The organism is Pseudomonas sp. G(2018) (genome assembly GCF_005502415.1).
Lineage (GTDB): Bacteria > Pseudomonadota > Gammaproteobacteria > Pseudomonadales > Pseudomonadaceae > Aquipseudomonas.
The window spans coordinates 57,672-115,166 of record NZ_SCOO01000013.1; the positions used below are offsets into that span (position 1 = coordinate 57,672).

Genomic DNA, 57,495 nt, shown 5'->3' on the forward strand with positions numbered 1-57,495 from the left:
ATGGCGATGCTATATCGCTGCGCTCCGCCTGGGATAAATGGCAAATCGATGGCCACGCTTTCTGGCTGCAGATGGACGTGCTGGTAGAAACGCTGGATGGACTGATCACGGAGGACGTCAAACGTGTCTGACAAGAATAATAAAGCCCTGAAGCCCGGCTGGCGCCGGGTCAAATTTGGCGATGTGGTGCGGCTCTCGAAAGCTCGCAGCCAGGATCCGCTGACTGATGGCTTTGAACGTTATGTGGGCCTGGAGCATCTGAAGCCTGGCGATCTACGCATCCTCAGTTGGGGCAACGTCGCCGACGGCGTTACTTTCACCAGCGTGTTTCAGCCCGGGCAGGTGCTGTTCGGCAAGCGCCGCGCCTACCAGCGCAAGGTGGCCGTGGCGGATTTCGCAGGCGTGTGCTCCGGTGACATCTACGTGCTGGAAACCCAGGACGCACAGGTCTTGCTGCCGGAGTTGCTTCCTTTTATTTGCCAGACCGATGATTTTTTCGATCACGCGGTGGGCACGTCGGCGGGATCACTAAGCCCGCGCACCAATTGGACGAGTTTGGCGGGTTTTGAGTTCTATCTACCGCCAGCCGCAGAGCAACGGGTGTTGCTTGAGCGGCTGGTAGCTAAGAATGCTGCTGACCATGCATGCCAGTCCGCTCTTCGGTCACTGACTGTTGCTAGGAGGGCGGCGCTTATGGATGCATTTCGCCCAGGTCGCGGATCGCAGGATGAGTTTCCCAAACACTGGTGTGTGAAGCGCGTCGGCGAAGCAGGCAATGTCCAACTCGGCCAAAAGCGTCAGCCGAGTGTGCACGATGGCGCCAATGTTCGTCCGTATCTGCGAGTAGCCAATGTCTTTGATGGTCACATTGACTATTCCGACCTGATGACGATGCATTTTGCTGAGCGCGATCTCGACAAGTTTGAACTGCGCACTGGTGACATTCTCTTGAATGAAGGGCAAAGCAGGGAATTGGTAGGCCGTAGCGCGATTTTTGAAGGTGGCCCGGCTGGCATCTGCTTCCAGATGACTTTGCTTCGCTTTCGATGTCACGATGATTTGAACTACAGGTTCGCCCACGCATTCTTTCAACATTGTCTGTACACGGAGCAGTTTGCAGCGCGTTGCTTGAAGACAACTTCAATCGCACACCTCTCCGCGAGTGGACTGGCAAGCATGCAGCTACCCGTTCCGCCTATGGTGGAGCAGGTCAAACTAGTGGAAGTTCTGGAGCAGCTCGACCTTGCCAAGGCAAAGCTAACTGAGAGGAGAAATCTACTGCTTCAGGTAATTTCCGCAGGGGGGGAGCTGTGACTGCATTCACCGAATCCAATACTGTCGAAGCCTACGTTCGAGACCTGCTCGCTGGGCCAACCAAGGCGGCACCGACAAACACAATCCAAGAGCCGCTGGCCAGCTATGGACCCAGCCCAAAAGGCATAGGCTGGCGCTATGCACCACCGGCTGAAATACCCCGCCAGATTCAGGAAGTACTGGTCGAACCGTGGTTACGTGATGCGCTGATCCGCTTGAACCCGGAGATTGCCGCCCAGCCTGACCGTGCCGACGAAGTGCTCTACAAGCTGCGGGCCATTGTGCTGTCGGTGCGTTCGGATGGCCTGATCCGCGCCAACGAGGAGATGACCGCCTGGATGCGCGGCGAGCGCTCCATGCCCTTCGGCCACAACAACGAGCATGTGCCGGTGCGGCTGATCGATCTGGATGACCTGTCGCACAATCAGTACATCGTCACCCAGCAGTTCATCTACCGCGCCGGCCCTACGGAGCGTCGCGCCGATCTGGTGTTGCTGGTCAATGGCATGCCACTGGTGCTGATCGAGGCCAAGACGGCGGTTAAGAAGTGCATCAGCTGGGTGGATGGCGCAGTGCAGGTGCACGACGACTACGAGAAGTTCGTGCCTGAGCTGTTCGTTTGCAATGTGTTCTCAGTGGCTACCGAGGGTAAGTCCTACCGCTACGGTTCCATCGGGCTGCCGGTCAAGGATTGGGGCCCGTGGCATTTGGATGGAGGCGATGCGCAGCACCATCCGCTGAAGTCACTCAAGCTGTCGGCCGAGAGCATGTTGCGGTCGAATGTGGTGCTGGACATTCTGGGCAGCTTCACCTTATTTGCGACAGACAAAAAGAAGCGCCGTATCAAGGTCATCTGCCGCTATCAGCAGTACGAGGCGGCCAATAAGATTGTCGAGCGTGTGCTGGCAGGCTACCCCAAGAAGGGCCTGATTTGGCACTTCCAGGGTTCGGGCAAGTCGCTGTTGATGGTGTTTGCCGCGCAAAAGCTGCGGATGCACGCCGGGTTGAAGAACCCCACGGTGTTGATCGTGGTGGACCGAGTTGATCTCGACAGCCAGATCACCGGCACCTTCACGGGGGCGGACATTCCCAATCTGGAAAAGGCCGACACACGCGAGAAGCTGCAGCAACTGTTGGCGCAGGATGTGCGCAAGATCATCATTACCACGATCTTCAAATTCGGCGAGGCCACAGGCAGCCTGAATGATCGCAGCAACATCATTGCGTTGGTGGACGAAGCCCATCGCACGCAAGAAGGCGACCTGGGTCGCAAGATGCGCGAGGCCCTGCCCAATGCGTTTCTGTTCGGCCTGACCGGCACACCCATCAACCGCGCCGACCGCAACACCTTTTACGCCTTTGGTGCCGACGAAGACGAAAAGGGCTACATGAGCCGCTACGGCTTCGAAGAGTCGATCCGCGACGGCGCTACGCTGAAACTGCACTTCGAACCGCGCCTGATCGACCTGCACATCGACAAGGCTGCCCTCGACGCAGCCTACAAGGATTTGACCGGTGGCCTGACGGACCTGGACAAGGACAACCTCGCCAAGACCGCCGCAAAGATGGCCGTGTTGGTCAAAACGCCTGAGCGTATCCGCAAGGTATGTGAGGACATTGTTCAGCACTTTCAGGGCAAGGTAGAGCCCAATGGCTTCAAGGGTCAGATCGTCACCTTCGACCGGGAGTCGTGCCTGCTGTTCAAGGCAGAGTTGGATAAGCTGCTGCCACCGGAGGCCACCGACATCGTGATGTCGGTGCAGGCCGCGGATAAGAAGACGCACCCGGCGTACGCTGCTTACGACCGCACGCGCGATGAAGAGGAACGGCTGCTCGACCGCTTCCGCGACCCGGCCGACCCGCTGAAGCTGATCATTGTCACAGCCAAGCTACTGACCGGCTTTGATGCGCCGATCTTGCAGGCGATGTACCTAGACAAGCCGTTGCGTGACCACACCTTGTTGCAGGCGATCTGCCGGGTGAACCGGACCTACTCTGAGCAGAAGACCCATGGCCTGATCGTGGACTATCTGGGCATCTTCGACGATGTGGCCGCTGCGTTGGAGTTCGATGACCAGAGCGTCAAACAGATTGTTAGCAACATCCAAGAGCTGAAGGACAAGCTGCCCGAAGCCATACAGAAGTGCCTGGCCTTCTTCCCCGGCGTCGACCGTGACCAGCAAGGCTATGAAGGCCTGATGGCCGCGCAGGAGTGTTTGCCGAACAACGAGGTGCGGGACAACTTTGCCGCCGAATACAGCATACTCAACAAGATCTGGGAGGCATTGTCGCCCGACTTGGTGCTAGGACCCTTCGAGAAAAACTACAAGTGGCTGTCACAGGTGTATCAGTCGGTGCAGCCTTCCAGCGGTCACGGCAAGCTGATCTGGCACTCCCTAGGCGCCAAGACTATCGAGCTGATTCACCAGAACGTGCATGTGGATGCGGTGCGCGATGACCTCGACACCCTTGTGCTGGACGCCGATTTGCTAGAGGCAGTTCTCTCGAACCCTGACCCGAAGAAGGCGAAGGAAATCGAGATCAAGCTTAAGCGCCGGCTTCGTGGGCACAGTGGCAACCCCAAGTTCAAGCAGTTATCGGAGCGGCTCGATGCTTTGAAAGATCGCTTCGAGTCCGGACAGATCAACAGCGTGGAGTTTTTGAAAGCTTTGCTGGAGATCGCCAAGGAAACGCGCCAGGCCGAGAAAGAAATACCTCCTGAAGAGGACGAGGATCGCGGCAAGGCAGCACTGACCGAGCTGTTCAACGAGGTCAAGACGGCTGATACGCCGATCATGGTCGAGCGGGTAGTCGCGGACATCGACGAGATCGTGCGCCTGGTGCGCTTCCCTGGTTGGCAGGGAACCCAAGCCGGTGAGCGCGAAGTGAAGAAGGCACTGCGCAAGGCCCTCTTCAAGTACAAGCTGCATGCGGATGAAGAACTGTTCGAGAAAGCCTATAGCTACATCCGACAGTATTACTAAGGGGGCATGGATGATCACCAGTGACAGCATGGCGAGCACGACCTGGTTTGTCGGTGCCAGCTTTGGACACACCAACGACCAGAGCGAACGTTTTCTTTCTCAAGGGCTTTGGGAGATCAGTAAACCGAACGACAAGGAAATGGCTCTGGTTCGCTCTATGCGCCCCGGAGAGCGGATTGCCATTAAGGCCGCCTATACGCGAAAACATGGGCTACCGTTCGATAACCGAGGGCGCACTGTTTCCGTCCTTGGCATCAAGGCCATTGGTACCATCCTCGACAATCCGCACGATGGCGAGCGGGTGCAAGTGCAGTGGTTGCCGATAGAAGGGGTGCGTGAGTGGTATTTCTATACCTTCCGGGCCACCATCTGGCGTGTGATTCCAGGCGATTGGATGAACGACGCGTTGATCGCGTTCGCCTTCGACAAACAGTTGCAGGATGTGGATCGCTTTCGCAATGAGCCCTATTGGCGTGAGCGCTTTGGGTCGGTTTTGTCGGACAAGCAGCGCTTTCAGTGGACGGAGTTCTATGAAGCGGTGGCCGAAAAACTGCTGACTTACGCGGACGACCGAACCCTGCTCATCGAGGGTATCCACAAGATTGGTTCGCGTGTGCCGGGACTCGGTTACCTGCAGGACAAGTTTCCAGATGGCACCAGTGGCCCGCTGCGGGATATTTGCCCGTTCACCACGATGGGGACTTTCAACCGGTCCATGACCGATGCCAATCGCAAAACCATAGCGAGAGAGTTGGCCAAGTTGCTGGGTGTAACCGTTCCTGTTCCGCCTTCATTCGAGGGCATTCCCGTCCTCAACAATCAGCGCTCCTGGTTTTTTGCCTACTCCGACAAGCGCGGAGCGAGCGACATTGACACTTTGTGGAAAGTGTTCGTGGCCGCGCACAGCATAGTGGAAGACGACCAGCCGGGTACCCGAGATGCTTTCATCCAAGCTTACGACGAGGCGACCCAAGTGTGGGGCGTTGCCTGGAATCTCTCGACAGGCCTTTACTGGACACATCCGTGGGAGTTTCTGACCCTCGATAGCCAGTCGCGTCACTACATCAACAAGCGGCTCGGTCTGAATGTCGCCATCAGTGGTCAGCAAGGCCCCTGTGATGCCGGGAGCTATCTGAAGCTGGTTGACGATCTGCGCGCGCGCTTCAGCGAAGACGATTATCCCGTCCACAGCTTTCCGGACTTGTCGTTAGAGTCCTGGATGTACAAGGACCCAGACGACGAACCTGTGCCATCTGGCGAGGCTGAAGAAGGCAGCGCTGAAGACCAAGTAGCTGCAAGTGCGTTTAGCGAAGCCTTTCAAGTGGCAGCGCCAATTATCCCGTACTTGGTCGAAGATATTCTCAGGGATGGGTGTTTCCTTGCTCGGACCGAGATCGACCTTCTGCTCGATCGGCTGCGAGCCAAGAAAAACCTGATCCTGCAGGGGCCTCCGGGCACAGGAAAAACTTGGCTGGCTAAGCGGCTGGCCTTCGCGCTTGTGGGGCAGAAGGACGATAGTAAAGTTCGGGCGGTTCAATTCCATCCCAACTTGTCCTACGAGGACTTTGTACGAGGCTGGCGCCCGACTGGTGAAGGTAAATTGTCGCTCGCGGACGGTGTCTTCATGGAAGCGATTAAGGCTGCCAGCAAAGACCCGTCTTCGAAGTTTGTTGTTGTGATTGAGGAAATCAATCGTGGTAACCCCGCGCAGATCTTCGGAGAGCTGTTGACGCTGCTGGAAGCTGGGAAGCGCACGCCCAGCGAAGCATTGGAGCTCTGCTACCCGGATGCAGATGGTAAGCGTCGTCCTGTCCACATTCCCGAAAATTTGTATGTTATCGGCACCATGAACATCGCGGACAGATCACTCGCGCTAGTCGATCTGGCGCTGCGTCGCCGCTTCGCTTTCATTGGATTGGAGCCGAGGCTGGGGCTCGTGTGGCGGGACTGGGTGGTCAAAGAGTGTGCGGTTGATCCAGTCTTGGTGGAGGATATCGAGCAACGATTTTCCAAGCTGAATGATCAGATTGCGGCGGATGTCCGTCTTGGTAAGCAGTTCCGGATTGGCCACAGCTATGTGACACCTGCGCATCGCCTGGAGTCGGGAGACACGAAGAAGTGGTTCCAGCAGGTCGTAGAAACGGAGATCGGCCCGTTGCTGGATGAATATTGGTTTGACGCGCCCGACGAAGCACAAAAGGCGATTGCACGGCTGACACAGGGGTGGTGGTGAGCATCGTCGCAGAGCAGGTGGATAGCGTGTCCGCGAGTGCCGACGGCTTCATCGGACGCATTCCGGTGCGCAACCTTTGGCTGCTGATGCTATATGCCTCGGACCTGTTTCGCACTTGTGATATCGGCAAGGTCGGCTTGGAAGACAGTCCTGACGATCTGCCGGATCTGGTTGCGGAGATTCTTGCTCATGCAGTTGAGGTAAGGCAACGGCGCAGGCTAAGTCTTGGCTACCGTTCTCGTGATGCCGTGATTAATCGTGTTCGGGGCCGTATCGATGTTCTGACTAGCGAACGCCATCAGTTGTTGGATCGCGGCTTGGTAGCATGCCGATTCGATGAGCTGACTATCGACACGCCCCGCAATCGCTTTGTCCGAGCGGCTCTGGAATCCATCTCCAGAATCGTGCGGAGAAGGGAACTTGCACATCGATGCCGCTCACTCGCGAGTGGCATGAAGGCGATGGGGGTATCTGGCGAGGTACCCACGCGAGCTCAAATGAGCACCGATCGTTTTGGGCGTAATGATGCAGACGACCGATTCATGGTGGCAGCCGCGAAGCTGGCATTTGACTTGGCGATACCGGCTGAAGTGTCTGGGGCGAATGTACTCACTTTGCCAGATCGAGAGGTGACTTGGGTGCGCCGATTGTTCGAGCGGGCTGTAGGCGGGCTCTACGATGTGGTGCTAAGTCCTCAGGGGTGGCGGGTAAAGTGCGGTGGCGCACTCGGCTGGAAAATTGAGCAAAAAACCGCTGGGATCGACAAGATCTTGCCCTCCATGCGAACTGACGTTGTTCTCGACCACCCATCAACTGGGCGGCGAATCGTCATCGACACCAAGTTCACATCAATCGTGACGAGTGGCTGGTACCGCGAGGAAACCCTGCGCAGCGGCTATGTGTACCAAATCTACGCCTACCTGCGGTCTCAGGTAGGGCGTGGCGATGCTCTTGCCGATTGCGCCAGCGGATTACTGCTACATCCCGCGATCGGCCTGTCGGTCGACGAAACGGTTGTGATTCAGGGGCATGCCATTCGGTTTGCCACAGTTGATTTGGCTGCTTCAGCTACAGAAATCCGAACCCAACTGATGAATATTTGTGCTGCGACGATGTAGCAAGCTGAGCTGGCGACTTCATTTACCAAGAGCGGTACGGTGCGCTCACTGGCGAGGCGCTGCTCGCCTGTTAGCTTCTCGGCGGCTTCTTCAGCGTCGTCGCGGTCGTCGTAGGTGTTGAGTAGTTTCATAAGTCTTCGGATGCGAGCTCAATGGGTCGTAGATTCTGCCCGACTCACAAAAAAGAACATCCCTATCATTGGCGCTAGGTGAGTAGCTGGTCAGCTATGCACTTGGCCAAAAAATAAGAGCCGACGTGAAAGCGATAGGGGGTATACGCCCCCTATCGCTCGCCTGTGTCCAGGGGGCTCAGGGTCGTTATTGCAGTAGGTAACCCATCGGTTGGTCATCCTTGTCGAAGCAGAGGATGGTTTCGCAGTGGCCGCCTAGCTGATCGGCATTCGATTCGCTGATGTCGGGCAACCATTTACCCAGTTCTGCGATTGGAACCCTCTTCTCGTTGATGTAGCAGTCATCATCCATGCGCGGGTTGCACCACGCACTTTTTACATCCGGCCATTCGGATTGGGGCGGGGTAGCTGGTGACTGTACAGCCGCTTTTTGAGTACCTCCTTTCTGTGCTTGCCAAGCTGCGTAGCCGCCTTCATAGCGCCCGTCAAACGTGGGGACGAGCTGATTATCAGGTACGCCAATATCCAGGTAGAACTGGTACAGGATAGAACCGGCTTTGGCGTACGACACCTGGCGAGAGGTATCGACACGGTAGGCCACTGGCTTGCCGTCGGTGCTGATGCCGATGCGATACCAGATCGACAGCGCGAAGAAGGCATCCTGATTCCACTCACCTACCAAGGTAGTGTTTGTCCGGCACTTACCGCGCAGACACGTACCACTTACTTGGTTGACATAGCGCCGGTCCTGCTGGCGCTGGGCATCCCAGATGAGCACTTCGCGGGAGGTCTCCAGCCAGGTGCACTTGATCATGGGTTGGCCGTTGAAGGATTTCTTGGCGATACACGGAATAGCTTCGGGAAGACCGTTGGTAGAGGTCTCGTCTGGGAAGGCGATGTTGCCCCATGCGTAATGATCCACGACGGCGTTTGCGTTGGCGCAGAAAGCGAGCAGAAGGATGCTGAGTATCCGTTTCATAGGTTCTCCAGTTTGTTGCTTTTGTCGAGTGCGAAATAAGAGCAGGCCGTTTAACGGCCGATGATGAAGGCGAACCCCGGCGTGTCGTGGGGCAATCAATGTCGCTTTCGGTAACTATCTGAGAGCTATTTTTTGTACGTGACCCTGAGTTTTTTATTGACGTAGTCTTTGAGGATTTCGTAGTCGGGGTTGTAAGTGACTAGCGCATGGCCCACACCTACTGCGGCCGTCAATGTTGCTATGGTCAATGTTGCAGGTGTTGACAGGACGCTGAATACAGCACCAAGGGCGCCGCCCTGTACCACAGTACTTTTCACGTCACTTGTGACTCGACACTTCAGTCCCAGGCTTTCAATCTTGGTTTCGACAAGTTTGATACCCGCCATGAAATTGCCCCTGAGGCCGTGGATCTCGAAGGACGCTTTGCTTTTCACAAGACCTTCAATCTGCGCTTCATTCAGACCGGTTACGACGATCATGGTTTTTCTGAGCTCCCTGCATGAGGTGGTGGTTTAGAGAAAAAGTCGAATATCAACCTTTTGGGGTGAGTCTCGGTTTGGGAGGTCCTTCATGTCAACAGGTTGATGACCAACCATCCAGGTTGAACTGGAGGGTGGCATGTCAAAAAATGAATCGAAGAAGCTGGCGGAGCTTGTTGGTCAAGCAATTGCTCGTCAGCGTGTTCGTTGCAAGCTGAACCAGGAACAGGTTGCGGAAAAGCTTGGGATTGGAAGTGAGGCCGTATCACGTATCGAGCGTGGGATTGTCATGCCTAACATCGAGCGCTTGGTCGAATTAGCGGAAGTTTTTGGGTGTGAAGCGGCCGACCTGCTTACCGAGGGGAGTTCGCGCCCAGAGGACCAGACGCGCCGGCTCTATGACCTGCTGTCCAGACTGGAGGCACATGACCGCGACTTTGTCATGGACATGGTGGAGCGTCTTGTTGTCAGGCTTGATCGCGACTGATTGGCTCAGTCACGGCGGTTGCTTTGTTGTTTCGGAGGCCTCCTGTGTCCCAGGTTCGTCGAACAGAGCTCCGCAGCGCAGGCACAAGCAGTTGAACCCCGCGAAGTGATATTTGGCGACATCCTCGGCTACCTGCAATGCCGATGGATAGGCGGGAGTAATGGCGGCCAACCCATTGATGAGCAGATGGCTGCCTGGCGCTTGGGTATTTTCATTGGCTTTCTGCGCTTCTCGTAACGCGCTGTCAGCCAGGCCGAGCAGCAGTGCGATGCCCTTGGCGGCTTCCCTAGTCAAGATGGCCTTGGAGTCGCAGATCAAGCAGTGTCGAAGCATGATTCACTCTCCTGTAAAGCGGCCGTGTGCATGGCCGCTGACGATGATTTGGCTCATTTCAGTTGGGATTGCCCTGGCCAGGGGGCAACAGCCTGAGCAAGCGACTCAGGATCCAGCAGGCCAGGACCACGGCCAGTAACAGCGGCGGGAAGCGCAGCATGAGCAGAATGCTCAGTGCCAGCTCCCCGGTGGCGGCGAGCGCGCCGATGAAGATGAACAAGCAGAGCAGGAATCTCAGTAGGGACATGGCGGATCTCCAAGTGGTTCTGCCTGGCCTATGTACTCAGCACAGACAGGCTAGATTCAGTGGGCCTGTGAGGCGAGGGCTTCCAGTTTGCCCGCGAGGGAGTTGGGAGCTGGCTGCGATTCGCCCTGGCCTGCGGTACTGGTGGGCTCCGAGTTTGTGAAGAACTCCTCGATCACGGCGCGACTGTCCTCCTCGCTGTCCTCGAAGGCTCCGTTGCCGAAGCCCCGGCGAGCTGCGTCGTCCAGTGCCATCTGGTCGAAACCTGCTGCTTGTCGCTGTGTATCGAGCTCGCTCGTCTTCTGCAGCGCTTCGGTCATGTCCATGCCACTGCGTACCGTGAGGTCGACATAAAAGATCGGCGTGCCATGGCTCTGGCGCGTCGACTTACCTCGTAGACGCAGCTCCAGCGGCAGGCAGGCCAGGCGGTTGCCCGAGATCGCCTGAAAGTAATGCAGCCGAGCGGCCAGGGTGCGGATGCTGTTGAAACCCGTTGTGCGGAAAACAAAGCTACCCAACGAGTCCTCATCGCCAATGATCACATTCAGTCGGCCATAAGGCTTGCAGGCACCGCCTTTGGCCAGTGGGCAGGCATCGGGCGAAGGACAGGGCAGAGACTGTATGCCGTCCTGGGTAATGCGCTTGCAGGTTTCACCATTGCCGACGCACAACGGTCGCCCGGATTGCCGGTCGAACAGGGTGTAATCGGCCCGGAAGTTCAGCTCCGGCTCGTTGAACAGTAGGCGTACTGGAATGCTGCGCAGCTTGTCTTCCTTGCCCTGGCGCAATTCGTCGTTGAGTGGGTGAAGCAGCCAGCCATCCCTGCTTTGCACCTGGGACGTGATGGTGAACTGATCATCTTTCTCTGGGAGGCGTTTGCCGTTTTTCTCAACGACTTTGCCGATGGAGATGCGTCCGAGCACGGGTGGCGTCAGGGCTAGGCCTTTCAACATGATGGTTCTCCTGGAAATGAAAAAAGGCCAGCCACGCAGCGAGAACTGCGTGGACTGGCCAAGGGAGGGAAGAGGAATGGCGGAATTAGTTGATCAGGAAGCGGCGACTGCCTTCCTTGGTTTTGGCGTAGCGCACCTGCAGGTAAGGTTTCTCTTGCAGCATCTGCTGAATATCAAGCACGGTGCTGTCCTTGGATTTCTTCCAGCTGATATAGCCGCTGGAAAAATCCGCTCGGGTGGCCTCGCCGATGGCCTGTTGCAGCATCTGCTTGAGCTGGGCCTCGCGCGTTTCCTTCTCTCCGATGGATTGGCGCACGGCCTTGAGCTCCAGGTAGGCCGCGGCCAACCCTGCATGGCCGCTGAAGTCGACGGTCTGGCCGTTGTCCTCCGGGTACAAGCAGCGCAATGCCGCCTCGGCCGACGCGCTACCGTCGGCTGGCGGCGGGGTGTCGGTTTCCACGTAGCTCCAGAACTTGCACTCCAGTTCGATCAGGCGAGCGATCATCTGCTTGTCACGCTCAATGCGGTGGACCTCCAGAGATTGACCGCCCAGCAGCACTGCCACATCCGCCGCCTGTTTGCCGGTAACGGCGAGTTGGTGCATTACCTGTAGTTGTACATACTCGGGCACGCCTTCCTTCCAGAGGCGTGCCCCGTTTATGCCGGCGGTCTTGCATTCGAGGATCTGCACGTCGTCCGCGCCGATCACCTCGCGGTCGATGTTGGCTAGCATCCAGGAGAACTCGGGATTCGGATGCTGCAGTACGGCGTTGATCCGTCGCACCTTATTCTTGGTACGCTTGCTGTAGTGCCAGGCCACGATGGGCTCCAGAACATTGCCCCAGTACAGCGGGCTTTCCTCATCCTGAGGATCGGCCTTCGGCAGCCCGGCATCGCGGCCGGTCTTCTCCAGCCACAGCTCCAATTGCGATTTATAGGGGTTCAGCCCCACAGCAGCGGCGGCATCCGAACTACCGATGCCCTGTTTGCGGATTTGCAGCCAGTCCTCGCGCGGTAGCTCCTTGGTGCTGACCAAGCGCAGGGCAGGGGGTGCTTTGCGGGTACGGCAGTTCAATGACGTTGCTTTCATCGTGTTTACCTGCAGACATAAAAAACGCCCGACCAGCACGAAGCTGACCGAGCGCGGCGGTTAATGAGCGGTGTGATTAGGCGGCGAGACGCAGAGCAGCATCTAGGGCGCGTTGTTTGATCTGCGCACCCTGACCAAACCAGGCCGAGTCCATGCGGTACTCGTTGCTGCGCGCTCGGCGCTCGTGATCGACATACTCGGTGACTGCATTGAGCAGACCCCAGGCGGTGCCGCGTGCCGAGTCCAACTGACTGCCTCGACCACGACCTTCGTAAAGCTCTTGTACCTTGCGCAGTGCGCGTTCGTTAGGCAGTTGTTCCGGTAGTTGATTGCTCGGATTGACCTCGCACAGTACGTTCATGAAGAAACCCAGAGCTTCATGCCATTGCACCTTGCGTTCAGCGAGATGGCGCATGCGGTACATAAACTCGTCCCAACCGGAGACGGCTATGCCAAGTTGCTTCTTCACGGCCTTTGGATCGAAGCGGGTGTTGTGCGGAACTTTGATGGCTCGGCTGGTACCGTCCAGGGCGATGGTCAGGGTGTTGTTACACACCACCCGTACCGTTGTCGGTGTTGCCGTGGTGGCCAGGGTGCCGTCGCAAGACGTCGCTAGCAGCAGATAGCCGTTGACCTGGTCGTTGTCCTTCAGGGCTGCGCCTTGCCCGGTACGCGCCAGCGCCCAGAACTTGCGGCCACCTTTGAGTACGCCGGCCGTTTCCAGCTCGTAGCCAGAGACCTCGGTGAGATCTCGATAAAACTCCAGCACTTCCCGAGGCTGCACGGTGTGATAGCGCTGCGAGACCACCGACAGCGGGGCTTTGGTGTCGGAGCGGTAGAGCACCTTCTGTTCCGGGAAAGAATGGATGGCGCCCAGGTGGCCGGCCGCGCCAGATTTGAAGTGCACGGGACTTTCCTTGATTTCCCAGTTCATGCCGGCTTCGCGCTGCCAAACTTCGATGGGCTGTTTCTGGGTGAGTTGATTGCCGAGGCCATGCCAGGGAGTTGCGCCAGCATAGGCCATTGTTTCGACGAGATGAGCCATGGTTGTGATTCCTTTGGGTGCACGCCGGCATAAAGTGCCGCGTAGAGCGCAACACCGTCCGGACGTAATAGATAGAAGGGAAAGTGACCTGGTCAGGCCGGGAGGTTGAAGCGGTGGCCGCAGAGTAGGCAGAGGTTGTGGGCCAGAACGTGGCGGTCGAGCGACTCACCCAGTTGGGCACCGAGCGCGCAGCCGCCAACACCGCCGGCTAGGCCTCCGAGGATGGCGCCCGACATTGAGCCGAGGGTGATGCCGACAGGCCCGGCTAAAGCACCGAGAGCTGCACCAGCCTGACCACCAGCCAGGGCAGCGCTGACGCCACGGGCAATACCGCCCACGGTGCCTACGGCTGCACCGACTTTCATGGCGTGGTGGAAGGAAGCGACTTTGGGGGAATGACAGCGAGGGCACTGCAATGACATGGGGCGAACCTCTCTGGTGGTTATGTCATTGCGGTTATGTAGGGCTGAGTTTTTCTCGAATTGAATCCGACTCGGCATCTAGGATTTGGTATAGGAATTTTAGAGGCAATTTTCCGTATGCGACGTTTTGGCACTACTCAACGAATCAGGCTGAGCGTCTGGATAGGATTCTGATTGGAGGGTAGTCACCTATCAGCTAAGATCTCGTGTTAAGGCACAGGGAATCGTCCAATGCAGAGCAGTAGGGACAGAAGGCACGGACTGACGCGGCTGGGAAGGCTTACCCTTTTCCTGGTGTCTTACATTCCGTTGTTTTTGATAATTATTTTTCAGCAATTCTATAAAAACAGCGACTACCTTAGTTTTGGAGGTTTCAACAGCGATGCCTGGATGAATTTCGCAAAGAAATTCGGTGTGGCTACCACGCTTATAATAATCTCGGTTTTGGCTGTTATTTTCTTGATGGTTTTGCTCCAAAATCTCGTAGAGAGAGCAGAGGAAAGCGGCGAAATTTCCAAGGTGGTGGACGTGGAAAATAAAAACTCAGAATCAATTGCCTATCTATTTACTTATATTATCCCTTTCGTGTTTCAAGATCCCGCTGACCCTGCCCAGCTAATACCAATAATCACTTTGATGTGCGTAACGTATACAATTTACGTCAACTCATCAATGATACTTATAAACCCAACTTTGAGTTTTTGGTATTCCCTCTATCACGTAGAGGTCGAAAGCCTAGCAGGAGCAAAGAAGAGAATAATAATTTTAACGAAAGAAAAGTTTATGGAGGAAGGTGATTTGCTCAAAATGAAGCGAATTGCCCACAGATTGTATTTCGGTATAGATTTGGGGAGGAAGGATGAGTAGCGAAGCTTTGAACACCGTTCAGGATTTAATAAACCAACAAAATCTTTCGTTTGAAGTGTTCTTTATACAAAGAAAAGCCAAGACTGAAAATAAGAAAAAAGGTTTTAGCTATACGCTTAGTAGGTTGGATGCCTCGAAAGAAATCAATGAATTCTTTCTCAAGTCCGCAAAGGCACAAGTCGAGAAGTATATAGAATCTTCGGCAGTGGCTCAGAAATATGCTGTCATCTCCGATGACATGCCAAAAGCTCTGTTCAAGTATGATGAGGCTGAAAAGCTAAAGGTTTCAGATCATACCTGGAAGAAAATCCTCAACGGCACGGAAATAAAATCCGCTGTTTCCTTGGGTGAGCTAAAAAAGAATATATGGTGCTACTGCGTTAAGATTGTAAGTACGATTGATGGTGGAAAGACGAAAGCCTTGTTTTTCAAAAAGCTAACGGCTACAAGCGTTGCTACAGATACGCCGCAAGGATTTGGGAAGAAAATTAAGGCTCACTTCGACTCCACAGACCCTAAGTTGGTGGAAATTAAGACTGAACACATTACTTTCGAAGATAAATTTGATTGCGTCTTGCAAGGTGATTCGTTTTTGATTTTCTCAAAAGCTGCATTCGAAAAAATTGCCGAGCTAGAAGATGAGTTTGTTGAACTGTCAAACGAGACTTTAGAGATAATAAGTAATCATTCTGTAGTCGAAGGTTTAGAGATTGTTCGGGCAGAAGTCACGTCAAAGCCATCTATGATGCGAGCCCTGGCGAATATTGCTAAAAATAACAATCATGCCCAAATCGGTGTTGCTGAAGTTGAGAATATGAAGCAGATGCTTCTTCAGTATGAAGGGCGCGAGTTGAAGTCTACTTCAGATGGAAGAGTCCTTATCGAAAACAAGGATGATGTAGAGGACTTTTTGAAGCTGCTCAATGACTATTACAAACAAGGTATGGTTACAGGTAAGACATATGGATCTAATTCTGGGAGTGTGTTGGTTAAAATGAGTTGATGTTTTGGCTCTTAATTATTAATTCTGTATGTTGTGGGTGGTCTGAATAGGTCTTTTGTATTTGTGATTTCTGTGTTGATGGTGGCTATGGTTCATAAGAACTATCTATTGGGCTATTTTCGAACCGTTCCAGATAACTAGTATCTGGAACGGTTAGTTGGCAGGTGTAGCATGTCTGAGGATGAGCGCTACTTCGGTAGAGCTTTCTCAGTCAACGAATCGGGACGACCTTACTTTCCCGGTTGTTCTGGATGGCCGACATCGAAAGATTGCCGGTAGCTGCTTCTTGGATGTGCTCGCTCCACCACTTCATCATTGGGCGTCTGCGCTCGATATAGTCCGCTCGGTTATAGGCACTGCGTACCTCGTCTTTATCGACGTGTGCAAGCGCTACTTCAATCAACTCGGGATCCCAAGCGTGTTCGTTGAGGATGGTGCTGGCCATAGAGCGCATCCCATGGCTTACCAGGCGCCCTTCGAATCCCATGCGTTTCAGTGCCATGTTGGCGGTTTGGCTGTTGCAGTGGGTTCGAGGATTACGGTCTGCAGGGAACACGTATTCCCGGTGTCCGCTGTAGGGCTTGATTGCTTCAAGCAGGGCTAGGGCCTGGTCTGTTAGCGGCACGATGTGGATACGGCGTTTCTTCATGCGCTCAGCTGGAATTGTCCAGACCTTCTTCTCGATGTCGATGTCAGCCCAGCGGGTGGTAGCAGCCTCTGCGGGTCGGGTCATGGTGTGGAGCTGCCATTCGATTAGGCAGCGGGTAGTCCTTTTTATGCTGGCATTGGCGATTGCCATCATGAGCTCTTTCAGCTCATCGGGTGGGAGTGCCGCCATGTTCTTCTTTTTGGGCTTTTTAAAGACGGAACGGATTCCGCTGAGCGGGTTTGCGTGAATCAGTCCTGAATTGACCCCGTAGATCATGATCTCGTTGAGTCGCTGTGTCAGGCGTTTAACTGTTTCGAGGCTGCCTTTGGTTTCCAAGGGTCTGAGCAAATCGATGACCTTAGGGGAATTGATGGCTGAGATCGGTGTGGTGCCCAGGTCCGGGAAGATGTGCAGCGTGAGCGAGCGCCAAATATCTTCGGCATAGGCTGGGGTGACTGAGTCCTTTTTGAGCTCAAACCATGCCGTCGTCACGTTTTCGAAAGTGTGTTCTGTGGCTGCTTTTTTCGCTTGCCGCTCCGCATCGCGCCTCTCTTTCGGATCCAGCCCCTGAGCGACGAACTCCCTCGCCTCAACGGTTCGCTTGCGTGCTTGAGCCAGGCTCACCTCGGGGAAGGTGCCTAGTCCCATGTTGATCCGTTTTTTGGTTACGGGATGGATGTAGTTGAAATTCCATAGCTTTGAGCCATTGATTCTCACTCGCATTTGAAGACCGTTGCCATCAGTCAGCGTGTAGTCCTTTTCCTTAGGCTTGGCGGCTTTGACTTTGAGGTCTGAGAGGCGCGTGGCTTGGGCACCCATGATGTATTCCAATGCTGTTTGTGTATTCCAAAAATTACCAGTTGAAAGCTTGGAATACCACTTGGAATACACGAAAGCGTAGAAGCTGATGGACGTTCGCGGATGCTGATGGCGCTTAAGCCCTTGATTTTGCTGAATTTCAGGTACAAAAAAAGACGTCCGTGGACGTCTTTAGATGATGAAGTGGTGGAGCCGGGGGGATTTGAACCCCCGTCCGCCAGTACTCCGCTGTCGGTACTACATGCGTAGCCGTGTCTATTAAGTTAACCCTCAGCGACCCGACGGGCAGGGTGCTTTGGGCGAGTTGTGTAAGTTTTAGCCGCTTCGTCCACAACGTACTGCACGGCGATTCTGTTCTATATGACAATCACTTTGGGTTTACAGACATCCCCTGATGATTGCTGGACCCGAAGGTACCAGGAGGGAAGGGCTAAGGCTGCTTACGCAGCGAGAGCGTATTCCCCGTAGGTTTCGTCATTGGCAACTATAGGAAGTTGCAACAGTGGATTTACGAGTTCTGTTACCAACTCGGCATGCACCTAAAGTTTCGCAACCGGCGTCGAATCCTAAACGGCCCCGAACTCATTGCTCGCAAATCATGGTGAGCAACAAGCCTGTACAGTCTACGTCAATGTGGCCCGGAAGGCCAACCCGAAGGTTGGCCTTACCTGTGTTCACTTTTTAGTAGGGCTGCGCAGCTGAATTTTCTCAAGCATCTGACCGGAGATTTCGATGCAGTCCTTGTCGTTGCCGGATGCCTGGGCCTTTTTCGCATCAGCCACCGCGGTTTTGGCGTTATCCATCGAGTTCTCGGATACGGCGGGGGCGGTGGCGATTGCGTCTTCCAGTTTTTGAACTTGCGCGTCACAAAGATCTTTATCTGCCGCAAACACCGGCGAGGCCAACAGTGCAGCGGTGATGAACAATCCAGCAATTGCAGAGTGCTTCATGGGTATCTCCTTGCGCATGAGGGCTCGGTGCTGCCGATGAAATGAGGCCGCTGGCCGAGGGGGTTATAAGCCCATTCGCAGGGCCTAATCAAATGACTATAGCCGCGCGCAGGAATTCGGTTTTTTTTGCAGCAATGCATGGGCTTGCAGGAGCGAGCAAGCTCGCTCCTGCCGTTTTTATGCAGTGCGTGCTTGGGTCACGCGATCCACCAGATAGACCAGCCCGTGATAATCGATCCCGCCATGCTGGCTCAGACCGATTTCACAGGTGCGGCTGGTGGAAATGCCTTCACCGCAGTACTGCACCGCGTCTTTCAAGGTGCGCAGCGAATGGGCGTTCAGCTCAGGCGTGGTGAACCCCTTGTCGCCGGCAAACCCGCAGCAGTGAATGCCTTCAGGGATGACCACGTTTTTACTGCACTTGCGCGCCAGATCGATCAACGCCTGGCTTTCCCCCAGGTGCTGGGTGCTGCAGGTGACGTGCACCGCGATGGGTGTGTCCTGTGGCGTGAAGTCCAGTCGATCCATCAGGTGCGTGCGAATGAAACGCACCGGGTCGTACAGGTCCAGGCGTGCATCGCCGAGGTCCTGGGTCAGGCGCAAGGTGCAGGGGCTGGTGTCGCAGTAGATCGGATCGAGCCCGCCACGGCTGGCGTGGAGCAGGGCTCCGATCAGTTCCTGGCGTTTGTGTTCGGCCTGTTCGGCGTAACCCTTGGAGGCAAACGGCTGGCCGCAGCAGAGATTGTCCAGATTGTCCGGAAAGACCACCTGATACCCGGCTTTTTCCAGCAGGCCGCGGGTTTTGTCGTACAGCGACATTTGTTCCTTGTCACCGGCCGCCGGCCCCATGGCGCGTGAAACGCACGCGGCCAGGTACACCACGCGCGGTCGCTCGTCCATCACTGCCGGGCTGAAGTGGATTGCCCGTTCAGGTTGCGGCATGGCGTCGGTCCACTGCGGAATTTGCCCTTTGGACAGGCGGGTCACCGCTGCGGAAAGTTTGGCCAGCCGCGGTGCACCCAGCAACATCCGCGCACCGTTGGCCACGTGGAGGGTGAAGCGCGCACCTTGCAGCGCCGTGGCGAAATTTCCTTCAAGCCAGTTGGCGGTTTTCGTATGGGTGGCGTGCTGGCCGCGAAGCTTTTTCACCAGTTCGCCGGTATTGATGCCTACCGGGCAGCGTTGAGCGCAAAGGCCGGTGGCGGCACAAGTATCGATGCCCTGGTATTCGTAGGCTGCTTCGAGTTCCCGGGTATCGACCCCGGCTCGCTTCTTCGCCTGGATGTCACGCCAGATCACGATACGCTGGCGCGGGCTCAGGGTCAGGCCTTTCGATGGGCAGACCGGTTCGCAAAAGCCGCACTCGATGCACTTGTCCACAATCTCGTCGGCGGCCGGCAAGGGCTTGAGATGCTTGAGGTGAATCTGCGGGTCGTCGCTGAGTACCACGTCCGGGTTGAGAATGCCGTTGGGATCGAGCAGGCGTTTGAGTTGCCACATCAGCTGGTAGGCATCGCTGCCCCATTCCAGTTCGACAAACGGCGCCATGTTGCGCCCGGTGCCGTGTTCAGCCTTGAGTGAACCGCCAAACTCCACCGCGACCAACTGCGCCACGTCATCCATGAACGCCTGGTAGCGTGCGACCTCTTCCGGGTTGTTGAAGCCTTGGGTGAAGACGAAGTGCAGATTGCCTTCCAGTGCGTGTCCGAAAAGGATCGCTTCGTCGTAGTGATGTTTGTCGAACAATTCGATCAGGCGGTTTACGCCGATCGCCAGTTGTTCCACCGGGAAGGTCACGTCCTCGATGATCACCGTGGTGCCGGTTTTGCGCACCGCGCCGACGGCGGGGAAGGTGTCCTTGCGGATCGCCCAGAGGCGGGCGTTTTCCAGCGGATCTTCGGTGAAGTCGACTTGCTTCTCTACCGGGAACGACGCCAGTGACGCCATGATCTGAGCCAGTTGCTCTTGCAACAACGTGGACGACGCCGCGCGGGATTCGATCAGCAAGGCGCAAGCATTGTTCGACAAATGCTGTACGAAAGCGGGCATGCCGGGTTTGTTCTGCACCGAACGCAGGCTGCGACGGTCCAGTAATTCCACGGCTGACACCGGTTGGCTTTTCAGCACGGTGACCGCATTGCAGCAGGTTTCCACGTTCGGGAAGACGATCAGCGCCGAGGCCTTGTTCGGGTGGTCGACCACGGTGTCGTAGGTCACCGCGCTGATGAAGCCCAGGGTGCCTTCGGAACCCACCAGCAAGTGGCTCAAGATATCCACAGGTTCGTCGTAATCCACCAGGGCGTTGAGTGACAGGCCGGTGGTATTTTTCAGACGGTATTTGTGGCGGATTTTTGCGGCGAGTTCAGTATTGGCGCGGGTCTCGCGACCCAAGGTCGCCAGGCGCTCCAGCAGCGTTGCATGGCTTTGACGAAACGCAGCCACGCTGGCGGCATCTTCGGTGTCGAGACAGCTGCCATCGGCCAACACCAGGCGAATGCCGGCCAGGGTGTGATAGGTGTTTTGCGCGGTGCCGCAGCACATGCCGCTGGCATTGTTGGCAACGATGCCACCGATTTTGCAGGCATTGATCGACGCCGGGTCCGGGCCGATCTTGCGTCCGAACGGTGCCAGCCAGGCATTGGCCTGAGCACCGATCACGCCGGGTTGCAGGCGAATTTGCGTGCCCTGGCCACGGATCTCGCGCCCGTTCCAGTTATCCCCAAGGACGATCAACACCGAATCACTGATGGCCTGGCCGGACAGACTGGTGCCGGCGGCGCGGAAGGTCACCGGAACCTGATCGCGCTGAGCCAGTTGCAGCAGCGCTACCACTTCATCTTCAGACTCGACGCGGATTACCAGTTGCGGAATCAACCGATAGAAACTGGCGTCAGTGCCGAACGCCAGGGTCGACAGTGGATCGTCGAAGCGCCGTTCATGGGGAATCAATTGCTGCGCATCGCGCAGAAAAGCGGCCGGTAGACTCATAGGTCCTCCAGGATCAACACCACCAGGTCCTTCGGACCGTGGGCACCGTAGGCCAGGACCTGCTCGATGTCGGCGGTTTTCGATGGGCCGGACACCAGCAACGCATTGGTCGGCATGCCTTGAGCCCACTCGAATTCCTGCTGCACCTGATAGAAGTTATCACGGATCTCGCTGGCCTTGAGCAGGGCGAAATGCACCGGTGGCGCCAGGCTCATCAAGCGCGGTTCTTCCCGCGTCGGCCAAAGGATCAGGCTACCTGTCGCCGCGATTGCGCCCAAGGTGCCGGTCAGGCTCGCCGGGGTGTCGTTGAACAGTTCGGCTTTCCATTCTTCCACCGGACGGTCGTACGCCTTGAGTGTCGGCAGCTGCGGATTTTTCGCCCAGTACTCGGTGACACGTTGACCGTGAGGTGTGGTCGGCGCGATCAATAGGCTCGGCAATTGCCGATCCAGCAGCAAATTCGCCAGCAAGGCGGGCCAGTCTTCACCCGAGGTCAGATGGATTTCCGTGTGCACCGCTTCCATCAGTTTGCGCAGTTGCGGGATGCGTTGCTCCGGGGTGTAGGTGTAAGGCTCTGTCACCAAACCCACATTGAAGTTGTCAGCCACAGGTGTGGTGCCTGTCAGACTTTTACGCAGTTTGCCGAGAATGTTTTGCTTGGCGCTCATCAACGATCTCCCTGTTTGGCCAGATGTTCGCGAGCCATGTCATGCAGTGAACGGGCGGCGAGTTTCGGCGCGCTGTGATTTTGCGTCCACGGGCCGACATTGCTCGGCGTGAGTGCGCGCAGTCGCGTGGCGAAGAAACCGAACAGGCGATACAGCGTCGGTGAGCTGTTAAGCCTGGCCCAGGCGTTCCAGATGAACCGTTCCTTGCGCGAGTATTTGCTGCCCTGGCCGCGCATCGCTTGATGCGGGCTATCGGGCGCTTTGACATTCTCTTCGCGCAGACGTCGCAGCAAGGACGGTATCGGAATCTTGACCGGGCACACTTCACCGCAAGCTCCGCACAACGAAGAGGCGCTTGGGTGGTCCGGTACTTTCGCCAGGCCGACCATGTGCGGGGTGATGATTTTTCCGATAGGACCGGGGTAAACCTCACCGTAGGCATGGCCACCGATTCGGGTATAGACCGGGCAATGATTCATGCAGGCGCCGCAGCGGATGCAGTTCAGGGTCTGGCGCAATTCGCTGTCGGCAAACGCCTGGCTGCGGCCGTTATCCAGCAGGACCAGGTGCACTTCCTGTGGGCCGTCCAACTCATGTTCCTTGCGCGGACCGGAAATCATGTTGACGTAGGTGGTGATCGGAATGCCCAAGGCCGAACGAGTCAGCAGCGACAATAGCGGCACCACGTCACGCAGGTTTTCCACGACTTTTTCGATGCCGGTGACAGCGATGTGCACCGGTGGCACCGTGGTGGTCATGCGACCGTTGCCTTCGTTCTCAACCAGCAGCAAGGTTCCGGTTTCGGCCACGGCGAAGTTGACGCCGGAGACGCCGATGTCCGCTTCGAAGAATTTCTGCCGCAGGACCCTGCGACCGATCTGAATGAGTTGGTCAACGTCCTTGGTATATTCCACGCCAAGTTTGTCGTGGAACAAGGACGCGACCTGACCGGCGTTCTTGTGGATTGCCGGCATGATTATGTGTGAAGGCTTCTCGTGGTCGAGCTGGACGATGTACTCGCCCATGTCCGATTCCAGGCATTCAATGCCCTGTTCAGCGAGGACATGGTTCATCTCCATCTCTTCGCTGACCATCGATTTGCCCTTGATCACTTGCCGCCCCTCGTGAGCGCGGATGATCGAGAGGACGATGCCATTGGCCTCGTCCACCGTTTCCGCCCAGTGCACTGTCACACCGTTGCGGGTCAGGTTCTGTTCAAGTTGCTCGAGCAGGTCGGGCAACTTCGATAAAGCGCGGGCGCGGACCGCATTGCCCAGCGCTCGCAGGTGTTCTCTTTCATGGGCATCGCTGAAAGCCGTTGCCCGTTTTGTCATCAGTGAATCCATCGCCTTGCGAAAGTTGTTTCGCAATTGCGCATCACCCAGTGCGTCGTGAGCCCGGGTGCGGAAATCTTCTTCTACGGCGACCGTAGGAATAATCGCGGAAGCGTTCATTGCGCGCCTCCGGTTCGCTGCCAGAGGAAACTGGCCAGGTGTTGGCCACGCAACGCTTCTTGCTGTTTCTCCAGCGAGCCATTGATGTTCATCAGGCAACCGCAGTCGGCACTGAGTACCTTGTGTGCGCCGGATTCCTTCAACGACCGGGTCTTGTCAGCCACCATCGCCCCGGAAATATCTGGCATACGGACGCTGAAAGTCCCACCGAAGCCACAGCATTCGCTTTCATGGCTATGGTTGACTCGTTCTACATTGCTCAATTGCGCCAACAACTCGCGGCCGTGCAAATGAGTGTTCATTTCGCGACGTGCCGAACACGAGGTGTGCAACGCCACTTTCACCGGCTCGCCGCTGTCCTTGAGCTGCACCTTGCAGACATACAGCAGGAACTCAGCCAGTTCATAGGTTCTGGCAGCCAATGCCTGAACCTGTTTCAACGTTTGCGGCTCGTCCTTGAACAGGTCGGCATAGTGTTCACGCAACATCCCGGCGCAGGAACCGGACGGCACCACCACCGGATAGTCCCCGGCGAACAGCGCCAGTTGCGAGCGCGCGACCGTCCTTGCCTGCTCGGTGTAACCCGAGGTGTAGGCCGGCTGACCGCAGCAGCTCTGCCCTTGCGGGTACTCGACACGGATGCCTTCGCGCTCAAGTAAGTGGATCGCATCCATGCCGGCTTCCGGGTAGAACAAATCCACTACGCAGGTCCCGAACAGGTACACCCGTTGCGGTTTCTCGCTGGGGTATTGCCGAGGCTCGGGCAGTGGCGGGGCGACACGGGTCGCATTCGGCACAGCGTTGTAAAAAAGCTCGCTCATCAGGCGTGTCTCTCGGCCGGTTATCCGTCCGCTGAGGCTGCTGAATATAGAGAGAGAGGCTTTCAGCAGCCTTACAGACCGGATTGTGAATAGCTGACGCCGGAGTCGTGGTCCGGCGTCGGTTTTTTCTATGCGGCGGGTAGTACTCAGTGCACCAGCATGCCGGTGAACCAGTAGGCCTGAGCCAGGGTGATCAGGCCGACGATGGTTGCAAAGAACAGGCTGTGCTTGAGCGTGAAGCGGAAAAGATCCGATTCCTTGCCCACCAGTCCGGTCGCTGCGCAGGCCACGGCGATCGATTGTGGCGAGATCATCTTGCCGGTCACGCCACCGCTGGTGTTGGCCGCCACCAGCAAGGTGTCGTTGACACCGATCTGGTGCGCAGTGGTCGCTTGCAACGAGCCGAACAGTGCGTTGGACGAGGTGTCGGAACCGGTCAGGAACACGCCCAGCCAGCCAAGGAATGGCGAGAAGAACGGGAAGGCTGCGCCAGTACCGGCCAACACCAGGGCCATGGTCGACGACATGCCCGAGAAGTTGGTGACGAAGGCGAAAGCCAACACCATGCCGATGGACAGAATCGGCCAGCGCAGTTCGTAGAAGGTCTCTTTCAAAGTGGTCAGACCAGTTCTGAGGTTGATATTCAGAACCAGCATCGAAATCAGTGCCGAGAAGAAAATCGCCGTACCGGTCGCAGAAATCGGATCAAGCTTGAACACGGCCGGGATGGCGGTCGGATTGGCCACGATCGGTGCAACTTTGATCACCATCTGGTCCAGATGCGGAATGGCGAAGTTGAACACCCAGCTGTACATGGAGCCGCCGGCGGCAAACATGGCCTTGAACGGCTTCAGTGTCCAGATGGTGACCAGTACGGTGAGGATCAGGAACGGCGACCAGGCCTTGATAATTTCCCCCAGGCTGTAAGGCGAAGCCACGGTAGTGCGCTTCTGGCCGAAACCACCGGAGCTGGCGCTCACAACGGAGGCCGAGACGGCACCGACGATGTGTTGGCCGGCGGCGCGTTTGGGCTGCCAGACTTTCAGGAACAGTGTCAGGGAAACCAGGCTGGCCAGGGCCGAAGTGATGTCCGGCAGTTCCGGGCCGATGAAGTTCGAGGTGAAGTACTGGGTCACGGCAAAGCTCAAACCGGCGACCAATGCAGCCGGCCAGGTTTCGCGGACGCCACGCAGGCCATCCATCATGAACACCAGCCAGAACGGCACGAACAACGACAGCAGCGGCAGTTGACGGCCGGTCATGGCGCCGATCTTGAACGCGTCGATGCCTGTCACTTGCCCGGCAACGATGATCGGAATGCCCAGGGCGCCGAAGGCCACCGGTGCGGTGTTCGCGATCAGGCACAGACCTGCGGCGTACAGCGGGTTGAAGCCCAGGCCTACCAGCAACGCTGCGGTAATCGCTACCGGCGCGCCGAAACCGGCTGCACCTTCGAGGAAGGCGCCGAAGCAAAAGCCGATCAACAGCACTTGCAGACGTTGGTCGTCGGTAATCGACAGCACCGAGCTGCGGATCACTTCGAACTGGCCACTCTTGACCGTCAGTTTGTAGAGGAATACGGCGGCGACGATGATCCAGGCGATCGGCCACAGACCGTAAGCGAAGCCATATCCTGCGGCGGCAAATGCCATGTCAACCGGCATCTGGAAGGCAAAGATTGCCACCAGAATCGACAAGGCCAGGGTGATGCTGCCGGCCACGTGCCCTTTGAGGCGGAACACGGCCAGGGCCAGAAAGAAAAACACGATGGGGATGACGGCTGCGAGCGCGGATAAACCGAGGCTGCCGAGTGGGCTGTAGAGCTGTTGCCAAGTTTGCATATGGGGTGGCCCCTAATTGTTGTTGGTCAGGCACTGATCAGCGTTCTTGGATAATTGGTAAGACCAATTTACAATCGCTGTTGGCTAGGGTAAAAGCCTTGTATGCGGTGTGTCAATTTGCCGCCCTAAAACTTTTGTCGAATGCGTGTTCCATCAGGGTGTTCGGGCCTGCGGGTTAAATGCTTGCCAACAGGTGCCGACACGGCGCGAATGGGCCAGAATAGAGCCCCGGCGAGCCGTCGGGTCGTGGAGAAATCGAGTTATGGGGTTTGATCAGATTCGTCAGCGCCGTTTGTCTGACGATATTGTCGAGCAGCTGGAGGGCATGATCCTCGAGGGCACGCTGAAGGCCGGAGAGCGTCTGCCGGCCGAGCGGGCATTGGCCGAGCAGTTCGGCGTATCACGTCCATCGTTGCGCGAAGCCATTCAGAAACTGGTCGCCAAGGGTTTGCTGGTCAGTCGCCAGGGTGGTGGTAACTATGTGGTGGAGTCCCTGGGCACGACCTTCAGTGATCCACTGCTGCAATTGCTGGAAAGCAACCCCGAAGCTCAGCGCGATCTGTTGGAATTTCGCCATACGCTGGAAGCGTCCTGCGCTTACTACGCCGCGTTACGCGCCACGGATGTTGATCGCGAGCGACTGACCGCGGCGTTCAATGAGTTACAGGACTGTTATTCGCGGCACGATGAGGTCAGTCGGGCGGAAGAAGGCGCGGCGGATGCGAAATTCCATCTGGCGATTGCCGAGGCGAGCCACAACGCGGTGCTGCTGCACACCATTCGCGGCTTGTTCGACCTGCTCAAGCGCAACGTGGTCACCAACATTGGCGGCATGTACAAACAGCGCACTGAAACCCGCGACATGCTGATCACGCAGCACCGGGAATTGTATCTGGCGATTATCGAAGGCAGGGCGGAGTACGCGCGGGAAGTCTCCAGTCGCCACATTCTGTATGTGCAGGAAGTGCTGGAAGAAGTGCGTCAGGAAGTGCAGCGCGTGGCCCGGGCGGAGCGGCGCAAGGGGATGTAATGGTGTCAAACGCAAAAGATCGCAGCCTTCGGCAGCGCCTACAGAAGTTCACTTGACCCTGTAGGAGCTGCCGAAGGCTGCGATCTTTTCGCTAGCGCCAGAATTTCGGGGTGGAAAGATTACTCTTCCTTACCCTTGTTCCGCACCGCACGCTGCAACTCGCGACCGGCATCGCGTTCGCGCTCGGTATCACGCTTGTCGTACTCCTTCTTGCCCTTGCCCAGAGCGATCTCGCACTTGACCATGTGCTTGCTCCAGTACCAGGACAGGCACACGCAGGCGTAACCTTTTTGCTGTACGGCTGCGGACAACTTATCCAGCTCGCGGCGGTTGAGCAGCAATTTACGGGTGCGGGTCGGATCGGCAATGACGTGGGTACTGGCGGTCGTCAGCGGCGTGATGTGGCTGCCGAGCAGCCAGGCTTCGCCGTCCTTGAGCAGTACGTAACTGTCAACCAGTTGCAGCTTGCTTGCCCGCAAACTTTTTACTTCCCAGCCGGCCAGGACCAGACCAGCCTCGAACCGATGTTCGATGAAGTAATCGTGTCGCGCCTTTTTATTTTGCGCGATGGTCCCTGTGGGGTGTTTCTTCTGTTTAGCCATAGGGGCGGCATTATAGGGAGTTGCAAGCGAGTCGGCTACGGTGATGCTGCGTGCTTGAGCAGGTTGATTGAATCCCGGACAATGCGCGCTCTTTTTTTGAACGCTTGGTCGTAATATCGATGTCGACAGACAAGGTTTCTGTCCACGGCAGTTGGGCTAGCCGCTGGGTTTTCATACTCGCCGCGACCGGTTCTGCCGTGGGGCTGGGCAGCATCTGGAAATTTCCGTACATGGTCGGCGCATATGGTGGTGGCGCCTTCGTGCTGATGTTCCTGGCCTGTATCGCGCTGATCGGTATCCCGGTCATGTTGGCGGAAACCCTGATCGGCCGGCGGGCGCGGCAAAGTCCGGCCAACGCCTTGAAGGTGCTGGCGCTGGAAGCGGGGCATTCGGCGAAATGGTCCTGGGGTGCCTTTGCCGGGATGATCACGGCGTTGCTGATCCTTTCTTTCTACAGTGTGGTTGGCGGCTGGTCGCTCGATTACATCATCGACATGGGGCGTGGCGACTTTCAGGGGGCGACACCTGATCAGGTGGGTGCGCACTTTGGTGATGTCATTTCCGACCCGTGGCGCCTGACACTTTGGCACACGATTTTCATGCTGCTGTCGGCGGTTGTGATCGCCAGGGGCGTGGTTGCCGGGCTTGAGCGCAGCTTGCGCATCATGATGCCGTTGCTGTTCGTGATGGTGATTGTGTTGCTGGGGTACAGCATGACCACCGGGCATTTCATGGAGGGCGTGCATTTCATGTTCGACTTCCATCCGGAAAAAGTCCTTGACGGTCTGTTGCCGGCCATGGGGCACGCGTTCTTTTCCCTGAGCGTGGGCGTTGGTTCGATCATGATCTACGGCGCTTACATGCCGAAGAGGTCGTCTATTTCCGGGACAATCGTTGGCGTGGCGCTGCTCGACACTTTTGTTTCCCTGGTGGCCGGTCTGGCACTGTTCCCGATCGTGTTCGCCGCGGGTCTGAACCCGAGTGAGGGTCCTGGGCTGATGTTTGTCAGCCTGCCGTTTGCCTTCGGTAACGTAGCGTTCGGCCAGTTGATGGGCGTAGTGTTCTTCGTGTTGGTGGCGATTGCGGCCTGGAGTTCGGCGATCTCGTTGCTTGAGCCGATGGTGGCGTACCTGGTCGAGCGGACAAAAATCAGCCGCGTCTGGGTGACCTTCTGGCTGGCATTCACCTGCTGGTTTGTCGGTCTGGGTACGGTGTTTTCGTTCAATATCTGGAAGCAGGCCAAGTTTTTCGTGAACGAAGGCGGTTCGTTCCACCTCTACCAATGGGGAGCGGCGAGCGGCCTGGATTTCTTCGGCGTGATCGATTTCTTCACTTCGCGGATCATGTTGCCACTCGGTGGTTTGTGTTTCGTGGTGTTCGCGGGCTGGGTGATGAATCGGGAAGTGGTGCGCGACGAACTGTCGATCCGCAACCCTGCTTTGTTCGCCCTGTCTTTGTTCTTGATGCGCTATGTGGCGCCCATCGGCATTCTTGTAGTGTTTGCCGCCCAGCTGTGGAAATGACGCTGACATGACGACACACATTTCACGTTCGGCTTTGTTGCCGTACCCGGCGCAAGCCCTGTATGACCTGGTCAACGACGTGGCGCGATATCCTGAGTTCCTGCCGTGGTGTTCATCTGCCGAAGTGCTGGAAAGCTCGCCCGAGCATATGCGTGCCAGTGTCGGTGTGGCCAAGGGAGGGCTCAGTCAGCATTTCGTGACGCGTAATACCCTGGTTCCCGGAAAGTCGATCGAGATGAATCTCGAGGAAGGCCCGTTCACTCAGTTGCATGGCATTTGGGTATTCAAGGCTTTGACCGACAAGGCCTGCAAGATCAGCCTGGACCTGTCTTTCGATTACGCTGGGCCGATTGTTCGCGCGACCCTGGGACCGTTGTTCAATCAGGCGGCCAACACGTTGGTGGATGCATTCTGCCAGCGGGCCAAGCAAATACATGGTTGAGGCATTGATCGAGATCGAGGTGGTCTATGCCGCTGTTGATCGGCAGGTGCTTTTGTCGGTGAAGGTGCCGCCAGGAACAAGTATTCGTGCGGCGTTGCAGCAGTCCGGGATTGGCCAATCGTTTCCGGAGCTGGATTTGGCCACATGTCCCGTTGGGATCTTCGGCAAGGTGATCGTCGATCCAGGCAACCGTCCCATCCAGTCAGGGGAACGCATCGAGATTTACCGGCCTTTGCTCGCGGATCCGAAGGAGGTTCGTCGGTTGCGTGCAGCCAAAGCGGCCGAAACCAAGGCCCGGAATCAGTGAGTGTTACAGCCAGACAATAAAAAACCCGGACATGCCGGGTTTTTTATTGCGTCGCATATTATTGCGGCGAGGTGTCCAGTGGTTCTGGAGTTGGAACTGGAACAGTTTCTACACCGTCCACTTCCTTCTGAATCTGATCCAGCAACGAACCTGGCTTGACCGGTTTTTCCGGTTTCGGCTTCTCGATGTTTTCAGTTGGCGCGGTCACGGTAGTGCCACTGTCCTTGCCGAGGATGGCCTCGTCACGGCTCACGCCTGGCATGAAATCACCAGAGAGGCTGACAAGTTGATCATTTGGGTTGAAGATAACGCTAATGCGTTCCTGTTGGCGCTCACCGCCCCCTGGTTGCAGGCTGTACAGGTAATCCCAGCGATCGGCATGGAACGTGTCGGTCAACAGAGGGTTGCCCATGATAAACCTTACTTGCTTACGGGTCATTCCCGGGCGTAACTGGTCTATCATGTCCTGCGTGACGACATTGCCCTGCTGGATGTCGATTTTGTAAACCCCGGGGAATGAACAACCGGCGAGTGCGAGCAGTCCCACGAAGGTGAAACTGGTTAGCAAGAGCTTGGTGTTTTGCATCGGTGGGCGACTTCCACTATCTTGGCTGGGACAACGTAAACGCCGATCATACCCGCATTAAGAGAAGCTGCGAAGCAGCATCGCGAGAAAGCTGACCATGGTTGAAAATAGCGAACTACGCAAAGCCGGCCTCAAAGTGACCCTGCCACGGGTCAAGATTCTGCAAATGCTCGATTCCGCCGAGCAACGCCACATGAGTGCCGAGGATGTCTACAAGGCACTGATGGAGGCTGGCGAGGACGTCGGTCTGGCCACGGTTTACCGTGTACTGACTCAGTTCGAGGCAGCTGGCCTTGTGGTGCGGCACAACTTCGACGGAGGCCATGCGGTCTTCGAGCTGGACGACGGCAAGCATCACGACCATATGGTCAACGTCGAGACCAGTGAAGTGATCGAATTCTTCGACGAAGAAATCGAGCGCCTGCAGAAAGCAATCGTCGACAAGTATGGCTTCGAGATGGTTGATCACAATCTGGTGCTGTACGTACGCAAGAAAAAGTAAGCATGTCGCGCGAACACAAGGTTCGCGAAACGAACGAAGGCGACCCCAGGGTCGCCTTCGTGCTTTCTGCGTCGCCTCAAGCTTTTGCAGCAACCACCATTTTTTTGGCGTGAGCCAGGGATTCCTTGGTGAGATCGATGCCGCCCAGCATTCGGGCCACCTCTTCGACACGATCGTTCTTGCTCAGTTTTGAGACGGCAGTACGAGTGGCGTCTTCACCTCGTACTTTGTGCACAAACAAGTGCTGATGACCTTGCGCTGCTACTTGTGGAAGGTGGGTCACGGTCAGAACCTGTCCACGCTCTCCGAGCCGACGCAACAACTGGCCGACGATCTCGGCCGTCGGGCCGCCAATGCCCACGTCCACTTCGTCGAACACCAGGGTCGGCACGCGAGAGGTTTGTGCGGTGATTACCTGGATGGCCAGGCTGATCCGTGACAGCTCGCCGCCGGATGCGACTTTCGCCAGGGCCTTCAATGGCTGCCCTGGGTTGGCGCTGACCAGTAACTCGACCTGCTCGAGCCCGTTAGGCAGCAGTTCGTCTCCGCTGTTGGGGCGCAGTTCGATGGTGAAGCGACCCCCAGGCATCCCCAGGCGCTGGATTTCCTGTTCCACTGCGCTGGCCAGGCTGGTGGAGGCCTGGTGGCGCAAATCGCTCAGTTCGCGGGCCTTTTCCTGGTAGTGGCGGGCGTAGGACGACAGCTCGTCGCTCAGGCGCTCGATGGATTCGTCGTTGGCGTTCAGTGTTTCGATTTCATCCAGCAGTTTTTGCTGCATCTCGGCGACTTCGGTCGGCTGGATTCGGTGTTTGCGCGCCAGGGTGTAGATCGAGTCGAGGCGTTCTTCCAGGTATTGAAGGCGCGATGGATCGGCGTCGAAGTTGTCGAGGAAGCGATTGAGTTCGCCTACCGCCTCTTCTACCTGGATCTGCGCACTGGTCAGCAGGCTGCTGGCCTCACCCAGCGCGCCGATCGAGTTGTTCACGCTCGAAAGACGATTGAGGCTGGCGGTCAGGGCGTTCAGCACGTTGCCGGAATCACTTTCGCTGCATTGCTCGACCACTTGCCGGCAGATGCCCAGCAGGGTTTCCGCATTGGTCAGATTTTTGTGTTCTTGTTCCAGCTGCTCCAGTTCGTTATCGCCGAGGCCAAGGTTTTCCAGCTCTTCGAGCTGATAGCTGAGCAGTTGATGGCGAGCGCGCTGTTCGTCGCCCGAGTTGGAGAGTCGTTCCAGTTCCTGGCGGGTCTGGCGCCAGCGTTGGGCGGCCAGCTGTACCTGGCGGGCAAGGTCCGTCGCGCCGGCATACTCGTCAAGCAGGCGGCGGTGGGTGTCGGTCTTGAGCAGGGATTGGTGTTCGTGCTGGCTGTGGATATCGATCAGCAGTTCGCCCAGCGCCTTGAGGTCGCCCAAGGGGCAGGGGGTGCCGTTTATATAGCCGCGTGAGCGCCCTTCGGCGGTAATGACCCGGCGCAGGATGCACGGGCCATCGTTCTCGAGATCGCGTTCGGCCAGCCAGGCGCTGGCTTCCGGGATGTCGACCAGGTCGAAGGTCGCCAGGATGTCGGCTTTGTCTGCACCGGGTCGGACCACGCCGCTGTCGGCGCGATCGCCAAGGGTCAGGCCGAGCGCGTCGAGCATGATCGACTTGCCGGCGCCGGTTTCGCCTGTGATCACGCTCATCCCGCGATCGAGTTCAAGATCGAGATGTTCAACGATGGCGTAGTTGTGTACGGACAGGTGCACCAGCATAAAGGCCGCTCCCAGGCATTAGGTCTGGTTATTTATACAGTGTTTTGTTTCGGCCTGACAATGCCTCTCGTTAGCTCGATTCGCTTGATCCGACGAAATCCTTAGTGCGTCCTGGAATGACAATGCAGGTGTTTTTTGTAGGGTTAATGCGTCGGTGCCCCTTGAAGCTGCATTTTGCGGCCCCATATAGCTGGGCAGAAGCGCGAGTCAGGCTCGCAGACGAAATTGAAAGGAGAATTCTATGGCTGACGAACAGACAGTGGATACGCAAAACCCAGACGCCAACCAGGCGCCCGAGGCTTCGGGTGAAGACCTGGCGGCTCGTGTACAAGTGCTCGAAGAGCAACTGGCAGGCGCGCAGGATCAGGCTTTGCGTGTAGCCGCCGATCTGCAGAACGTCCGCCGTCGCGCCGAGCAGGATGTAGAAAAGGCTCACAAATTCGCGCTGGAAAAATTCGCCGGCGACCTGTTGCCGATCATCGACAGCCTGGAGCGCGGCCTGGAGTTGTCCAATCCGGATGACGAAAGCATCCGCCCAATGCGCGAAGGTATCGAACTGACCCTGAAAATGTTCCAGGACACCCTGAAGCGTTATCAGCTGGAAGCGATCGATCCACACGGCGAACCGTTCAATGCCGTCCTGCACCAGGCTATGGCCATGCAGGAAAGCGCCGACCTCGAGCCGAACAGCGTACTCAAGGTGTTCCAGAAGGGCTACCAGCTCAACGGACGCCTGCTGCGCCCGGCAATGGTCGTGGTCAGCAAGGCACCGGCGCCAGTTTCGCCTTCTATTGATGAGCAGGCTTGAAATTAGCCGCAAGGCCCCCATTTAGAAGTCAAGCGTTTAAGTGCTACCGCAGTTGGCCACAACCGCTGCGGCAACCAAATCCAAAGTTTCGGGAGAGTGAACATGGGCAAAATTATCGGTATCGACCTGGGGACTACCAACTCCTGCGTCTCCGTGCTGGAAAACGGTAAAGCCAAAGTTATTGAAAACGCCGAAGGCGCACGTACTACGCCGTCGATCATCGCTTACGCCAACGATGGCGAAATCCTGGTCGGTCAGTCGGCCAAGCGTCAGGCTGTGACCAATCCGCACAACACCCTGTACGCGGTGAAGCGTCTGATCGGTCGTCGCTTCGAAGAAGAAGTCGTACAGAAAGACATCCAGATGGTCCCTTACAAGATCGTCAAGGCTGACAACAACGACGCCTGGGTTGAAGTGAACGGCCAGAAAATGGCTCCGCCACAAATCTCGGCTGAAATCCTGAAGAAAATGAAGAAGACTGCCGAAGACTACCTCGGCGAGCCAGTGACCGAAGCGGTGATCACCGTTCCGGCCTACTTCAACGACAGCCAGCGTCAGGCCACCAAAGACGCCGGCCGCATCGCGGGCCTGGACGTAAAACGTATCATCAACGAACCAACCGCAGCCGCTCTGGCATACGGTATGGACAAGGCCAAGGGCGATCACACCGTGATCGTTTATGACCTGGGTGGTGGTACTTTCGACGTTTCCGTGATTGAAATCGCCGAAGTCGATGGCGAGCACCAGTTCGAAGTGTTGGCCACCAACGGCGACACCTTCCTGGGTGGTGAAGACTTTGACATTCGTCTGATCGACTACCTCGTCGACGAATTCAAGAAAGAAAGCGGCATGAACCTCAAGGGTGACCCGCTGGCGATGCAGCGCCTGAAAGAAGCCGCTGAAAAAGCCAAGATCGAGCTGTCTTCCGCTCAGTCGACCGACGTGAACCTGCCGTACATCACTGCAGACGCCACCGGTCCTAAGCACCTGAACGTGAAGATCTCCCGCGCCAAGCTGGAAGCGCTGGTAGAAGACCTGGTTCAACGCACCATCGAACCTTGCCGCATCGCGCTGAAAGATTCCGGTATCGACGTTGGCTCGATCAACGACGTGATCCTGGTTGGCGGTCAGACCCGTATGCCTCTGGTTCAGAAGCTGGTGACCGAGTTCTTCGGTAAAGAAGCTCGTAAAGACGTGAACCCGGACGAAGCCGTTGCCATGGGTGCTGCGATTCAGGGTGCCGTTCTGGCCGGTGACGTGAAAGACGTTCTGCTGCTGGACGTCAGCCCGCTGACCCTGGGTATCGAAACCATGGGTGGCGTGATGACTGCGCTGATCGAGAAAAACACCACGATTCCTACCAAGAAATCGCAAGTGTTCTCGACCGCCGACGACAACCAGGGCGCCGTGACCATTCACGTGCTGCAAGGTGAGCGTAAGCAAGCGGCGCAGAACAAGTCCCTGGGCAAGTTCGACCTGGCCGAGATTCCACCGGCACCACGTGGTGTACCGCAAATCGAAGTGACCTTCGACATCGACGCCAACGGCATTCTGCACGTAGGCGCCAAGGACAAGGCTACCGGCAAGACTCAGTCTATCGTGATCAAGGCCAACTCCGGTCTGTCCGATGAAGAAATCGAGCGCATGGTGCGTGATGCCGAGGCGAACGCCGAGGAAGACCGCAAGTTCGAAGAGTTGGCCTCTGCCCGTAACCAGGGTGATGCACTGGTTCACTCGACGCGCAAAATGGTCGCTGATGCTGGCGACAAGGTGAGCGCTGAAGAGAAGACTGCAATCGAAGCCGCAGTAGTTGCCCTGGAAGCCGCTGTAAAAGGCGACGACAAGGCCGCTATCGAAGCCAAGGTTGAAGAGCTGTCCAAGGTCTCCGCGCCAGTGGCTCAGAAAATGTACGCCGAGCAGGCGCAGCCAGCTGAAGGTGCTGCACCGCAAGGCGAATCGGCTGAGAAGGCTGACGACGTCGTCGACGCCGAGTTCGAAGAAGTCAAAGACCACAAGTAAGTTGTTGGTCGGCCGGTTGACTGCCTTCAGGCGGTGACTGGTAGGATGTCGCCGCGCGGGAGCTTGCTCCCGCGTTGGCGTGTCTGGAGTTAGCGAATTTTTACAGCATGCGACAACGTTCGGATGTTGGTGGCATGGCCGGAAATGCTCCTGCTTTCCGGGCCGAAAGTGCCGCATCGAATCAAAGACCAGGATCGTTGAATTGACGTGAGTTGGGTCCGGGCCTGCATTGGGGCTCAACGAGTTCGGCGAGGCTCAGGAGAGGTTTGTCGAACGTCCTCAAGAGTGCAAAAGACTTATGGCAAAGCGTGACTATTACGAAGTATTGGGTGTTGAACGAGGCTCAAGCGAGGCGGACCTGAAAAAGGCTTACCGTCGCCTGGCGATGAAGCACCACCCGGACCGTAATCCCGATGACAAAGCGTCGGAAGAGATGTTCAAGGAGGCCAACGAGGCCTACGAAGTGCTGTCCGATTCCAGCAAGCGTGCGGCGTACGACCAGTACGGCCATGCCGGTGTCGACCCGAGCATGGGTGGCGGCGGTGCCGGTTTCGGTGGCCAGAACTTCTCCGACATCTTTGGTGACGTCTTCAGTGACTTCTTCGGTGGCGGTCGCGGTGGTTCCCGTGGCGGCGCTCAGCGCGGCAGTGATTTGCGTTATACCCTGGAGCTGGACCTGGAAGAAGCGGTGCGCGGCACGACCGTGAATATCCGTGTTCCGACATTGGTCAACTGCAAGCCATGCGATGGCTCCGGTGCCAAGAAAGGCTCCTCGCCGGTGACCTGTCCGACCTGTGGCGGTATCGGCCAGGTACGCATGCAGCAAGGTTTCTTCTCGGTACAGCAGACCTGCCCGCGCTGCCATGGCCAGGGCAAGATCATTTCCGACCCGTGCGATTCCTGTCACGGCGAAGGTCGTGTCGAGGAATACAAGACCCTGTCGGTGAAAGTGCCGGCCGGTGTCGATACCGGCGACCGCATTCGCTTGTCCGGCGAAGGCGAGGCGGGTGCCCAGGGTGGGCCGACCGGTGATCTGTACGTGGTGATCAATGTGCGCGAGCACTCGATCTTCCAGCGCGACGGCAAGCACCTGTTCTGTGAGGTGCCGATCAGCTTCGTCGATGCGGCGCTGGGTGGCGAGTTGGAGATTCCGACCCTTGATGGTCGGGTCAAGCTGAAGATTCCTGAAGGTACTCAGACCGGCAAGCAGTTCCGTGTTCGTGGCAAGGGTGTTGCGCCTGTGCGTGGCGGTGGTGCCGGTGACTTGATGTGCCGTGTAGCGGTCGAGACACCGGTCAACTTGAGTCGTCGTCAGCGCGAAATGCTGGAAGAGTTCCGCAGCTCGCTGGCGGACGACAACAGCCATTCCCCGAAAACCACGGGCTGGTTCGAAGGCGTGAAGCGCTTCTTCGGCGATTTGTAAGGAGACAGGCATGCGACGTATAGCTGTGATGGGCGCCGCCGGGCGCATGGGTAAAACCCTGATCGAAGCGGTGCATCAAGCGCCGGGCGCTGGCCTGACCGCGGCCGTGGATCGTCCTGACAGCACGCTGGTCGGCGCCGATGCCGGTGAGCTGGCTGCGCTGGGCCGAATCGGTGTGCCGTTGTCCGGTGATCTGGATCGTGTCGTTGACGAATTCGACGTGCTGATCGACTTCACGCATCCGACTGTGACCCTGAAGAATCTCGTTTTCTGCCGCAAACACGGCAAGGCGATGATCATTGGCACCACCGGTTTCAGTGTTGAAGAGAAGCAGTTGCTGGCGGAGGCGGGCAAGGATATCCCGATCGTCTTCGCGGCCAACTTCAGCGTCGGTGTGAACCTGTGTCTGAAGTTGCTCGACACTGCAGCTCGTGTACTCGGTGATGATGTCGATATCGAGATCACTGAAGCCCACCATCGGCATAAAGTCGATGCGCCGTCAGGAACGGCGGTGCGCATGGGTGAAGTGATCGCCGATGCGTTGGGTCGTGACCTGAAGAAGGTGGCGGTTTACGGTCGTGAGGGGCAGACCGGTGCCCGTGAGCGCGAAACGATCGGTTTCGCTACTGTGCGTGCCGGTGACATCGTCGGTGACCACACCGTGCTGTTCGCTGCCGATGGCGAGCGTGTGGAGATCACTCACAAGGCGTCCAGTCGGATGACTTTCGCCAAGGGTGCGGTACGTGCCGCGTTGTGGCTGGATGGGCGCGAGCCTGGCCTTTACGACATGCAAGACGTGCTCGACCTGCGCTAAGATGTGCCCGAAATCGGGCTCGAACCTGAGGTTTGGGCCCGGTTTTACTCTGCCAAGCGACGACCTGTCGCATTCTCCGGCCTTTCGGGCTCATTGGCGGTAGACCAAAAATGCCTTTTGCTGTAAGCTACAGCTTTAGTGTGTCCACTAAAAGCGCGCAGAATAATTCAGTGAAGAAGCGGGGTGACGTGTCCATACGTCACTCCGCTTTTTTACAACCTGCGATCGCCCTTTCAGGCTTTATTTACGGGAGGTCTTCTTGACTAAGCCAGCCATACTCGCCCTTGCTGATGGCAGCATTTTTCGCGGCGAAGCCATTGGAGCCGACGGTCAAACCGTTGGTGAGGTGGTGTTCAACACCGCAATGACCGGCTATCAGGAAATCCTTACCGATCCTTCCTACGCCCAACAGATCGTTACCCTGACTTACCCGCACATCGGCAACACCGGCACCACGCCGGAAGATGCCGAGTCGAACCGCGTCTGGTCCGCCGGCCTGGTAATCCGTGACCTGCCACTGGTAGCGAGCAACTGGCGTAATACGATGTCCCTGTCCGACTACCTGAAAGCCAACAACGTTGTGGCAATCGCCGGTATCGACACCCGCCGCCTGACGCGCATCCTGCGTGAAAAAGGCGCGCAGAACGGCTGCATCATGGCCGGTGACAACATTTCCGAAGAAGCCGCCATCGCCGCTGCCCAAGGCTTCCCTGGCCTCAAAGGCATGGATCTGGCGAAAGTCGTCAGCACCAAGGACACCTACGAGTGGCGCTCGACTGTCTGGGATCTGAAAACCGACAGCCACGCGACCATCGAAGCTTCCGAGCTGCCATACCACGTGGTGGCCTACGACTACGGCGTCAAAGTGAACATCCTGCGCATGCTGGTCGAGCGCGGTTGCCGCGTGACCGTGGTGCCTGCTCAAACTCCTGCGGCTGATGTGCTGGCGCTGAAGCCGGATGGCGTGTTCCTGTCCAACGGCCCTGGTGATCCGGAGCCTTGCGACTATGCGATCCAGGCGATCAAGGATGTGCTGGAAACCGAGATCCCGGTGTTCGGTATCTGCCTCGGTCACCAGCTGCTGGCCCTGGCCTCCGGCGCAAAGACCCTGAAAATGGGTCACGGTCACCACGGTGCCAACCACCCGGTCCAGGATCTGGACACCGGTGTCGTGATGATCACCAGCCAGAACCACGGTTTCGCGGTTGACGAAGCGACCCTGCCAGCCAACGTCCGTGCGATCCACAAGTCGCTGTTCGACGGCACCCTGCAAGGGATCGAGCGTACCGACAAGAGCGCCTTCAGCTTCCAGGGTCACCCTGAAGCTAGCCCTGGCCCGAACGACGTAGCGCCACTGTTCGATCGCTTCATCAACGAGATGGCCAAGCGACGCTGATCGCTCGCCCTGATGTAGCAAAGCTTGAGGGCGGTCCCGATACCGGTGGCCCCCTCAAGTCTTCAGAGATTGAACAAGACGGCTTGCCGACTGACCTGCGGATTTGAGTGACAAACCCATGCCAAAACGTACAGACATTAAAAGCATCCTGATTCTCGGCGCTGGCCCGATCGTTATCGGCCAGGCCTGCGAATTCGACTACTCCGGCGCCCAGGCCTGTAAAGCCCTGCGCGAAGAGGGTTACCGCGTCATCCTGGTGAACTCCAACCCGGCCACCATCATGACCGACCCGGCCATGGCTGACGCCACCTACATCGAGCCGATCAAATGGCAGACCGTTGCCAAGATCATCGAGAAAGAACGTCCTGATGCGCTGCTGCCGACCATGGGTGGTCAGACCGCCCTGAACTGTGCCCTGGACCTGGAGCGCGAAGGCGTTCTCGAGAAGTTCGGCGTGGAAATGATCGGCGCCAACGCCGACACCATCGACAAGGCTGAAGACCGTTCGCGTTTCGACAAGGCCATGAAGTCCATCGGCCTGGCGTGCCCGCGTTCCGGTATCGCCCACAGCATGGAAGAGGCCAACGCGGTCCTCGAGAAGCTGGGTTTCCCGTGCATCATTCGTCCGTCCTTCACCATGGGCGGCACCGGTGGCGGTATCGCTTACAACCGTGAAGAGTTCGAAGAAATCTGCGCCCGTGGCCTGGACCTGTCGCCAACCAAGGAGCTGTTGATCGACGAATCGCTGATCGGCTGGAAAGAATACGAGATGGAGGTTGTCCGCGATAAGAAGGACAACTGCATCATCGTCTGCTCCATCGAAAACTTCGACCCGATGGGCGTGCACACCGGTGACTCGATCACTGTCGCGCCGGCGCAGACCCTGACCGACAAGGAATACCAGATCCTGCGTAACGCCTCCCTGGCGGTACTGCGCGAGATCGGCGTGGAAACCGGTGGTTCCAACGTCCAGTTCGGCATTTGCCCGAACACTGGCCGCATGGTTGTCATCGAGATGAACCCGCGTGTATCCCGCTCCTCGGCACTGGCTTCGAAAGCCACCGGTTTCCCGATCGCCAAGGTCGCAGCCAAGCTGGCTGTGGGTTACACCCTGGACGAGCTGTCGAACGATATCACCGGCGGCAAGACCCCGGCGTCCTTCGAGCCATCCATCGACTACGTTGTGACCAAGCTGCCACGTTTCGCCTTCGAGAAATTCGCCAAGGCTGACGCACGCCTGACCACGCAAATGAAGTCGGTCGGTGAAGTCATGGCCATCGGCCGTACCTTCCAGGAATCCCTGCAGAAAGCCCTGCGCGGCCTGGAAGTGGGCGTTTGTGGTCTGGACGAGAAGGTTGACCTGAGCAACCCGGAAAGCATGAGCATCCTCAAGCGCGAACTGACCGTGCCGGGTGCTGAACGTATCTGGTACGTGGCGGATGCAATGCGCGCCGGCATGAGCGTTGAAGACATCTTCGGCATGACCATGATTGATCCTTGGTTCCTGGTGCAGATGGAAGATCTGATCAAGGACGAGGAGAAGGTCAAGACCCTCGGTCTGACCAGCATCGACCGCGACCTGATGTTCCGACTCAAGCGCAAAGGTTTCTCCGATCAGCGTCTGGCCAAGCTGCTGGGCGTGACCGAGAAGAGCCTGCGTGCTCATCGCCACAAGGTGGAAGTGTTCCCGGTCTACAAGCGCGTCGACACCTGCGCCGCCGAGTTCGCGACGGACACTGCTTACCTGTACTCGACGTACGAAGAAGAGTGTGAAGCCGCGCCGTCGGGTCGCGACAAGATCATGATCCTGGGCGGCGGTCCGAACCGTATCGGTCAGGGCATCGAGTTCGACTACTGCTGCGTACACGCGGCACTGGCCCTGCGCGATGATGGTTACGAGACCATCATGGTCAACTGCAACCCGGAAACCGTTTCCACCGACTACGACACCTCCGATCGCCTGTACTTCGAACCGGTAACCCTGGAAGACGTGCTGGAAATCGTCCGCGTCGAGAAGCCAAAAGGCGTGATCGTCCAGTACGGCGGCCAGACCCCGCTGAAACTGGCTCGCGCCCTGGAAGCCGCTGGCGTGCCGATCATCGGCACCAGCCCTGACGCCATCGACCGTGCCGAAGACCGCGAGCGCTTCCAGCAAATGGTCCAGCGCCTGAACCTGCGTCAGCCGCCAAACGCCACCGTGCGCAGCGAAGACGAAGCGATTCGTGCTGCTGCCAAGATCGGCTACCCGCTGGTGGTGCGTCCGTCCTACGTGCTGGGCGGTCGTGCGATGGAAATCGTTTACGAAGAAGAAGAGCTCAAGCGCTACCTGCGTGAAGCGGTCCAGGTGTCCAACGACAGCCCGGTGCTGCTGGATCACTTCCTCAACTGCGCCATCGAAATGGACGTGGATGCGGTCTGCGACGGCAAAGACGTGGTGATCGGCGCGATCATGCAGCACATCGAACAGGCGGGTGTTCACTCCGGTGACTCCGCGTGCTCGCTGCCGCCGTACTCGCTGCCGGCGCACATCCAGGACGAGATGCGAGAACAGGTCAAGAAAATGGCCCTGGAGCTCGGCGTGGTCGGTCTGATGAACGTACAGTTGGCGCTGCAAGGCGAAGACATCTACGTCATCGAAGTCAACCCGCGTGCTTCCCGTACCGTACCGTTCGTGTCCAAGTGCATCGGTGTTTCCCTGGCAATGATCGCTGCGCGCGTGATGGCCGGTAAAACCCTGAAAGAACTGGGTTTCACCAAGGAAATCATCCCGAACTTCTACAGTGTGAAAGAGGCGGTGTTCCCGTTCGCCAAATTCCCTGGCGTTGACCCGATCCTTGGCCCTGAGATGAAGTCCACCGGCGAAGTGATGGGCGTGGGTGACACCTTCGGCGAAGCGTTCGCCAAGGCGCAAATGGGCGCCAGCGAAGTGCTGCCGACCGGTGGTACTGCATTCATCAGCGTCCGCGACGACGACAAGCCGCTGGTTGCGGGCGTGGCCCGTGATCTGATCAACTTGGGCTTTGAAGTGGTTGCCACTGCCGGTACTGCCAAGCTGATCGAAGCCGCAGGCCTGAAAGTGCGCCGCGTGAACAAGGTGACCGAGGGCCGTCCGCACGTAGTCGACATGATCAAGAATGACGAAGTCACTCTGATCATCAACACCACCGAAGGTCGCCAGTCGATCGCCGACTCCTATTCCATTCGTCGCAATGCCCTGCAGCACAAGATCTACTGCACCACGACCATTGCTGCTGGCGAAGCGATCTGCGAAGCACTGAAGTTCGGTCCCGAGAAGACCGTGCGCCGCTTGCAGGATCTACACGCAGGATTGAAGGCATGAGCATAACGAAGTACCCGATGACCGTTCAGGGCGCTCGCGCCCTGGAAGAGGAACACGCTCACCTGACCAAAGTCGTTCGTCCGAAGCTCAGCCAGGACATCGGTACGGCCCGCGAGTTGGGTGACTTGAAGGAAAACGCTGAATACCACGCCGCTCGCGAGCAGCAGGGTATGGTCGAGGCACGGATCCGTGACATCGAAGGCCGCATGCAGAACGCTGTGGTTATCGACGTCACGACCATTCCTCATACCGGCAAAGTGATTTTTGGCACGACCGTCGAAATCGCCAACGTCGAAACCGATGAAAGCGTGACTTACCAGATTGTTGGTGAGGATGAGGCAGACATCAAGCTCGGCAAGATTTCAGTCGGCTCGCCTATTGCTCGCGCCTTGATTGCCAAGGAAGAGGGTGATGTGGTCGTCGTCAAAACGCCTGGTGGCGTTATCGAGTACGAGATTGTCGAAGTTCGCCACATCTAAAGGCAGGCGTCCGCTTCGAGCGGGCGCCATGCTTTGGCAGCTGACCCAGATGTTGTGGGTCGGCGGTCTGTGGTTGTTGCACATCGGTCTGCTGCCGGTGCTGGGGCGAATCGGCCTGGCGCCGCTGCTGATCGACGAAATCGCAGGCATGTTGAATGCGCTGGTGGTGGGGTTTGCCGCCGCGTGCGTGGTTTTTCAGGCTTTGGTGCTGGTTCAGGCCGAGGGCCTTGCCAGCCTATGGCGGGATATTCGCGGGCAACTGTTGTTGGTGGCGCTGTATGCGTGTGCGATGTATTTCGCGGCGCGTATCGGTTGGCCGGATGCAGTGCGTTGGCAGGTGTTCGGCTATCTTGTCCTGGGTCTTTCCGGGCTGGTGCTGGTGTTGCAGCCCGTGCCGGGATGGAGTGGCAGGGTGCGCGAAGCACACCCCTGACCCTTGCCATCACTTGAAGCGATGGACGTTCGACAGCTGCTTGTTGACGCTGAAGTTCTTGCGGTAAATCAGTGCCATCTTGCCGATGACCTGAACCAGATCCGCTTTGCCGACCTTGCACAGTTCTGCAATGGACGCCAGGCGCGATTCGCGATCCAGGATGTTGAGCTTGATCTTGATCAGCTCGTGATCCGCCAAAGCGCGTTCAAGTTCGGCTAGCACACCTTCAGTCAGACCGTTGTCAGCCACAATCAAAACTGGTTTCAGATGGTGGCCAATGGATTTGTACTGTTTCTTCTGCTCTTGAGTGAGCGGCATAATCTGACCCTTTCGTCTGGATTCTGTAAAATGGCGGCCATTTTACCCGAGGGTTCGTGGATCCGCCCAATTAATCACGACCCTTATCATCGAGGTGCCCAATGGCGCGTTCCAAGACAAGCCTTGGTTGGCTGAAAAGACATGTCAATGATCCCTATGTGAAGCAGGCGCAGAAGGATGGCTACCGCTCGCGTGCGAGTTACAAGCTTCTGGAGGTCCAGGAGAAATACAAGCTGATCCGTCCGGGTATGACCGTTGTCGACCTGGGGGCGGCGCCCGGTGGCTGGTCGCAGGTCACCAGCCGGCTGATCGGTGGTCAGGGGCGCCTGATCGCCTCGGACATCCTGGAAATGGACAGCATTCCGGACGTGACTTTCATCCAGGGTGATTTCACTCAGGACGAAGTGCTCGCTCGGATCCTGGACGCCGTGGGTAATTCGCAGGTGGACCTTGTGATTTCCGATATGGCCCCCAATATGAGTGGTACGCCTGCCGTAGATATGCCCAAAGCCATGTTTCTTTGCGAGCTGGCTCTTGATCTGGCGGCTCGGATACTCAAGCCGGGTGGTAATTTCGTGATCAAGGTTTTTCAGGGTGAAGGGTTTGATGCTTACGTGAAGGACGCTCGTCAGAAATTCGACAAGGTCCAGATGATCAAGCCGGACTCTTCCCGTGGCAGCTCCCGCGAGCAATACATGCTGGCTTGGGGCTACCGCGGTCGGAGTGAATAAAGCGGGTTTTTTTGCGGGGCAATAGGAATTTCGTATTTCGCCCTGTGGGAAATTGCGAATATTGTGTAGGAAGTGTTTCACAAAGGGTTACAGACGGCGCCTGCCAGAGTTGTAGGTAATGTAGTAAGTTAGGCCGGTGAATATCATGCGAAGCGCGCGCCAACAGCGGCGCTTGCTTCAGAGGGTAGTTAATTGAACGATATGGCAAAGAATCTGATCCTGTGGTTGATCATCGCGGCTGTCCTGGTGACAGTGATGAACAACTTCTCCAGCCCTAACGAGCCGCAGACCCTCAACTATTCCGACTTCATCCAGCAGGTCAAGGATGGCAAGGTCGAGCGCGTGGCGGTTGATGGCTACGTGATTACCGGCAAGCGCAACGATGGCGACAGCTTCAAGACCATTCGTCCGGCGATCCAGGACAACGGCCTGATTGGCGACCTGGTGGATAACCACGTCGTGGTCGAAGGCAAGCAGCCTGAACAGCAAAGCATCTGGACTCAGCTCCTGGTCGCGAGCTTCCCGATCCTGGTGATCATCGCCGTGTTCATGTTCTTCATGCGGCAGATGCAGGGCGGTGCCGGTGGCAAGGGTGGGCCGATGAGCTTCGGCAAGAGCAAGGCGCGCCTGCTCTCCGAAGATCAGGTGAAAACCACCCTGGCAGACGTTGCCGGTTGCGACGAAGCCAAGGAAGAAGTCGGTGAGCTGGTCGAGTTCCTGCGTGATCCGGGCAAGTTCCAGCGCCTGGGTGGCCGCATTCCTCGCGGTGTGCTGATGGTCGGTCCTCCGGGTACCGGTAAGACCTTGCTGGCCAAGGCCATTGCCGGCGAAGCCAAAGTACCGTTCTTCACCATCTCCGGTTCCGACTTCGTCGAAATGTTCGTCGGCGTCGGTGCCAGCCGTGTTCGCGATATGTTCGAACAGGCCAAGAAACACGCGCCATGCATCATCTTCATCGATGAAATCGACGCCGTCGGTCGCCACCGTGGCGCCGGCATGGGCGGCGGTCACGATGAGCGCGAGCAGACACTCAACCAGCTGCTGGTGGAGATGGACGGCTTCGAAATGAATGACGGCATCATCGTGATTGCTGCGACCAACCGTCCTGACGTACTGGATCCTGCGCTGCTGCGTCCGGGCCGTTTCGACCGTCAGGTAGTGGTCGGTCTGCCGGATATCCGCGGTCGTGAACAGATCCTCAAGGTCCACATGCGCAAAGTGCCGATGGGTGACGACGTCGCTCCTGCCGTGATCGCTCGTGGTACGCCTGGTTTCTCCGGTGCCGACCTGGCCAACCTGGTGAACGAGGCTTCGTTGTTCGCTGCCCGTGCCGGCAAGCGCATCGTCGAAATGAAAGAATTCGAATTGGCCAAAGACAAGATCATGATGGGGGCCGAGCGCAAATCCATGGTCATGTCCGAGAAAGAAAAACAGAACACCGCTTATCACGAGGCCGGTCACGCGATTGTTGGTCGCGTCGTGCCTGAGCATGATCCGGTGTACAAGGTATCGATCATCCCGCGCGGTCGTGCATTGGGTGTGACCATGTTCCTGCCGGAAGAAGATCGCTACAGTCTGTCCAAGCGTGCCTTGATCAGCCAGATCTGCTCGCTGTACGGTGGCCGTATCGCTGAAGAAATGACCCTGGGCTTCGATGGTGTTACCACCGGTGCCTCCAATGACATCATGCGTGCCAGTCAGATTGCGCGGAACATGGTGACCAAGTGGGGTCTTTCGGAAAAGCTCGGTCCATTGATGTATGCCGAAGAAGAGGGTGAAGTGTTCCTCGGGCGCGGCGGCGGTGGTCAGAATGCAAGCTTCTCGGGTGAGACGGCGAAGCTGATCGACTCTGAAGTGCGCAGTATCATTGATCAGTGCTACGGCACGGCGAAACAGATCCTTACGGATAATCGAGACAAGCTCGACGCCATGGCTGATGCCCTGATGAAGTACGAAACCATTGATGCCGAGCAGATTGACGACATCATGGCCGGACGTACTCCTCGCGAACCTCGCGACTGGTCGGGTGGTACCGGTACTTCCGGAACGCCACCGGCGGTGCAGGATGAGCGTCCGCAAACTCCTATCGGCGGTCCGGCTGCTGACGTTTAAGGTTTGAAATGACTTTTGTTCAGTCCTCGACCCGGTTGCCTTGCGGCAACCGGGTTCTTGATTTGGCCCAGACGCACGTCATGGGCATTCTCAATGTCACTCCCGATTCTTTTTCCGATGGCGGTCAGTACAGTCAGCTCGATGCCGCATTGCGCCACGCCGAAGCCATGGTGGCGGCAGGTGCGACACTGATCGATGTCGGCGGTGAGTCGACGCGACCTGGTGCCAGGGCGGTTTCGCCGCTGGAGGAGCTTGAGCGCGTCGCTCCGATTGTCGAGCGAATACATCGCGAGCTGGATGTAATTATCTCGGTCGATACCTCGACACCGGCGGTCATGCGCGAAACCGCACGGCTGGGGGCTGGTTTGATCAACGATGTGCGCTCACTGCGCCGCGATGGTGCGCTGGATGCAGCGGCAGCCACGGGGTTGCCGGTCTGTCTGATGCATATGCTTGGTGAGCCGGGCGACATGCAAGACAACCCGCAATACCAGAACGTTACGAAAGAGGTAGGCGAGTTTCTTGCCGGGCGCATGGCTGAATGCGCCTCAGTGGGAATTCCCGCTGAGCGGATCATTCTTGATCCGGGTTTTGGTTTCGCCAAAACCTTGCAGCACAATCTAAGCTTGTTCAAACATATGGAGGCCTTGCATGCCTTGGGGCGGCCCCTGTTGGTCGGGGTTTCGCGCAAGAGCATGATAGGCCAGGCGTTGAGTCGCCCAGTGGATGAGCGCCTGTATGGTGGGCTCGCCCTAGCGGCGCTGGCTTCGCACAAGGGTGCACGTATATTGCGCGTCCATGATGTAGCCGAAACAATCGACGTGGTGAGGATGATCGCCGCAGTTGAATCAGCCGAATAAGAATGATGGAGCGCTTATGACTAGGAAATACTTTGGTACTGACGGCATTCGTGGTCGAGTTGGCGAATACCCGATTACTCCTGACTTCATGCTCAAGCTCGGCTGGGCTGCGGGCATGGCGTTCCGCAAAATGGGTGCCTGCAAGGTGCTCGTCGGCAAGGACACCCGGATTTCCGGGTATATGTTCGAGTCGGCGCTTGAGGCCGGCCTGACATCGGCGGGAGCTGACGTGATGCTGCTCGGCCCAATGCCGACGCCGGCCATTGCCTATTTGTCGCGCACATTCCAGGCTGAGGCCGGAATCGTGATCAGCGCCTCGCACAACCCGCATGACGATAACGGCATCAAGTTTTTCTCTGGCAAAGGCACCAAGCTGCCGGATGAGCTGGAGTTGATGATCGAAGAACTGCTGGACACGCCGATGACCGTGGTCGAGTCGAGCAAAATCGGCAAGGTCTCGCGAATCAATGACGCCTCCGGCCGCTATATCGAGTTCTGCAAGAGCAGCGTGCCGACCGGTACCAGTTTCTCTGGGTTGAAGATCGTTCTCGACTGCGCCCATGGTGCGACTTACAAAGTCGCACCTAGCGTGTTCCGTGAGCTGGGCGCGGAAGTCGTGGTGTTGTCTGCGCAACCCAATGGATTGAACATCAACGACAACTGTGGTTCGACCCATATGGGGCAATTGCAGGCCGCCGTCCTGGCCGAGCATGCTGATTTGGGTATTGCATTCGATGGCGATGGCGATCGTGTCCTGATGGTCGATCACACCGGTACAATCGTTGATGGTGACGAATTGCTGTTCATCATTGCTCGCGATCTGCATGAGCGGGGCAAGTTGCAGGGTGGTGTGGTCGGTACGTTGATGAGTAATCTGGGTCTTGAGCTGGCGTTGGCGGACCTGGCTATTCCATTCGTGCGGGCCAACGTTGGCGACCGTTATGTGATCGCTGATCTGCTGGAGCGCAATTGGCTGGTAGGTGGTGAAAATTCCGGTCATATCGTTTGCTTCAATCACACGACTACCGGCGATGCGATCATCGCTGCGCTGCAGGTGCTGATGGCGCTGAAGATGCGTTCCGAAGGGTTGGCTCAGTCCCGCCAGGCGTTGCGCAAGTGCCCTCAGGTGCTGATTAATGTACGTTTCGGTGGTGGCGCAAGTCCGCTCGATCATCCGTCAGTCAAGGAAGCCAGTGAGCGTGTGACCAAGGCCATGGCGGGGCGCGGGCGTGTGCTGTTGCGCAAGTCCGGCACAGAGCCGCTGGTGCGTGTCATGGTCGAAGGCGAAGATGAAAAGCAAGTTCGTGCGTACGCCGAAGAGCTGGCGAAACTGGTAACTGAAGTTTCTGCCTGAATTCGGCTTGCCAGCCATGATTGTGTTGGGTAACATCTGCGCCCACTTTGACCGACGAGGTACAGCATGCGTCGCCCTATGGTAGCTGGTAACTGGAAGATGCACGGTACCCGCGCCAGCGTCGCTGAGCTGATCAACGGCCTTAAAGAAATGGCCTTGCCGAGCGGTGTTGATGTCGCGGTATTCCCGCCTTGCCTGCATATCAATCAAGTGATTGATGGCTTGAAAGGAAAGTCGATTTCGGTCGGTGCGCAGAATTCTGCAGTGGAATCCGGGCAAGGTGCGTTGACTGGTGAGGTTTCGCCGAGTCAGTTGGTGGATGCAGGTTGTTCCCTGGTGCTTGTCGGGCACTCCGAGCGCCGCCAGATTATGGGCGAGCAGGACGGAATGCTGATTCGCAAGTTCGCAGCGGCACAGGCATGTGGCATCATTCCGGTGTTGTGTGTAGGGGAAACCCTTGAGCAGCGCGAAGCCGGACAAACCCTTGAGGTTGTCGGGCGTCAGCTGGACAGCGTCATTGAAGAGTTGGGTGTCGGTGCTTTTGCAAATGCAGTCATTGCTTACGAGCCGGTCTGGGCCATTGGCACCGGGCTGACTGCTTCGCCGCAACAGGCTCAGGATGTGCATGCAGCCATCCGTGCTCAGTTGGCGGCAGAAAATTCTGAAGTCGCGCAAGGTGTGCGGCTTCTATACGGCGGCAGCGTGAAGGCGGCCAATGCGGTCGAACTGTTCGGCATGCCGGATATCGATGGGGGCCTCATTGGTGGGGCTTCCCTGAATGCAGATGAGTTCGGTGCGATTTGTCGCGCCGCGGGAAACTGAAAAAATGCTGGAAACAGTCGTAGTCGTTTTTCATCTGCTGGGTGCATTGGGCGTAGTGGCTCTGGTATTGCTGCAGCAGGGTAAAGGTGCGGATGCTGGCGCGTCTTTCGGAGCAGGTGCTTCAAATACTGTGTTCGGAAGCCAAGGTTCCTCTACCTTTCTTAGTAAGTTTACTGCTATACTTGCCGCAGGTTTTTTCATAACCAGCTTGGGGTTAGGTTACTTTGCTAAAGAGAAGGCTCACCAGCTGACTCAAGTAGGTCTCCCAAATCCAGCGGTACTGGAAGTTCCAAAGCAACAACCGGCTTCTGATGACGTCCCGGTGCTTCAAGAGCAAAAGTCGGCTACTCCAGCGACTGACGTGCCTCCAGCTCAAGAGCAGAAGTAAGAAGGGTTTCAAACGTAGTATTGCCGAGGTGGTGGAATTGGTAGACACGCAACCTTGAGGTGGTTGTGCCCATAGGGTGTAGGGGTTCGAGTCCCCTTCTCGGTACCAATTAGTCAGGAGAGCCCGCTGTTGCGGGCTTTCTTGCAGGTGGAAGGTTACATTGACCCTGTCAGGGATCGGTCGTATACTTCCGCCCCAGCTTTGTCGCGGGGTGGAGCAGTCTGGTAGCTCGTCGGGCTCATAACCCGAAGGTCGTCGGTTCAAATCCGGCCCCCGCAACCAGTTTAAGGAGCCCCTTTTAAGGGGCTTTTTGTTAGCTGGACACTTTCAACGCCGCTGTTCGACGGCGTTTCAAGGATGGGCGTTTCGCCCATTTTTTTATTTTGCATAGCATGCACATACATGCACTAGGGGGTTCAGGTGTCGAGCAAGCTAGAAGAGTTGCAGGCCTTGCTGGCCCCGGTGGTCGTGGCCCTAGGCTATGAATGCTGGGGTATTGAGTTTTCGGCTCAAGGTCGTCACTCAATGTTGCGCGTTTATATCGATAAAGAGGGCGGCGTGCTGGTGGACGATTGCGCCATCGTAAGCCGTCAGATCAGCGGCGTCCTGGATGTTGAAGATCCAATCTCCGTTGAATACACCCTTGAGGTTTCCTCGCCTGGCATGGAACGCCCACTGTTCACTCTTGAGCAGTTTGCAAAATTTGCCGGTGAACAAGTGAAGATCAAGCTGCGTTCGCCTTTTGAAGGTCGACGCAACTTTCAGGGCCTTCTGCGCGGTGTAGAAGAGCAGGATGTCGTGGTGCAGGTAGATGACCATGAGTTCCTGTTGCCGATCGATATGATCGACAAGGCCAACATTATTCCCAGTTTTGACTGAGACGCGGATCCCGCGGATCCAATGGCTTGCGAAAGGCGAGGCGTACGATGAGCAAAGAAGTACTGCTGGTTGTTGAGTCGGTATCCAATGAAAAGGGTGTACCGGCAAGCGTAATTTTTGAAGCGCTGGAGCTGGCTCTGGCCACTGCTACCAAAAAGCGTTTCGAGGACGAAGTTGATCTGCGTGTGGAAATCAATCGCCACACCGGTTCTTACGAGACATTCCGTCGCTGGACGGTCGTCGAAGAAGCAGACCTGGACGATCCGGCCATCGAAACCTGGCCGAGCAAGGTTGCAGAGACGCATCCTGGTGCCAAGGTCGGCGATGTCGTCGAAGAAAAGATCGAGTCGATCGAGTTCGGGCGTATCGCGGCACAGACTGCCAAACAAGTCATTGTGCAGAAAGTTCGCGAAGCCGAGCGCGCACAGGTTGTTGACGCTTACCGCGAGCGCCTGGGTGAAATCATCTCCGGCACCGTGAAGAAAGTGACCCGCGACAACGTGATCGTTGACCTGGGCAACAACGCCGAAGCATTGCTGGCTCGTGAAGACATCATTTCCCGCGAGACCTTCCGGGTTGGCGTACGCTTGCGTGCACTGCTCAAGGAAATCCGCACCGAGAACCGCGGCCCGCAGCTGATCCTGTCGCGTACCGCGCCGGAAATGCTGATCGAGTTGTTCCGCATCGAAGTGCCGGAAATCGCCGAAGGCCTGATCGAGGTCATGGCTGCGTCCCGTGATCCGGGCTCGCGTGCCAAGATCGCCGTGCGCTCCAAAGACAAACGCATCGACCCGCAGGGCGCGTGCATCGGTATGCGCGGTTCGCGCGTCCAGGCCGTGTCGGGTGAGTTGGGTGGTGAGCGTGTCGATATCGTCCTGTGGGACGACAACCCGGCTCAGTTTGTGATCAACGCCATGTCCCCGGCCGAGGTCGCAGCAATTATCGTCGACGAAGATGCCCATGCCATGGACATCGCCGTTGGCGCAGACAATCTGGCTCAGGCCATCGGTCGCGGTGGTCAGAACGTGCGTCTGGCCAGCCAATTGACTGGCTGGACCCTGAACGTGATGACCGAATCGGACATTCAGGCTAAGCAGCAAGCAGAAACCGGTGACATCCTGCGCAACTTCATCGAAGAGCTGGAAGTCGATGAAGAGCTGGCGCAGGTGCTGGTTGATGAAGGCTTCACCAGCCTGGAAGAGATTGCCTACGTACCGTTGGAAGAAATGCTCAACATCGAGGGCTTTGACGAAGACATCGTCAACGAGCTTCGCGCTCGTGCCAAGGATCGTTTGTTGACCAAAGCCATCGCTACTGAGGAAAAGCTGGCAGACGCCCATCCGGCCGAAGACCTGCTCTCGCTTGAGGGTATGGACAAGGATTTGGCGATGGAACTGGCGGTGCGCGGCGTAATTACCCGCGAAGACCTGGCCGAGCAGTCTATTGACGATCTGCTCGACATCGACGGCATTGACGATGATCGTGCCGGCAAGTTGATCATGGCCGCCCGAGCCCACTGGTTCGAGTAATTAGGCGCGGCCTGAGGAGAGAAGTGCATGACGCAAGTCACGGTGAAACAACTGGCCGATGAGGTCAAAACACCGGTAGAGCGCCTGTTGCAGCAGATGCGTGAGGCAGGTCTGCCGCACACCGCCGCCGAAGAAAGTGTGACTGACAGTGAGAAGCAATCCTTGCTGACTCACTTGAAAAGCAGCCACAAGGCGAAAGTGGAAGAACCACGCAAGATCACGCTGCAGCGTAAAACCACCAGCACCCTGCGTGTTGCTGGCAGCAAAAGCATCAGTGTTGAAGTACGCAAGAAGAAAGTCTTCGTACAGCGCAGCCCGGAAGAAATCGAAGCCGAGCGCAAGCGTGAACTGGAAGAACGTCGCGCAGTAGAAAATGCTGCTCGTCAGAAGGCTGAAGAAGAAGCCAAGCGTCGCGCCGAAGAAGAAGCGCGTCGCCAGCCTGCTGCTGCGCCGACCGCTCCAGCCGAGCCTGTTGCCGCCCCTGTTGCAGTGGCCGAGCCTGTGCGTGAAAGCGCACCGGTCGTGGCTGCCGCACCGGTTGCCGACATCCGCAAGCGTGACGAACCGCGCCGTCCGGACAAACCACGTGCCGACGATAATAATCGTCGCGGTGGTGGCGATGGCGAGCGCAAAAACGCTCCGCATCGTGCTTCGGTCAAGGAAAAAGCGCCTGCTCCACGCGTTGCCCCACGTACTACCGACGAAGAAAGCGATGGCTTCCGTCGTGGTGGTCGCGGCAAGGCCAAGCTGAAGAAGCGCAACGCCCACGGTTTCCAGAGCCCAACCGGCCCTGTCGTGCGCGAAGTGAAGATCGGCGAGACCATCACTGTGGGCGACCTGGCCCAGCAGATGTCGGTCAAGGCTGCTGAAATCATCAAGTTCATGTTCAAACTGGGTACTCCAGCGACCATCAACCAGGTATTGGATCAGGAAACTGCCCAACTGGTTGCCGAAGAGCTGGGCCACAAAGTGACCCTGGTCAGCGACACAGCCCTGGAAGATTCCCTGGCCGAGTCCCTGAAGTTTGAAGGCGAGGCGGTTGCCCGTGCGCCGGTCGTGACCGTAATGGGCCACGTTGACCACGGTAAGACTTCCCTGCTCGACTACATCCGTCGTGCCAAGGTAGCGGCTGGCGAAGCCGGCGGCATTACCCAGCACATCGGTGCATACCACGTTGAAACCGACCGTGGCATGGTGACGTTCCTCGACACCCCTGGTCACGCCGCGTTTACCGCAATGCGTGCCCGTGGTGCCAAGGCGACCGACATCGTGATCCTGGTGGTTGCAGCGGACGACGGCGTGATGCCGCAGACCATCGAAGCTGTTCAGCATGCTCAGGCCGCTGGCGTTCCGCTGGTCGTGGCAGTGAACAAGATCGACAAGCCGGGCGCCGATCTCGATCGCATCCGTAGCGAACTGTCGGTACACGGCGTGACGTCGGAAGAGTGGGGTGGTGATACTCCATTCGTACCGGTTTCCGCGAAGATGGGTACCGGTGTCGACGAACTGCTCGAAGCCGTTCTGCTGCAAGCCGAAGTTCTGGAACTGACCGCTACGCCTTCGGCTCCTGGCCGTGGTGTCGTGGTTGAATCGCGTCTGGACAAGGGCCGTGGCCCGGTGGCTACCGTTCTGGTTCAAGACGGTACCCTGCGTCAAGGCGACATGGTCCTGGTCGGTTCGAACTATGGCCGTGTCCGCGCCATGCTCGACGAGAACGGCAAGCCAATCAAGGAAGCCGGTCCTGCAATCCCTGTCGAAATTCTCGGCCTGGACGGCACCCCGGATGCTGGCGACGAGATGAGCGTTGTGGCTGACGAGAAGAAAGCCCGTGAAGTGGCTCTGTTCCGTCAAGGCAAGTTCCGCGAAGTCAAACTGGCTCGTGCTCACGCAGGCAAGCTGGAAAACATCTTCGAAAGCATGGGTCAGGAAGAGAAGAAGACACTCAACATCGTCCTCAAATCCGACGTCCGTGGTTCGCTGGAAGCGTTGAACGGTGCCTTGAACGGCCTGGGTAACGACGAAGTGCAAGTGCGTGTGGTCGGTGGCGGTGTCGGTGGTATCACCGAGTCCGACGCTAACCTGGCACTGGCCTCCAACGCTGTACTGTTTGGCTTCAATGTGCGTGCCGATGCCGGCGCTCGCAAGATCGTCGAGCAGGAAGGCCTGGATATGCGTTACTACAACGTGATCTACGACATCATCGAAGACGTCAAGAAAGCGTTGACCGGTATGCTCGGCAGCGATGTTCGCGAGAACATCCTGGGTGTGGCCGAAGTGCGTGACGTGTTCCGCTCGCCTAAGTTTGGCGCAATCGCCGGTTGCATGGTTATCGAAGGTGTTGTTCACCGTAACCGTCCAATCCGTGTACTGCGTGAAGACATCGTTATCTTCGAAGGCGAGCTGGAATCCCTGCGCCGCTTCAAGGATGACGCTTCCGAAGTACGTGCCGGCATGGAATGCGGTATCGGCGTGAAGAGCTACAACGACGTCAAAGTCGGTGACAAGATCGAAGTCTTCGAGAAGGTTCAGGTTGCTCGCAGCCTCTAACTCGCGCACTTCAAGAGCCGTGGTGGCCTGCCGCATGCAAATGCACTGCGCATCACCCGGACTCTAAACGCAACGCCCGGTCTGGCTTTTGTCAGGCCGGGCGTTTGCCGCTTTCAGACCTCATGGGTTTCACCATGGGGCAGTAACAGGTAACAAGACATGGCAAAAGAATATAGCCGTACCCAACGTATCGGCGATCAGATGCAGCGCGAGCTGGCACAACTGATCCGTCGTGAAGTCAAAGACCCGCGCGTCGGCCTGGTCACCATTACCGCTGTGGAAGTCAGCCGTGACGTCGGTCACGCCAAGATCTTCATCACTGTAATGGGGCAGGACAGCGCCGAAGACATTGCACAAAGCATCAAGGTGCTCAACTCCGCCGCCGGCTTCCTGCGCATGCAGTTGGCCCGCGAGATGAAGCTGCGCAGCGTTCCACAGTTGCACTTCCACTACGACGAAAGCGTTGTGCGCGGTGCACATCTGTCGGCGTTGATCGAGCGCGCAGTGGCTGAAGACAGTCAGCATCCGGTTGCGGCAGAAGCCGAAGACACCAAGGAGTAATCGGTGGCTCAGGTCAAACGTATCCGTCGTAACGTTAGCGGCATCATCCTGCTCGACAAACCGTTGGGGTTCACCTCCAACGCAGCACTGCAGAAGGTCCGCTGGCTGCTCAACGCCGAGAAGGCCGGGCACACCGGCAGCCTCGATCCGCTGGCCACCGGTGTGTTGCCGTTGTGCTTCGGTGAGGCCACCAAGTTCTCGCAATACCTGCTCGATTCCGACAAGGGGTACGAAACCCTGGCGCAATTGGGCAAAACCACCACCACGGCCGATGCCGAGGGTGAAGTTTTGCAGGAGCGCCCGGTGACCGTTGGTCGCGCCGATATCGAAGCTGTGCTTCCGGAATTTCGTGGGCAAATCAGTCAGATACCGCCGATGTACTCGGCCCTCAAGCGTGATGGACAACCGCTGTACAAGCTGGCTCGCGCAGGCGAAGTAGTGGAGCGCGAACCGCGTTCTGTTACTATTACGCGCTTGGAATTGCTGGCCTTCGAAGGTGATACTGCGCGGCTTGCAGTGGATTGCAGCAAAGGCACCTATATCCGCACCCTGGTGGAGGATATTGGCGAGAAACTCGGTTGTGGTGCTTACGTCGCGGAACTGCGACGTACCCAGGCCGGGCCTTTCACGCTGGCGCAGACCGTCACTCTGGAAGAGCTGGAAGCGGTACATGCCGAAGGCGGCAACGAAGCGGTCGATCGCTTCCTCATGCCATCGGACAGCGGCTTGCTGGATTGGCCACTGCTGCAGTTCTCGGAAGCGAGCGCGTTCTACTGGCTCAATGGCCAGCCGGTACGTGCCCCCGACGCACCGAAATTTGGCATGGTACGAGTTCAGGATCACAATGGTCGCTTCATCGGTATCGGTGAAGTGAGCGAAGACGGGCGCATCGCGCCACGTCGACTGATTCGGTCAGAATGACCGAAACCAGTCTGTGTAACAGCAGGCTGGCGAGGGTGGCTGTCAACAGGCACGGTCACTACTCTTTTTTAGATACAGGGATTTGTCCCTGGCCTGTTGAAGCTGTTTCTTTGGAACAGTTTCCTGATAAAAGGATTGCCTCATGGCTCTCAGCGTTGAAGAAAAAGCTCAAATCGTTACCGACTACCAGCAAGCTGTTGGTGATACTGGTTCGCCAGAAGTGCAAGTTGCACTGCTGACCGCCAACATCAACAAACTGCAAGGTCACTTCAAGGCCAACGGTAAAGATCACCACTCCCGTCGTGGTCTGATCCGCATGGTTAACCAGCGTCGTAAGCTGCTGGACTACCTGAAAGGCAAAGACGTGAGCCGTTACAGCGCTCTGATCGGTCGCCTGGGTCTGCGTCGCTAATCAGCGATTGCGCTAGAGGTTGGTTGTCTGTCATGCGTCAGCGGGTTTCCCGCGGGCGCATGGCAGGCTCCCAGCCTCAAGTTTTATCTGGATACACGCTTTACCCCTGGACAGGCGTTGGGCCGATTCCCGACATTGCCCAAGAATTTCGCAAGAAACCAGTTTCCCCAAGAGCCACAAAAGAAGGTAGGACACCGTGAACCCGGTAATCAAAAAATTCCAGTTCGGTCAGTCGACCGTTACCCTCGAGACTGGCCGTATCGCCCGTCAGGCCTCCGGCGCAGTATTGGTCACCGTTGACGACGACGTCAGCGTATTGGTGACCGTAGTCGGTGCCAAGCAAGCCGATCCAGGCAAGGGTTTCTTCCCTCTGTCTGTTCACTACCAGGAAAAGACTTACGCTGCCGGTAAGATCCCTGGCGGTTTCTTCAAGCGTGAAGGCCGTCCTTCCGAGAAAGAAACCCTGACTTCCCGACTGATCGACCGTCCGATCCGTCCGCTGTTCCCTGAAGGCTTCATGAACGAAGTGCAGGTTGTCTGCACCGTCGTTTCCACCAGCAAGAAGACCGATCCGGACATCGCTGCGATGATCGGTACTTCGGCTGCCCTGGCTATCTCCGGCATTCCTTTCGATGGTCCGATCGGCGCTGCCCGCGTTGCCTTCCACGAAAGCACCGGCTACCTGCTGAACCCGACCTACGAGCAACTGGCTGCTTCGAGCCTGGACATGGTCGT

The 57,495-nt window shown here is 57.3% G+C and carries 53 protein-coding genes, 2 tRNA genes and 1 other RNA gene (2 of these 56 running past the window's edge); 36 read left to right on the forward strand and 20 right to left on the reverse strand.

What is annotated here, in order from left to right; genetic code table 11:
* The 5 genes in view from FFS64_RS15025 to mcrC are tightly spaced (at most 10 nt apart) and all read left to right on the forward strand, a layout consistent with a single transcriptional unit that may run on beyond the window.
* Positions 1-131: the end of a class I SAM-dependent DNA methyltransferase gene (locus FFS64_RS15025; RefSeq protein WP_137806033.1), read on the forward strand. Its footprint begins 1,396 nt before the window's first position; 131 of the gene's 1,527 nt are visible here — the last part of the coding sequence; the start codon falls outside the window, past its left edge; the stop codon is at positions 129-131.
* The gene (locus FFS64_RS15030; protein ID WP_137806034.1) at positions 124-1,314 is read left to right on the forward strand and encodes a restriction endonuclease subunit S; all 1,191 of its coding nucleotides are present in this window, start codon (positions 124-126) and stop codon (positions 1,312-1,314) included. The genes FFS64_RS15025 and FFS64_RS15030 overlap by 8 nt, the downstream gene beginning before the upstream one ends.
* Positions 1,311-4,298, forward strand: coding sequence for a type I restriction endonuclease subunit R (locus FFS64_RS15035; RefSeq protein WP_137806035.1), 2,988 nt, complete (start codon positions 1,311-1,313; stop codon positions 4,296-4,298). Before FFS64_RS15030 ends, FFS64_RS15035 begins: the two co-directional genes overlap by 4 nt.
* Before the next feature lie 10 nt (positions 4,299-4,308).
* Positions 4,309-6,531 carry an AAA family ATPase gene (locus FFS64_RS15040; protein WP_137806036.1) on the forward strand — a complete coding sequence of 741 codons (2,223 nt, stop codon included), beginning with the start codon at positions 4,309-4,311 and terminating at the stop codon, positions 6,529-6,531.
* Complete coding sequence (gene mcrC, locus FFS64_RS15045; protein WP_137806037.1) at positions 6,528-7,649, forward strand: 5-methylcytosine-specific restriction endonuclease system specificity protein McrC; 1,122 nt, start codon at positions 6,528-6,530, stop codon at positions 7,647-7,649. Before FFS64_RS15040 ends, mcrC begins: the two co-directional genes overlap by 4 nt.
* Positions 7,650-7,967: 318 nt before the next feature.
* Here the strand turns inward: mcrC and FFS64_RS15055 are convergent, their stop codons facing one another.
* Together FFS64_RS15055 and FFS64_RS15060 are read right to left on the reverse strand one after the other, a co-directional pair.
* Positions 7,968-8,759, reverse strand: coding sequence for a hypothetical protein (locus FFS64_RS15055; RefSeq protein ID WP_137806039.1), 792 nt, complete (start codon positions 8,757-8,759; stop codon positions 7,968-7,970).
* Positions 8,760-8,884: 125 nt separating this feature from the next.
* The gene (locus FFS64_RS15060) at positions 8,885-9,238 is read right to left on the reverse strand and encodes a hypothetical protein (protein WP_137806040.1); all 354 of its coding nucleotides are present in this window, start codon (positions 9,236-9,238) and stop codon (positions 8,885-8,887) included.
* Positions 9,239-9,377: 139 nt separating this feature from the next.
* Between FFS64_RS15060 and FFS64_RS15065 the strand changes: the two genes are divergently transcribed.
* Positions 9,378-9,725, forward strand: coding sequence for a helix-turn-helix domain-containing protein (locus FFS64_RS15065; RefSeq protein ID WP_137806041.1), 348 nt, complete (start codon positions 9,378-9,380; stop codon positions 9,723-9,725).
* A 9-nt stretch (positions 9,726-9,734) separates the two neighbouring features.
* Here the strand turns inward: FFS64_RS15065 and FFS64_RS15070 are convergent, their stop codons facing one another.
* From FFS64_RS15070 to FFS64_RS15095, 6 genes are all read right to left on the reverse strand, one after another.
* Positions 9,735-10,058, reverse strand: a complete 324-nt coding sequence (locus FFS64_RS15070; protein WP_137806042.1) for a hypothetical protein — start codon at positions 10,056-10,058, stop codon at positions 9,735-9,737.
* A 58-nt stretch (positions 10,059-10,116) separates the two neighbouring features.
* Entirely contained in the window at positions 10,117-10,305 is a 189-nt protein-coding gene (locus FFS64_RS15075) for a hypothetical protein (protein ID WP_137806043.1), read from the reverse strand.
* Positions 10,306-10,361: 56 nt separating this feature from the next.
* Positions 10,362-11,255, reverse strand: a complete 894-nt coding sequence (locus FFS64_RS15080; protein WP_137806044.1) for a hydrolase or metal-binding protein — start codon at positions 11,253-11,255, stop codon at positions 10,362-10,364.
* Positions 11,256-11,340: 85 nt separating this feature from the next.
* The gene (locus FFS64_RS15085) at positions 11,341-12,345 is read right to left on the reverse strand and encodes a YqaJ viral recombinase family protein (RefSeq protein ID WP_137806045.1); all 1,005 of its coding nucleotides are present in this window, start codon (positions 12,343-12,345) and stop codon (positions 11,341-11,343) included.
* Positions 12,346-12,421: 76 nt separating this feature from the next.
* Positions 12,422-13,390, reverse strand: coding sequence for a DUF932 domain-containing protein (locus FFS64_RS15090; RefSeq protein ID WP_137806046.1), 969 nt, complete (start codon positions 13,388-13,390; stop codon positions 12,422-12,424).
* Between the two features lie 92 nt (positions 13,391-13,482).
* A complete protein-coding gene (locus tag FFS64_RS15095; protein WP_137806047.1) occupies positions 13,483-13,812 on the reverse strand; it encodes a hypothetical protein in 330 nt (109 codons plus the stop codon).
* A 231-nt stretch (positions 13,813-14,043) separates the two neighbouring features.
* Between FFS64_RS15095 and FFS64_RS15100 the strand changes: the two genes are divergently transcribed.
* Together FFS64_RS15100 and FFS64_RS15105 are read left to right on the forward strand one after the other, a co-directional pair.
* Positions 14,044-14,679, forward strand: coding sequence for a hypothetical protein (locus FFS64_RS15100; RefSeq protein WP_137806048.1), 636 nt, complete (start codon positions 14,044-14,046; stop codon positions 14,677-14,679).
* Complete coding sequence (locus FFS64_RS15105; RefSeq protein WP_137806049.1) at positions 14,672-15,682, forward strand: Kiwa anti-phage protein KwaB-like domain-containing protein; 1,011 nt, start codon at positions 14,672-14,674, stop codon at positions 15,680-15,682. Before FFS64_RS15100 ends, FFS64_RS15105 begins: the two co-directional genes overlap by 8 nt.
* 211 nt (positions 15,683-15,893) lie before the next feature.
* Here FFS64_RS15105 and FFS64_RS15110 read toward each other — a convergent pair whose 3' ends face one another.
* The 8 genes from FFS64_RS15110 to FFS64_RS15145 form a co-directional block, all read right to left on the reverse strand.
* On the reverse strand, positions 15,894-17,150 hold the full coding sequence (locus tag FFS64_RS15110) for an integrase domain-containing protein (protein ID WP_137806050.1): 1,257 nt from the start codon (positions 17,148-17,150) through the stop codon (positions 15,894-15,896).
* A 184-nt stretch (positions 17,151-17,334) separates the two neighbouring features.
* Positions 17,335-17,728, reverse strand: a transfer-messenger RNA (tmRNA) gene (gene ssrA, locus FFS64_RS15115).
* 96 nt (positions 17,729-17,824) lie between these two features.
* The gene (locus tag FFS64_RS15120; protein ID WP_137806051.1) at positions 17,825-18,100 is read right to left on the reverse strand and encodes a hypothetical protein; all 276 of its coding nucleotides are present in this window, start codon (positions 18,098-18,100) and stop codon (positions 17,825-17,827) included.
* Between the two features lie 177 nt (positions 18,101-18,277).
* The gene (locus tag FFS64_RS15125) at positions 18,278-21,088 is read right to left on the reverse strand and encodes an FAD-binding and (Fe-S)-binding domain-containing protein (RefSeq protein WP_137806052.1); all 2,811 of its coding nucleotides are present in this window, start codon (positions 21,086-21,088) and stop codon (positions 18,278-18,280) included.
* Positions 21,085-21,756, reverse strand: a complete 672-nt coding sequence (locus FFS64_RS15130) for a lactate utilization protein (RefSeq protein ID WP_137806053.1) — start codon at positions 21,754-21,756, stop codon at positions 21,085-21,087. The genes FFS64_RS15125 and FFS64_RS15130 overlap by 4 nt, the downstream gene beginning before the upstream one ends.
* Entirely contained in the window at positions 21,756-23,210 is a 1,455-nt protein-coding gene (locus tag FFS64_RS15135) for a LutB/LldF family L-lactate oxidation iron-sulfur protein (protein WP_137806054.1), read from the reverse strand. The genes FFS64_RS15130 and FFS64_RS15135 overlap by 1 nt, the downstream gene beginning before the upstream one ends.
* Entirely contained in the window at positions 23,207-24,031 is an 825-nt protein-coding gene (locus FFS64_RS15140) for a (Fe-S)-binding protein (RefSeq protein ID WP_137806055.1), read from the reverse strand. Before FFS64_RS15140 ends, FFS64_RS15135 begins: the two co-directional genes overlap by 4 nt.
* 146 nt (positions 24,032-24,177) lie before the next feature.
* Positions 24,178-25,872 carry a lactate permease LctP family transporter gene (locus tag FFS64_RS15145; protein ID WP_137806056.1) on the reverse strand — a complete coding sequence of 565 codons (1,695 nt, stop codon included), beginning with the start codon at positions 25,870-25,872 and terminating at the stop codon, positions 24,178-24,180.
* A 262-nt stretch (positions 25,873-26,134) separates the two neighbouring features.
* Between FFS64_RS15145 and FFS64_RS15150 the strand changes: the two genes are divergently transcribed.
* Positions 26,135-26,902, forward strand: coding sequence for a GntR family transcriptional regulator (locus FFS64_RS15150; protein WP_095194013.1), 768 nt, complete (start codon positions 26,135-26,137; stop codon positions 26,900-26,902).
* A 119-nt stretch (positions 26,903-27,021) separates the two neighbouring features.
* On the opposite strand, the gene smpB is transcribed toward FFS64_RS15150, so the two are convergent.
* A complete protein-coding gene (smpB, locus tag FFS64_RS15155) occupies positions 27,022-27,504 on the reverse strand; it encodes an SsrA-binding protein SmpB (protein ID WP_137806057.1) in 483 nt (160 codons plus the stop codon).
* A gap of 119 nt (positions 27,505-27,623) precedes the next feature.
* Here smpB and FFS64_RS15160 point away from each other — a divergent pair, with 119 nt between their 5' ends.
* Genes FFS64_RS15160 through FFS64_RS15170 form a run of 3 tightly spaced genes read left to right on the forward strand, consistent with a single transcriptional unit; the run spans position 27,624 to position 29,776 of the window.
* Positions 27,624-29,027, forward strand: coding sequence for a sodium-dependent transporter (locus tag FFS64_RS15160; RefSeq protein WP_137806058.1), 1,404 nt, complete (start codon positions 27,624-27,626; stop codon positions 29,025-29,027).
* Between the two features lie 7 nt (positions 29,028-29,034).
* Complete coding sequence (locus FFS64_RS15165) at positions 29,035-29,469, forward strand: type II toxin-antitoxin system RatA family toxin (protein WP_137806059.1); 435 nt, start codon at positions 29,035-29,037, stop codon at positions 29,467-29,469.
* Positions 29,462-29,776 carry an RnfH family protein gene (locus FFS64_RS15170; RefSeq protein WP_137806060.1) on the forward strand — a complete coding sequence of 105 codons (315 nt, stop codon included), beginning with the start codon at positions 29,462-29,464 and terminating at the stop codon, positions 29,774-29,776. Before FFS64_RS15165 ends, FFS64_RS15170 begins: the two co-directional genes overlap by 8 nt.
* A gap of 58 nt (positions 29,777-29,834) precedes the next feature.
* Here FFS64_RS15170 and FFS64_RS15175 read toward each other — a convergent pair whose 3' ends face one another.
* Positions 29,835-30,362 (reverse strand): outer membrane protein assembly factor BamE, encoded by a 528-nt coding sequence (locus tag FFS64_RS15175; RefSeq protein WP_137806061.1) that lies wholly within the window; start codon positions 30,360-30,362, stop codon positions 29,835-29,837.
* Between the two features lie 97 nt (positions 30,363-30,459).
* On the opposite strand from FFS64_RS15175, the gene fur reads away from it, so the two are divergent.
* Entirely contained in the window at positions 30,460-30,864 is a 405-nt protein-coding gene (fur, locus tag FFS64_RS15180) for a ferric iron uptake transcriptional regulator (protein ID WP_003197684.1), read from the forward strand.
* A 76-nt stretch (positions 30,865-30,940) separates the two neighbouring features.
* Here fur and recN read toward each other — a convergent pair whose 3' ends face one another.
* Entirely contained in the window at positions 30,941-32,614 is a 1,674-nt protein-coding gene (gene recN / locus FFS64_RS15185; protein ID WP_095194008.1) for a DNA repair protein RecN, read from the reverse strand.
* Between the two features lie 241 nt (positions 32,615-32,855).
* Between recN and grpE the strand changes: the two genes are divergently transcribed.
* The 8 genes from grpE to FFS64_RS15225 all read left to right on the forward strand — a co-directional run bounded on the left by grpE (position 32,856) and on the right by FFS64_RS15225 (position 43,326).
* Positions 32,856-33,422, forward strand: a complete 567-nt coding sequence (grpE, locus tag FFS64_RS15190; RefSeq protein WP_077046411.1) for a nucleotide exchange factor GrpE — start codon at positions 32,856-32,858, stop codon at positions 33,420-33,422.
* A gap of 102 nt (positions 33,423-33,524) precedes the next feature.
* Complete coding sequence (gene dnaK / locus FFS64_RS15195; RefSeq protein WP_137806062.1) at positions 33,525-35,441, forward strand: molecular chaperone DnaK; 1,917 nt, start codon at positions 33,525-33,527, stop codon at positions 35,439-35,441.
* A 298-nt stretch (positions 35,442-35,739) separates the two neighbouring features.
* Positions 35,740-36,864: a molecular chaperone DnaJ gene (gene dnaJ, locus FFS64_RS15200; protein WP_007973132.1), complete on the forward strand. Its 1,125-nt coding sequence runs from the start codon at positions 35,740-35,742 to the stop codon at positions 36,862-36,864.
* Between the two features lie 10 nt (positions 36,865-36,874).
* On the forward strand, positions 36,875-37,678 hold the full coding sequence (gene dapB / locus FFS64_RS15205; RefSeq protein WP_095194005.1) for a 4-hydroxy-tetrahydrodipicolinate reductase: 804 nt from the start codon (positions 36,875-36,877) through the stop codon (positions 37,676-37,678).
* A 259-nt stretch (positions 37,679-37,937) separates the two neighbouring features.
* A complete protein-coding gene (gene carA, locus FFS64_RS15210; protein WP_034148342.1) occupies positions 37,938-39,074 on the forward strand; it encodes a glutamine-hydrolyzing carbamoyl-phosphate synthase small subunit in 1,137 nt (378 codons plus the stop codon).
* 118 nt (positions 39,075-39,192) lie between these two features.
* On the forward strand, positions 39,193-42,414 hold the full coding sequence (gene carB, locus FFS64_RS15215; protein ID WP_095194003.1) for a carbamoyl-phosphate synthase large subunit: 3,222 nt from the start codon (positions 39,193-39,195) through the stop codon (positions 42,412-42,414).
* A gap of 2 nt (positions 42,415-42,416) precedes the next feature.
* Positions 42,417-42,893 (forward strand): transcription elongation factor GreA, encoded by a 477-nt coding sequence (greA, locus tag FFS64_RS15220; protein ID WP_095194077.1) that lies wholly within the window; start codon positions 42,417-42,419, stop codon positions 42,891-42,893.
* Positions 42,894-42,921: 28 nt separating this feature from the next.
* The gene (locus FFS64_RS15225) at positions 42,922-43,326 is read left to right on the forward strand and encodes an MFS transporter (RefSeq protein WP_137806063.1); all 405 of its coding nucleotides are present in this window, start codon (positions 42,922-42,924) and stop codon (positions 43,324-43,326) included.
* Between the two features lie 9 nt (positions 43,327-43,335).
* On the opposite strand, the gene FFS64_RS15230 is transcribed toward FFS64_RS15225, so the two are convergent.
* A complete protein-coding gene (locus FFS64_RS15230; protein WP_007942889.1) occupies positions 43,336-43,644 on the reverse strand; it encodes a YhbY family RNA-binding protein in 309 nt (102 codons plus the stop codon).
* A gap of 101 nt (positions 43,645-43,745) precedes the next feature.
* Here FFS64_RS15230 and rlmE point away from each other — a divergent pair, with 101 nt between their 5' ends.
* The 15 genes from rlmE to pnp form a co-directional block, all read left to right on the forward strand.
* Positions 43,746-44,375: a 23S rRNA (uridine(2552)-2'-O)-methyltransferase RlmE gene (gene rlmE / locus FFS64_RS15235; protein WP_095194001.1), complete on the forward strand. Its 630-nt coding sequence runs from the start codon at positions 43,746-43,748 to the stop codon at positions 44,373-44,375.
* A 201-nt stretch (positions 44,376-44,576) separates the two neighbouring features.
* Positions 44,577-46,487: an ATP-dependent zinc metalloprotease FtsH gene (gene ftsH / locus FFS64_RS15240; RefSeq protein WP_077046416.1), complete on the forward strand. Its 1,911-nt coding sequence runs from the start codon at positions 44,577-44,579 to the stop codon at positions 46,485-46,487.
* Between the two features lie 8 nt (positions 46,488-46,495).
* On the forward strand, positions 46,496-47,347 hold the full coding sequence (gene folP / locus FFS64_RS15245; RefSeq protein ID WP_095194000.1) for a dihydropteroate synthase: 852 nt from the start codon (positions 46,496-46,498) through the stop codon (positions 47,345-47,347).
* 16 nt (positions 47,348-47,363) lie between these two features.
* A complete protein-coding gene (gene glmM / locus FFS64_RS15250; RefSeq protein WP_137806064.1) occupies positions 47,364-48,701 on the forward strand; it encodes a phosphoglucosamine mutase in 1,338 nt (445 codons plus the stop codon).
* 66 nt (positions 48,702-48,767) lie between these two features.
* Complete coding sequence (gene tpiA, locus FFS64_RS15255; protein ID WP_137806065.1) at positions 48,768-49,523, forward strand: triose-phosphate isomerase; 756 nt, start codon at positions 48,768-48,770, stop codon at positions 49,521-49,523.
* Between the two features lie 4 nt (positions 49,524-49,527).
* A complete protein-coding gene (gene secG, locus FFS64_RS15260) occupies positions 49,528-49,911 on the forward strand; it encodes a preprotein translocase subunit SecG (RefSeq protein ID WP_017336473.1) in 384 nt (127 codons plus the stop codon).
* A gap of 22 nt (positions 49,912-49,933) precedes the next feature.
* A tRNA-Leu gene (locus tag FFS64_RS15265) sits at positions 49,934-50,019 on the forward strand.
* Positions 50,020-50,116: 97 nt separating this feature from the next.
* Positions 50,117-50,193, forward strand: a tRNA-Met gene (locus FFS64_RS15270).
* A gap of 138 nt (positions 50,194-50,331) precedes the next feature.
* On the forward strand, positions 50,332-50,790 hold the full coding sequence (rimP, locus tag FFS64_RS15275; RefSeq protein ID WP_007915250.1) for a ribosome maturation factor RimP: 459 nt from the start codon (positions 50,332-50,334) through the stop codon (positions 50,788-50,790).
* A gap of 47 nt (positions 50,791-50,837) precedes the next feature.
* Entirely contained in the window at positions 50,838-52,319 is a 1,482-nt protein-coding gene (gene nusA, locus FFS64_RS15280) for a transcription termination factor NusA (RefSeq protein ID WP_137806066.1), read from the forward strand.
* 27 nt (positions 52,320-52,346) lie between these two features.
* On the forward strand, positions 52,347-54,866 hold the full coding sequence (infB, locus tag FFS64_RS15285) for a translation initiation factor IF-2 (protein ID WP_137806067.1): 2,520 nt from the start codon (positions 52,347-52,349) through the stop codon (positions 54,864-54,866).
* A gap of 159 nt (positions 54,867-55,025) precedes the next feature.
* Positions 55,026-55,427, forward strand: a complete 402-nt coding sequence (gene rbfA / locus FFS64_RS15290; protein ID WP_137806068.1) for a 30S ribosome-binding factor RbfA — start codon at positions 55,026-55,028, stop codon at positions 55,425-55,427.
* Positions 55,428-55,430: 3 nt separating this feature from the next.
* Complete coding sequence (gene truB, locus FFS64_RS15295; protein ID WP_137806069.1) at positions 55,431-56,348, forward strand: tRNA pseudouridine(55) synthase TruB; 918 nt, start codon at positions 55,431-55,433, stop codon at positions 56,346-56,348.
* Between the two features lie 142 nt (positions 56,349-56,490).
* The gene (gene rpsO, locus FFS64_RS15300) at positions 56,491-56,760 is read left to right on the forward strand and encodes a 30S ribosomal protein S15 (RefSeq protein ID WP_002555121.1); all 270 of its coding nucleotides are present in this window, start codon (positions 56,491-56,493) and stop codon (positions 56,758-56,760) included.
* 196 nt (positions 56,761-56,956) lie between these two features.
* Positions 56,957-57,495, forward strand: partial view of a polyribonucleotide nucleotidyltransferase gene (gene pnp, locus FFS64_RS15305; protein WP_137806070.1) — the beginning only. It continues 1,567 nt past the right edge of the window; the window shows 539 of its 2,106 coding nt (coding positions 1-539); it begins with the start codon at positions 56,957-56,959; the stop codon falls past the right edge of the window.

Coding starts and splice junctions, on each gene's coding strand:
- FFS64_RS15120 (WP_137806051.1), bottom strand. CDS start 18,100: ATGAAGCACTCTGCAATTGCTGGATTGTTCATCACCGCTGCACTGTTG.
- dnaJ (WP_007973132.1), top strand. CDS start 35,740: ATGGCAAAGCGTGACTATTACGAAGTATTGGGTGTTGAACGAGGCTCA.
- FFS64_RS15105 (WP_137806049.1), top strand. CDS start 14,672: ATGAGTAGCGAAGCTTTGAACACCGTTCAGGATTTAATAAACCAACAA.
- FFS64_RS15080 (WP_137806044.1), bottom strand. CDS start 11,255: ATGTTGAAAGGCCTAGCCCTGACGCCACCCGTGCTCGGACGCATCTCC.
- dnaK (WP_137806062.1), top strand. CDS start 33,525: ATGGGCAAAATTATCGGTATCGACCTGGGGACTACCAACTCCTGCGTC.
- FFS64_RS15160 (WP_137806058.1), top strand. CDS start 27,624: ATGTCGACAGACAAGGTTTCTGTCCACGGCAGTTGGGCTAGCCGCTGG.
- grpE (WP_077046411.1), top strand. CDS start 32,856: ATGGCTGACGAACAGACAGTGGATACGCAAAACCCAGACGCCAACCAG.
- FFS64_RS15040 (WP_137806036.1), top strand. CDS start 4,309: ATGATCACCAGTGACAGCATGGCGAGCACGACCTGGTTTGTCGGTGCC.
- FFS64_RS15090 (WP_137806046.1), bottom strand. CDS start 13,390: ATGGCTCATCTCGTCGAAACAATGGCCTATGCTGGCGCAACTCCCTGG.
- fur (WP_003197684.1), top strand. CDS start 30,460: ATGGTTGAAAATAGCGAACTACGCAAAGCCGGCCTCAAAGTGACCCTG.
- dapB (WP_095194005.1), top strand. CDS start 36,875: ATGCGACGTATAGCTGTGATGGGCGCCGCCGGGCGCATGGGTAAAACC.
- tpiA (WP_137806065.1), top strand. CDS start 48,768: ATGCGTCGCCCTATGGTAGCTGGTAACTGGAAGATGCACGGTACCCGC.
- FFS64_RS15225 (WP_137806063.1), top strand. CDS start 42,922: ATGCTTTGGCAGCTGACCCAGATGTTGTGGGTCGGCGGTCTGTGGTTG.
- FFS64_RS15100 (WP_137806048.1), top strand. CDS start 14,044: ATGCAGAGCAGTAGGGACAGAAGGCACGGACTGACGCGGCTGGGAAGG.
- FFS64_RS15065 (WP_137806041.1), top strand. CDS start 9,378: ATGTCAAAAAATGAATCGAAGAAGCTGGCGGAGCTTGTTGGTCAAGCA.
- FFS64_RS15125 (WP_137806052.1), bottom strand. CDS start 21,088: ATGAGTCTACCGGCCGCTTTTCTGCGCGATGCGCAGCAATTGATTCCC.
- rbfA (WP_137806068.1), top strand. CDS start 55,026: ATGGCAAAAGAATATAGCCGTACCCAACGTATCGGCGATCAGATGCAG.
- FFS64_RS15135 (WP_137806054.1), bottom strand. CDS start 23,210: ATGAACGCTTCCGCGATTATTCCTACGGTCGCCGTAGAAGAAGATTTC.
- FFS64_RS15060 (WP_137806040.1), bottom strand. CDS start 9,238: ATGATCGTCGTAACCGGTCTGAATGAAGCGCAGATTGAAGGTCTTGTG.
- FFS64_RS15150 (WP_095194013.1), top strand. CDS start 26,135: ATGGGGTTTGATCAGATTCGTCAGCGCCGTTTGTCTGACGATATTGTC.
- infB (WP_137806067.1), top strand. CDS start 52,347: ATGACGCAAGTCACGGTGAAACAACTGGCCGATGAGGTCAAAACACCG.
- nusA (WP_137806066.1), top strand. CDS start 50,838: ATGAGCAAAGAAGTACTGCTGGTTGTTGAGTCGGTATCCAATGAAAAG.
- FFS64_RS15055 (WP_137806039.1), bottom strand. CDS start 8,759: ATGAAACGGATACTCAGCATCCTTCTGCTCGCTTTCTGCGCCAACGCA.
- ftsH (WP_077046416.1), top strand. CDS start 44,577: ATGGCAAAGAATCTGATCCTGTGGTTGATCATCGCGGCTGTCCTGGTG.
- FFS64_RS15130 (WP_137806053.1), bottom strand. CDS start 21,756: ATGAGCGCCAAGCAAAACATTCTCGGCAAACTGCGTAAAAGTCTGACA.
- recN (WP_095194008.1), bottom strand. CDS start 32,614: ATGCTGGTGCACCTGTCCGTACACAACTACGCCATCGTTGAACATCTC.
- FFS64_RS15110 (WP_137806050.1), bottom strand. CDS start 17,150: ATGGGTGCCCAAGCCACGCGCCTCTCAGACCTCAAAGTCAAAGCCGCC.
- FFS64_RS15095 (WP_137806047.1), bottom strand. CDS start 13,812: ATGTCATTGCAGTGCCCTCGCTGTCATTCCCCCAAAGTCGCTTCCTTC.
- FFS64_RS15165 (WP_137806059.1), top strand. CDS start 29,035: ATGACGACACACATTTCACGTTCGGCTTTGTTGCCGTACCCGGCGCAA.
- carB (WP_095194003.1), top strand. CDS start 39,193: ATGCCAAAACGTACAGACATTAAAAGCATCCTGATTCTCGGCGCTGGC.
- FFS64_RS15085 (WP_137806045.1), bottom strand. CDS start 12,345: ATGAAAGCAACGTCATTGAACTGCCGTACCCGCAAAGCACCCCCTGCC.
- rpsO (WP_002555121.1), top strand. CDS start 56,491: ATGGCTCTCAGCGTTGAAGAAAAAGCTCAAATCGTTACCGACTACCAG.
- FFS64_RS15075 (WP_137806043.1), bottom strand. CDS start 10,305: ATGTCCCTACTGAGATTCCTGCTCTGCTTGTTCATCTTCATCGGCGCG.
- FFS64_RS15140 (WP_137806055.1), bottom strand. CDS start 24,031: ATGAGCGAGCTTTTTTACAACGCTGTGCCGAATGCGACCCGTGTCGCC.
- FFS64_RS15070 (WP_137806042.1), bottom strand. CDS start 10,058: ATGCTTCGACACTGCTTGATCTGCGACTCCAAGGCCATCTTGACTAGG.
- glmM (WP_137806064.1), top strand. CDS start 47,364: ATGACTAGGAAATACTTTGGTACTGACGGCATTCGTGGTCGAGTTGGC.
- FFS64_RS15230 (WP_007942889.1), bottom strand. CDS start 43,644: ATGCCGCTCACTCAAGAGCAGAAGAAACAGTACAAATCCATTGGCCAC.
- FFS64_RS15145 (WP_137806056.1), bottom strand. CDS start 25,872: ATGCAAACTTGGCAACAGCTCTACAGCCCACTCGGCAGCCTCGGTTTA.
- rlmE (WP_095194001.1), top strand. CDS start 43,746: ATGGCGCGTTCCAAGACAAGCCTTGGTTGGCTGAAAAGACATGTCAAT.
- FFS64_RS15170 (WP_137806060.1), top strand. CDS start 29,462: ATGGTTGAGGCATTGATCGAGATCGAGGTGGTCTATGCCGCTGTTGAT.
- folP (WP_095194000.1), top strand. CDS start 46,496: ATGACTTTTGTTCAGTCCTCGACCCGGTTGCCTTGCGGCAACCGGGTT.
- smpB (WP_137806057.1), bottom strand. CDS start 27,504: ATGGCTAAACAGAAGAAACACCCCACAGGGACCATCGCGCAAAATAAA.
- FFS64_RS15175 (WP_137806061.1), bottom strand. CDS start 30,362: ATGCAAAACACCAAGCTCTTGCTAACCAGTTTCACCTTCGTGGGACTG.
- secG (WP_017336473.1), top strand. CDS start 49,528: ATGCTGGAAACAGTCGTAGTCGTTTTTCATCTGCTGGGTGCATTGGGC.